Source organism: Agrobacterium vitis (genome assembly GCF_037039395.1).
GTDB classification, from domain to species: domain Bacteria; phylum Pseudomonadota; class Alphaproteobacteria; order Rhizobiales; family Rhizobiaceae; genus Allorhizobium; species Allorhizobium vitis_E.
In genome coordinates, this window is the sequence record NZ_CP146242.1 from 3740982 (window position 1) to 3798652 (window position 57671).

The following is a 57671-nucleotide window of genomic DNA, read 5'->3' on the forward strand; positions in this document are numbered from 1 at the left end:
GGAAAAACCTGACCGACAGTTTCACCGCCAAGTACGGCATCAAGGTCATCTATAGCGACGTCAACGGCGATCAGGCCAACCAGCAGTTAATCGCGGTCCAAGCTTCAGGACAGGATGCGCCCGTCGATGCCTATTTCGCAGGCGGTGGCAGCTATCCGCTGCTCTCGGCTAAAGGGGTAATCGGTAATATTCCACTGACGAAAATCCTGCCGAACATGGCGACCTACGACCCCGTTCTAGCTGAGACCGTGTTCGGAAAGGCCCATGGCGGCACTTTCCCGCTCGTCCATCTCAACCAGACGGCAATTGGCTATGACAGTGCCTTCGTCAAACCCAATGAGGTTCCCAAGAGTTTCGACGAACTGCTGGCCTGGGCGGAAAGCCATCCAAAGCGCCTGGGCGTCACCTTGCCAGCCAAGGGCGGTTCGGGCAGTGGTTTCATCTACTCCGTCGCGCTCAATTACCTGACCGGCGATTGCCGCAAGACCCTGACGGATTATAACCAGACTCGCCAGCAGGCCGAGGACTGGGCGATGTCGTCCGAATGCCTGACGCCTGTCTGGGACTATTACCGTCGCCTGCTGAAGGCTGCGGAACTGACCAATGGGAATGCCGATACGCTGAACCTGATCAACAACCAGCAGCTCTATATGGGCACGGTCTGGGAAGATCAGGTGATGAGCTTTCTCGGCAACAAGCAATTGCCCGAAACCTTCCGCCTGACGCTGCTGGAAAAGGGACAGGTCGGCTCCGGCGACGCGATGTTCGTCCCGGCCAATGCCAAGCACGTCGCCGCTGCCCTGCTGCTGATCGATATGGCGATGAGCAAGGAATTCCAGACCTTCAAGCTGGAAACCAAGGCATCGCGCTCGCCGCGCACCGATATTACCAACGACCTGATCCCGGCTGCTCTACAGGATCATGTCCTGCCGAAAAGTGTCTACCCTCGCCTGTCGGTGCCTGCCTTCTGGGACATGTCGACCGCCCTTGCCGAAGCGCTCGATGAGAAAGTCCTGAACCAGTAATTCCAATCGATGCAGACGAACAGGGGCAAAGACATGAGCGAGCTCGAAATCAACGATATCACCAAGGATTTCGGGTCCGCCCGCGTCCTCCATCCGGTTTCGCTTGCCGTCGAAAAGGGCGAATTCGTCACCATTCTCGGTCCCTCCGGCTGCGGAAAATCGACGCTGCTGCGCATCCTGATGGGCATCAGCGAGGCGTCCGACGGCGAAATCCGGCTGGCGGGCAAGCGGATTGATGGACTTGCGCCCGAAGCGCGCGATATCGCCATGGTGTTCCAATCCTATGCGCTGTTTCCGCATATGTCGGTCGCCAAAAACCTCGGCTTCGGCCTGAAAATGAAGAATGTGCCAAAAGACGAGCGGGCGCGACGCATCGCCCATGTGCTGGAGATCTGCAATCTCGGCGCCCTGGTGGACCGCATGCCCCGGCAATTGTCCGGCGGCCAGCAGCAGCGTGTGGCGCTGGCCCGCGCCATCGTCATGCAGCCCAGTCTTTTGCTGTTTGACGAACCGCTTTCCAATCTCGATGCCAAGCTGCGTGACAGCCTTCGCCATGACCTGGTCGAACTGCATCGCCGCATCGGCGCGACAAGCCTTTACGTCACCCATGACCAGGCCGAGGCCATGGCGATGTCCGACCGGATCGTGGTGATGAACGGCGGCCAGGTCGTCGAAATCGGCACACCGCTTGAGCTGTACCGGGCACCGAAAGCGGCCTTTACCGCCAGCTTCCTTGGCCAGACCAATCTTCTCTCCGTCAAGGCGTCCGGCCTGGATGCGCTGCTGCCCTGGGGCCAGAAAGTGGTGCTGGACCGTCCCGCCGTCGGTCCTATGCAGATTTCGGTCCGCCCGGAAAATATCGGCATCGAGCGCGACGAGAGCGGATCGGCAACCGTCACCTCCGTCTCCTTCATGGGCGCCAATATTCTCTACACCGCCGATATCGGCGCCGTCAGGATCAAGATCAGCCAGTCGGGTGGCGGCACACCGATAGAGATGGGCAGCCGGGTCTCGCTGACATTCCACGATGCCGTGCATCTGCTCGAAGACCAGCCGTCGATGGAGGCCGCCTGATGCCATCGCTGCTTCGCCGTCGCCCGGTTCAACTTTTCCTCCTACTCCTGCCGGGGGTCGGCTATCTGCTGTTCTTCTTCGGCCTGCCTCTCCTGTCGGCGCTGGTCGGCAGTTTCCGGCTGGAAGACGGCAGCTTTACGCTGAGTTGGTATCAGCGGATTTTCACCCGGCCCTCCATGCTGCGCGGCTTGTCGACCTCAATCTATTACGGCGTCATGCCGGTTTTCGTCTCGCTGGCGCTCTCCGTGCCGCTGGCGCTTCTGCTGCGCAAAAGCTTTGTCGGGCGCAAGCTGTTCAGCGGGCTTTACAAGCTGCCGATGGCGGTCTCGAGCATTATCGTCGGTCTGATGATTATCGTCGTCTTCGAGCGTGGTGGCTTTTTCGACCGCCTGCTGACGCCGCTCGGCTTTACCCTGCCGAAACTGGTCCGCGACGATCTGGGTGCTGGCGTCATCATGGCCAGTTCCTGGAAACAGATCCCGTTCATGACGCTGATCATCACCAGCGCCTTTGCCGCCATTCCCGAGGATATCCGCTTTGCCGCCCGCACGCTTGGTGCATCCCGGCTTCGGACATTCCTGGCTGTGGACGTGCCGCTTGCCATGCCGGGCATTACCGCCGCTATTCTCCTGACCTTCATCGGTTCGATGGGCTCCTATGCCATTCCAGATATTGTCGGCCCACCGACGGCGCGGCCGCTTTCGGTGCTGATGGTCCAGGAATTTAAACAGGGCCGGTTCGAGCAGGTCTATGCGATGGGCATGGTGCTCAGCCTGTTCGCAGTCATCGTTCTCCTGACCTATTATGCCCTGACCAGCCGGATCGGCTCTGGCAATACACGGGGGAATGCGTGATGGCTGTTCTTGAGCTCGATACCCCAGTTGCAGCAAAGCGCCGCATGTTTCGCCCCGAAGACCGCCTGCTGGTTTCCATCGGCCTGTTCACCACACTTGCCCTGGCAATCGCCCTGCCGCTTGCCCTGATGTTTGTCTGGAGCATTGCCGATGGCTGGCAGCAGCCGCATCTGCTGCCGCAGGTCTATACGGTTAGCCGCTGGGCCAGCGTGCTTAGCGATCCGGGTCTGATCCAGGCCATGGTCACCAGCCTCGGCATCGCCTTCACGGTCACAGTCGCAACGGCCGTCATCGCCTTGCCGACCGCCTGGGCCATGGCCCGTTTTCCTTTCCGGCTGAAACGGCTGGTGGAGATCTTCATTCTCGCGCCGGTCATCATTCCCGGTCTGGTGGTCGCGGTCGGCATTGGCCAGGTGTTCCTGTCGCTAGGCCTTGCCTATTCGGTGGCGGGCGTCATCATTGTCCAGATCGTCGGCACGCTGCCGCTGATGATCCGGCTGATGACCGCAACGCTGGAGACCATTCCTGACGAATTGATCCATGCTGCCCGCTCGCTGGGTGCCGGAACAGTTGGCATTGTCGCGCATATCATTCTGCCGTTGGCCGTGCCCGGTCTGCTGGCGGGCGGATTGATGTCCTTCATCGGCAGTTTTGAGGAATTCGACAAATCCTTCATCGTCGGCGCGCCTGTGGTCCAGACCCTGCCGATCAAGCTTTACATGTATCTCGACCCCTATTCGATGCAGCTGCCGCTGGCCGCGATCGTTTCCTTCATCCTGCTTTTGCCAGCCCTCATCGTCTTCATCATCGCCGGTCGTATCCTGCGCGACGACCTGATGGCGGCAGGCATGGGCAAGATCTAATTCCTTCCATAACAGTAACAGCCGAAAGTCCAACTCATGCCTGTCCAGACGTCCACGCTTGCGCACCAATCCCTGGCGACCCGTCCCTGCTCGATTGCAGAAATGGCCTCGCGCACCAATCCCACCATTCTGACCATCGCCCATCGCGGCCTGTGGAAGAGCACAGCGGAAAACTCGCTGGCCTCGATCCGGGAAGCGATTGCCCACGGGGTGGATATGGTCGAAATCGACACCCAGGCCAGTGCCGATGGTCATCTCGTGGTTATTCACGATGCGACCCTGGACAGAACAACGACCGGCAGCGGCACGGTCAGCGAATTGCCGTTCGATGTCATTCGTCAGGCGAAACTGCGCAGCGGCGCGGGCGGCCTGGAGGCTGAGATAGCAGAGGAATGCGTTCCGACACTTGAGGAAATTCTCGAAGAAGCCCGTGGTCGTATTACCGTCAATATCGACACGAAATTCACCCGTGATCTGCCGCAGGTGATGGAAACAGTGCTGCGGATGAACATTGCCGATCAGGTTCTGGTCAAGACCGACATCGATCTCGACGCGGACCATTTCGCCATTGTCGATGCCGACTGGTTCGGGAAGATTCCGCATATGCCGATGTTTCCCGTACGTCAGGGCCGGTTTACCGAAGACCTGCGCCGCATCGAGAGCCTCAAGGCGCCGATGATCGAAGTGAAATTCACGGATCTCGCCGATATCGTCGATGCGCGGGCCGAATTGGAGCGCCAGAACATCCGCGTCTGGATCAACACGCTCGACGTCTCGCATTGCCTTGACTTCAACGACACCCGCGCCCTGGTCGATCCGGACGGTGTCTGGACCGTGTTGGCAGATGCAGGCGTCGGCGCTATCCAGACCGACGAGGTCGAAGCATTCAAGGCTTGGCTGCACGCCAGACAAGCGTAAGCACAAACGGAAACGCCGTGCATCCCTTCGGATGCACGGCGCGTATTAGCAAGTAGCCTTGATCGATAATTACTTGGCAGTCATGCCCGGCAAGGTCACGCGGAACACCTGGAACATGGTATCGACCTCAGCGCCGCCTTCAGCCTTGTAGGCAGCACCGACCTGATAGCCATCCTGGGTGAGGAAGTCGTTGTCATTGGCGACGAACAGGAAATAATCGTCCGGCGCAGACGGATCGAGCGCCGGGGCGACCGACATGGCTTCCCACTTTTCAGAGAGATTATTCTTGTCGTTCGGCGCGCCATTGTGCAGGCCGAAACGGGCGAGATCCTTGGCATCGTTCATGTCGATAAAGGGCGTTACCGCCGCAACCTTGACGGACGCATCCACCACGCCCTTCGGGGCAACCGGCTTCGCATCGTCAAATTCGCCATTGGCAATGTCGGTGGCAGCAGACAGATCAACCAGATCGATCTTGCGGTAAACCGAGGTCTCGCCCTTCATGCTCTGGCCATTATTGCTGTCACGCGCCAGCATCAGGAACGTCTTGTCCGACAGCGCCAGAATTTCGCTCTGGGCGGCAACCGCAACCTTGCCCTTGTTATCGAAGGTTGGCAGCGGCACGACATATTCATGCACCAGCTTCAGATGATCCATATCGGCTGCATCGTAAACCAACGCGCGGGTATTCATCCGGGTCGAGCTGCTATCGCCGCCATCCTGGCGGGTTGCCGATTGCAGCAGCGCGATCAGAAACTTGCCATCCGGTGTCAGCGACATGCCTTCCAGGCCCTGATTGTTCTGGCGTCCGGTATCCGGGTCTTTCGGGTCTGGCTTCTTGCCGCCTTCGCCGACATTGTTGGACGAGAAGTTCAACTCACCCTTGCGCATCGGCAGCAAAGCCTTTGGCGGCTGGGTGGCGGAGAGCAGTTTGCCCGCAGCCGAGAAGTGATAGATATAAGGACCGTATTCGTCGCTGATCATCATCGAGCCGTCCTTCAACAGAACGACGGCTTCCGGATCGAGCGAGATCTTGCCGGTGGTCGCTTGCGGCAGGACAGGCAAGGTCTTTGTCGCGGCGCGAATGCCGGATTCAGGATCAAGGCCGGTCAGGCTCTTGCCCTCGCCGTCCGTCAGCAGGATAGTATCGGCAAGCTTGGCATCAACACCCTTCTGCTGCTGGTCAGCGGGCGCAGTGGTCCCAGCCGGTGTCGGCGCGAGGGTGAAATCAATTCTGTTGATCCGGGTATTATAATCCGTCGTGCCTTCGACATTGTAGCCACGATCCGGCAGGAGCCAGAGCGAACCGGAATAGCTTTCGCCCTGCTTTTTCCACTGGGTCAGATCCATTGCCATGCCGGAGCCGGAACCAAAAGTTTCCTTGAATTTGTCGCGTGCATTGGCCGGGATGCGGCCGATGGCGACCAGACCCTTGTTGGCGATCGTTACCCCGTTGGCGCTGACCGTTCCTTCCGCCAGCGTCATTCCCGCCGAAGAAACCACGAATGTTGCGGCCAGAAGCATTGCCTTGCGTGAAAATATCATCATCCCGATCCTTTGCATCAATCGGGGCAGCCCTCAGCCTTTGATGGTGAGGCGGCATTTGTCTGCCGCATCACTGCTCCCCCATCAGGGCCATTAGAAGCTTCCCATGACAGGATCGTGACAGGCCTATCCAGGCAAACGGGCATTTCGCCGGAGGCCTACGCTCCTGCTTTTCCACTCACGACATCCGCCACCGGGGCCACGACAATGGCGCCGGGCGCCGGTTTCCATTCCGGCATGACCAATCCACCGGAAATCAGCAGCTTGGCGCCCTCTTCCGGCGTCATATCCAGCAGTTTAAGGCGGCTGCGCGGCACAAACATCAGGAAACCTGCCGTTGGCACCGGGGTGGGCGGCATGAAGACAGCGATCATCTCCTCGCCCTCCTCATTCAGCCGGGCAGCGATTTCGCCGGTCACTTCGGTGGCGACAAACACCATGGCCCAGGTTCCGGGAGCCGGGAACTCGATCAGCCCGACCTTCTTGAAGGAATTGGACTGTTCCTTCAGCACCGTTTCAAAAATCTGCTTCAGGCTTTTGTAAAGAGTGCGGACCAAGGGCATCCGGTTGAGGATCGACTCCCCGAAATTGACGATGGAGCGCCCGACAAGATTGCGCCCCAGAAAGCCGATCATGGTGATGCCGACCACCGCGATCACCAGGCCCGTGCCGGGAATGGCGATATTGAAGTAATATTCCGGATTATAGCGCTGCGGAATATAGGGCGTCACCCAGCTGTCGGCCCAATCGATGAAGGTGAAGGTCAGCCAGACGGTGATCGCCAAAGGCGCGCAGATGATCATGCCGGTCAGGAAATTGGTCCTTAGCCGGCTGGCAAAAGAAATTCGTTCTGGTTTATCCGACATATGATCCGATTTTTCATGAAAACAACCCGCCTCGCCGCACGCCGAACAAGGATGACCTACAGCGAAGCAGTATGGCCAAAGTGTGCGGCACCTTGCCCGCCAAGACAAGGTGCAGAGCTGATAAATCGATCACTCAACCGTGACGGATTTCGCCAGGTTGCGCGGCTGATCGACATCCGTCCCCATGAACACCGCCGTATGATAGGCGAGCAACTGGATCGGCAGTGAAAACACCATGGGCGCGATGATTTCCGGCACATCGGGCAGAACGATGGTTGCCATGGTTTCCAGCCTGGAGGACGCTGCCCCCTTTTCGTCGGTGATGAAAATGATCCTGCCGCCGCGTGCTGCGACCTCCTGCATGTTTGATACGGTCTTTTCAAAGAACCGGTCATGCGGAGCGATGACGATAACAGGCATGTTTTCATCGATCAGCGCAATCGGACCATGCTTCAGTTCACCGGCAGCATAGCCCTCGGCATGGATATAGGAAATCTCCTTGAGCTTCAGCGCCCCTTCCAAGGCCAGAGGATAGCTGGTGCCACGACCGAGATAGAGCACGTCCTTGAATTTCGACAGATCCCGCGACAGAGTTTCTATCTGCGGCTGGATCAGGTTGGCCACCAGGCTCATTATGCGCGGCAGTTCGGATAGATGCCGCACCATCTCCTTTTCTTCTTGGTTGCCGATCAGGCCCCGCGCCTTACCGGCAGCAATCGCCAGCGATGCCATGACTGCGAGCTGGCAGGTGAAGGCCTTGGTGGAGGCAACGCCGATCTCCGGCCCGGCCAAAATTGGAAAGACCGCATCGGCCTCGCGGGCAATGGTCGATTCCTGCACATTGACGACCGCGCCGATTTTCAGCCCCGCCTCCTTGCAATAGCGTAGCGAGGCCAGTGTGTCGGCAGTTTCGCCCGATTGCGAAATGAACAGTGCGGCCTGATCCGGCGACAGCGGCATTTCTCGGTAGCGGAATTCAGATGCGACGTCGATTTCCACAGGCAGCCGGGCATAGCGCTCAAACCAGTATTTGCCGATCAGGCCCGCCAGATAGGCCGTCCCGCAGGCCGAAATCGCCAGACCACGCAGGCGGGCGAAATCCAGGCCGATCACATCGCTCTTCACCGTATGGCCGGCCAGATCGACATAATGCGCCAGCGCGTGAGAGATCACCTCCGGCTGTTCATAGATTTCCTTCTCCATGAAATGGCGATGATTGCCCTTATCGACCAGATAGGCGCTGCCCTGGGAGGTCTGCTTGGCACGCTTGACCGGCTTGCCAGCGAAATCCATGATCTGGGCGGTGCGATGGCCGATCACAGCGAAATCGCCATCGACCAGGTAGGTGATCTGGTTGGTGAACGGCGACAGGGCAATGGCGTCAGAGCCCAGGAACATTTCGCCTTTGCCATGGCCGATCGCCAGCGGCGGCCCGAAACGAGCGGCGAAAAGCTGGGTCGGCTCATCGGCAAACATCACCACCAGTGCATAGGCGCCGGTAATCCGATTCAGCATCGCCAGCATCGCGGCCTTATGATCCAATCCCTGACGGCGGAAACGGGCAAGAAGCTGGGCGACAACTTCGGTGTCAGTTTGGCTGGTGAACGTAGCGCCGTCAGCGACAAGCTCGTCGCGCAACTCAGAGAAATTTTCAATGATGCCGTTGTGAACGACCGCGACGCCTTCGACGAAATGCGGATGGGCATTGGCTTCATTTGGCACGCCATGCGTCGCCCAGCGGGTATGGGCAATGCCGATCGTGCCTGGAAGCGGCTGCTGCGCCAATTTGGTTTCCAGGTTGAACAGCTTGCCCTCGGCGCGGCGGCGATCCATCACACCATGATCGAGCGTCGCGACACCTGCCGAATCATAACCCCGATATTCAAGCCGCTTCAGGGCGTCCACCAAGCGTTCCGAAACCGGACGGTCACCGACAATTCCGACAATACCGCACATGCAATTCTCCTTCTCGCGCTCACGCGAGGCCAGTCCTACCAATTCCGGAGGATTTCTCAATTCCAGGGATGGTCAATTTGGATATCGTGACGTTACGAAAATATCCGTGATCAGGAACCGGATTTTTTCATGGCCTTAGAGCATTTCCGCGCTTCGTTGAATCGCTACAACGCTCTAAGTCTTTTGTTTTACGCATTTCCGGGCGGAAAACCGCTTCACACTTTTCCTGAGAATGCTTTGAAGGCAAGATTCCGCTCCCGAATAACTTTTGCCCGCTCCGGTTTGATTTCCTGGCGCGCCCGGCCAAGCGCCAGGGCGTCGGCAGGCACATCATCCGTAATCACGCTGCCTGAGGCGATCAGCGCGCCATCACCAATTGTCACCGGGGCGACAAGGGCGCTGTTGGAGCCGATAAAGGCATGGGCGCCAATCCGGGTGACGTGCTTGTTCACCCCATCGTAATTGCAGGTGATGGTGCCTGCCCCGATGTTGGTTTCCGCGCCAATAAAGGCATCGCCGATATAGGTGAGATGGTTGATCTTGGCACCAGCGCCAATCTCGGCCTTTTTCACCTCGCAGAAATTGCCGACCTTGGCGCCCTCACCCAGATTGGCGCCAGGCCGCAGCCGCGCAAACGGGCCGACTGTCGCACCAGACGCCACATGCGCACCTTCCAGATGCGAAAAGGCATGGATCACCGCACCGCTTTCCACCGTCACGCCGGGGCCGAACACCACATTCGGCTCGATCAGCACATCCTGACCCAATACAGTATCATAGGCCAGAAACACGGTTTCCGGGGCGATCATCGAAACGCCAGATAGCATAATCTCGTGACGCCGACGCTCCTGCCAGAGCTTTTCAATCACCGCCAGTTCGGCGCGATTGTTGCAGCCGGCAAGCTCGGCTTCCGGCGCATCGACGGCAACCGCCTTGCCGCCCAGAGACCTGATGATTTCGACCAGATCGGTCAGATAATATTCACCCTTGGCGTTGGCATTGCCAATCCGCCCCAGAAGGTCCAGCGCCTTCGCACCATTGATGGCCATCAAGCCGCTATTGCACCACGTCACCTTGCGCTCTTCGTCGCTGGCATCCTTTTCTTCGCGGATGGCGACCAATTCACCATCCTCGACCAGAAGACGGCCATAGCCGGTCGGCTTTTCAGTGTGAAAACCGATCACCGCTATGTCATTGCCGTCAGCCAAAGCCGCACGCGCTGCCAACAGCGGACCGGGAGTAATAAGCGGCGCATCGCCATAGGCCACCAGAATATCGTCATAGCCTCGGCCAAGCGCCTCGCGCGCTGTCAAAACGGCATGGCCGGTGCCAAGACGCTCAGTCTGCTCGAAGGGGGTGACGGACAGACCTTTGATGCTGGCGGCTTGTGTGACCTTATCGGCATCGCGCCCGACGACCAGCGCCACATCGGTAATATCGCTGGCGGCAATCGTCTGCATCACATGGGCAATCATCGGCAGGCCCGCCACCGGATGCAACACCTTGGACATCGCGGATTTCATTCGGGTGCTATCGCCTGCGGCGAGAATGACGGCAAGACAGGTGCGGCTCATCAGGTATCTCCAGCCAGTAAAGGGTCCAGCATGCACGGCAAGACCACCGGCGAACGCTGTTTACCAGCTTGAATGAAAACTACAAATGGAGAAATATCAGCCGTCTTCGTTACCGGCCGACGAATGGATGGAACAATAGGCTGCCAGCAACTCTTCGACAGAGATCCCATCGATAGTGGCGCCAGTCATCCGGCAGCCGACGATTTGCAGACCGGAGAGATTGGCGTCGTGAATTTGCGCACCGGACAAGTTCACATCATTGGCCCGCAGCCCCGAGAGATTGCTTTTATCGATTTTCCAGCCGGACAAATCGCCATCGGTGAAGCGGGCAGCGGAGAAGTTGATCTGCTGAAAATGGCTGTCCGAAAGATTGGCATCCAGAAATTCCGATCCAGACAGATCGCAATCCTTCACATCCAACCGCTCCGTCACGCCATGAAGCTGCATGTCTTGATATCCTAGTTTGCAAAAAAGCCGCCCGGCCTTGACCGAGCGGCTCAATTTAACTGGATCGGACCTTCAGGCCAAGATCACTTCGGCAGCTTGTCGTCAACGCCTTCGACGTAGAAGTTCATGCCGAGCAGCGTCTTGTCATCAGCCTTTTCACCAGCCTTCAACCAAGCCGTGCCGTCCTGCTTGTTCACAGGACCGGTGAAGGGATGCAATTCGCCGGACTTGATCTTGGCTTCGGTGTCTTCGGCCAGCTTTTTCACATCGTCAGGCATGTTGGTGTAGGGCGCCATGGTCAGGATGCCGTCCTTCAGGCCGTCGAAGCTCTGTTCAGAGGTCCATTTGCCGTCCAGCAGGGCCTGGGTGCGCTTGATGTAATAAGCGCCCCAGGTGTCCTTGATGGCGGTCAGCTGCGAGGTTGGGCCAGCGGCGATCATGTCGGAGGCCTGGCCGAACGCCTTGATGCCGCGCTCCTGAGCGATCTGCATCGGGGCGGTGGTGTCGGTGTGCTGGGTCAGGATGTCAACGCCCTGGTCCAGCAGCGCCTTGGCGGCATCGGCTTCCTTGCCGGGGTCGAACCAGGTATTGACCCAGATGACCTTCATCTTGAAATTCGGATTGACGGATTTCGCGCCCTGCTCAAAGGCATTGATGCCCATGACCACTTCGGGGATCGGGAAGGAGGCGATGTAACCGGCCTCACCCTTCTTCGACATTTTGCCAGCAATCACGCCGGAAATGTAGCGACCCTCGTAAAAGCGCGAATTGTAGGTCGCAACATTTTCAGCCGATTTGAAGCCCGTCGCATGTTCGAATTTCACCTTCGGGAATTTCTTGGCGACCTTGACGGTGGCATCCATGAAACCGAAGGAGGTGGTGAAGATCAGTTTGCAGTCTTCGCGGGCCAGACGCTCGATAGCGCGTTCGGCGTCCGGGCCTTCCGGCACGTTTTCAAGGAAAGGCGTGTCGATCTTGTCGCCGAAATGCTTCTGCAATTCCTGACGGCCCAGCTCATGAGCCTGGGTCCAGCCGCCATCGGTCTTGCTGCCAACGTAGACGAAGCAGATCTTGGTCTTGTCGGCGGCGCTGGCGCTACCGGCAACGGAAAGCATCGTGGCGACGGACGCCGCAAATGCGAGTGCGAGTTTTTTCATAATATCCCCTGATTGCATGAGAGTTAAGACGATGGGTCAGCGATCCGGAACGAAAGGCTTTCCCAGAGAAGCGGGCGTATTGATCAGCGTTGTGCGCCGATTATGCGAAATCGCGATCAAAACGACAATGGTTGCAGCATAAGGAAGTGCTGATAAAAACTGCGACGGCAAGCCGATGCCGAAAGCCTGCGCATGTAGCTGGCCAATTGTGACCGCCCCGAACAGATAGCCACCCGCCAGCACACGCCCCGGCCGCCAGGAGGCAAACACCACCAGCGCCAGCGCGATCCAGCCACGCCCGGCCGACATGTTTTCCACCCATTGCGGCGTATAGACCAGCGACAATTGCGCCCCGGCCAGACCGGAACAGGCACCGCCGAACATCACCGCCAGATAGCGGGTGCGGATGACTTTCAGCCCCAATGTATGCGCAGAGGCGGGACTATCGCCCACCGCCCGCAGCATCAGCCCGGCCCGGCTTTTGAACAGGAACCAGTGGACGCCAATGACAAGGACAATCGCCAGATAGAAGATCAGATCCTGCCGAAACAGGAGAGAGCCGATGACCGGAATATCCGACAGCAGCGGAAATTCGATAGGCTGAAGCTTGACGCCGGGCTTGCCGACAAAGCTCTCCCCTAACTGGCCGGAGACGCCAAGCCCCAGAATGGTCAGCGCCAGCCCGGTCGCAACCTGGTTGGTGACCAGTGTCAGCGTCAAAAATCCAAACAGCAGGGAAAAGGCAGCGCCCGCGACAATCCCGGCCACCACGCCCAGCAGCGGCGATCCGGTGGAATAGGCAGTGGCGAAGGCGGCGACCGCTCCCATGACCATCATGCCTTCGACGCCAAGATTGAGCACACCGGCGCGCTCGGTGACAAGCTCGCCAAGGGCCGCGATAACCAGCGGCGTCGAGGCCGTAATAACTGTCAGAAGAATGGCTTCGAGGATCATTTCGCACCCTCTGCAACAGAGGAGCGGGTTTTGGAGAACACCAGCCGGATTTTATAATAAATCAACGTGTCACAGGAGAGCACGAAAAACAGCAACAGGCCCTGAAACACCCGCGCCACCTTATCCGAAACGCCGATCGCCAGTTGCGCGCCCTCGCCGCCCAGATAGGTCAGCGCCAGAACCAAGCCCGCGAGGATGATCCCAAGCGGATTAAGCCTGCCCAGGAAGGCGACGATGATTGCCGTAAAACCGTAACCGGGCGAAATCGACGGCTGCAAGTGATTGATCGAACCAGACACCTCCGAAATCCCGGCAAGACCAGCCAGCGCGCCGGAAAACAGCATGGAAAACCACACCATGCCCCTGGAGGAAAACCCGGCAAACCGCCCTGCCCGTTCCGACTGGCCAAGCACGACGATTTCAAAGCCCTTCAGCGTGTAACGCATCATCAACCAAACGCCGACAGCCGCAATCAGGGCAAAGACAAAGCCCCAATGCGCACGTCCTGATTCCTCCCAGATGGCAGGCAGAATGCCCTCCGTGACAAACTCACGTGTCTGGGGAAAATTGAAGCCTTGCGGGTCGCGCCAGGGGCCGCGCACCAGATAATCCAGAATGAACTGGGCAATATAGACCAGCATCAGGCTGGTGAGAATTTCATTGGTGTTGAAGCGGGTTTTCAGCAATGCCGGGATGGCGGCGTAAAGCGCACCGCCAATCATGCCCATCACCATCATCAGCGGCAAAAGCAGCGGCGATTGCCATTCGTAAAAGATCACCGGAATGATCGAGCCGCAAATCGCCCCAACCGTAAACTGGCCTTCCGCGCCGATATTCCAATTGTTGGAGCGATAACAGACCGACAGGCCGACGGCGATCAGGATCAGCGGCGCTGCCTTAATCGCCAACTCATGCAGCGACCAGACCTCGGTGAGCGGCGCGATAAAAAAGCTGTAAAGCGCAAAGAACGGGTCCTTGCCCAAGGCTGCAAACATCAACCCGCCGAACAGCAGCGTCAAAGCCAGCGCCAGCACCGGCGAAACCAGCGTAAACAGTCCCGAAGCGCGGGCGCGCTTTTCCAGTTCAATGCGCATCGGCGCTCTCCAGACCATGCAAACCGCCCATCAGCAACCCGATCTTCTCGCGGTTCATCATGCCGCTTGGATAGACTTTCGACAGCCTGCCCTCCGAAATCGCCGCAATTGACGTCGAGACTTCGAAAATCTCGTCCAGATCCTGGCTGATGATCACCACCGCCGAGCCTTGCGCCGCAAGATCGATCAGAGCCTGGCGAATGCGGCTGGCCGCACCCGCATCCACACCCCAGGTCGGCTGGTTGACGACCAGCACCGCCGGTTTGCGGTCAAGCTCGCGCCCAACAATGAATTTTTGCAGGTTGCCGCCCGAAAGCGATCCGGCGGAAGGGTCCTCGCCACTCTTGCGTACATCCATCGCCTCACAAATCTGCCGGGCGGACGACTTGATGGCACTGTGGCGGATCAACCCGAACAGGCCGGAAACATAGCGGCCACGATCCGAACGATGCCGCGCCAACAGCAGATTGTCCGACAGCGAAAGGCCGGTAACAGCCGCATGGCCATGCCGCTCTTCCGGCACGAACCCCGCGCCGATCAACCGGCGCCGGTTGATACCGAAGCGCCCGACCGGCTGGCCGCAGAGCTGGATGGCCTGATGGTCGCGCACGGTATATTCGCCCGACAGCACATCGAACAATTCGCTCTGGCCATTACCGGCCACGCCTGCCAATCCAAGGATTTCACCGGCACGCACATTCAGCGACACATCCTTCAACGCCATGGAAAACGGCGTGCGTGCATCGACGCTGAGATGGCTGATGGTGAGTAGGTCCGCACCAACAGGAGCCGCGATATCCGGCGTCACACCAATGACATCAGCGCCCACCATCATTCGCGCCAGCGTCGCCGGGGTTTCCTGGCGTGGATCGCAGGTGCCTGTCACCTTGCCGTGGCGTAAAACCGTGGCACGGTCACAAATGCGCTGCACTTCTTCCAACCGGTGGCTGATATAGAGCACCGAGCGCCCTTCAGCCCGCAGCTTTTCAAGCGTTTCAAACAGCTTGTCGGCCTCCTGCGGGGTCAGCACCGAGGTCGGCTCGTCGAGAATGATCAGTTTCGGATTTTGCAACAATGCCCGGACGATTTCGATTCGCTGGCGCTCGCCAACCGACAGATCCGCGACATGGGCTGAAGGATCGAGCGGCAAACCGTAAGACAACGATAACGTCCGCGCCTGTTCGGAGATTTCGCCAATCGAGACCGATCGATCCAGGGACAAGGCGATGTTCTCAGCCACGGTTAGCGCTTCAAACAGCGAAAAATGCTGGAAGACCATACCGATGCCAAGTCGGCGGGCCTCCGCCGGCGACGCGACCTCGACAGGGCCTTGATGATTCCAATGGATCTCACCAGCGCTTGGCGTCAACACACCAAACAACATTTTGACCAAGGTGGACTTGCCCGCGCCGTTTTCACCCAGCAGGGCATGAATTTCACCGGGAAGAATGTCGAGATCGATGCCATCGCAGGCGGCAAACGTGCCGAATCGTTTCGTCAGGCTGCGAACCGAAAGCAGCGGAGATGGCGCTACTTCTTTGCTATAAGACACTCGACCCCCTTGCTCCGCCTCGGTTCGGGACGAACACCCACAACGAGGAGACGAAACGGATACCTTAACTATTTCAACATCTTCACGTCATAGCCAGGCGTGAAGGATTGATTGCTGAACGTATTGATACCGGTTTTATTGCCGCTTACAACTACCGGAAAGGTTATTTTTTGGGTCTTGCCCGTTTTTAAGGCAGGGCATTGTTTTCAGCTACGCCCAAGCGACGGAAAAGCCTGGAGAATTCCACCAATGACATAGAGGTAAATGCCGCTGATAATGAAGGGGATGACCACGAAAGACGGCGTTTGAAAGTGCATCAGCAAAGCCGCGCCACCCAATCCACACCACAGGAAGAACACCGCCAGATTAAGCGGTCGCAGCCGCTTGACCCGGACGGGATGCAGGAAGCTGATCGGCAGGAAGGTCAGCGCTACGGAAATGCCGACCACAATCATCGCGGTCATTGCCGAGGCATCGATAACGAACAGGGTAAAAACGATCATATTCCACACGACTGGAAAGCCGGAGAAGAAATATTCGTCGGTTTTCATGCCCATATCGGCATAGTAGATGGCGCTGGACACCACGATCATTCCGGCAGCGACGAAGGACCAGGGCTGGCCGATCATACCGCTCTGATAGAGCGCAAACGCAGGAAGCAGGACATAGGTGACATAATCGATAATGTTATCGAGCGTATCGCCAGACCAATTGGGCAGGACTTCCTTGACCTTGACCTTGCGGGCAATCGGCCCATCGATGCCATCCACGGCCAGCGCCAGGCCAAGCCACCAGAACATGTCCACAAAACGATGCTCCGCTGCAGCGACGACCCCCAGGAAGGCCAGGAACGAGCCGGAGGCTGTCAGAATATGCACGGAAAACGCGCGCATCTCTGCATAGGGTACACGCTTATAGTTGAAAATCTTCATAATCCGCCGGTAGAAACCCCTTTGATCGGTTGGGGGATATTCTCTGAATCTGCCCCAAATGCAACCTTTCATCCAGGCTTTACCCGTTTTCCAGCGCCACGCCGCGACACATCGTCATTCGGTTGCGACACACAAGCCCATGGATTTTCAGCGTCAGACACCCTATTTTGCAGATGAATGCATGAAGGAGCAGACGATGGAAACGGTCGATGTCACGGTAATTGGCGCAGGTCTGGCTGGGTCGGTCGCGGCACTGGCACTGGCCCGGCGCGGGCGCAAGGTAACGTTGATTGCCGGAGATACCCGCCCGAAAGATCGCCGCACCACGGCGCTGATGGATCAATCGATCCGCTTTCTCGACCGTCTCGGCCTCTGGGAAGACCTCAAATCCCAAGGTGAAGCGCTGTCGACCATGCAGATCATCGATGGCACCCAGCGGCTGCTGCGCGCGCCGCCCGTCGCCTTTCGCAGTTCTGAAATCGGGTTGGCCGCCTTCGGCTATAATTTTGAAAACAGCGATCTTCTCGATGTGTTTGACGCTGCCCTGGCGCAAGAACCCAACCTTACCGTTTTGCATCAACAGGCTGCCTCCATCGATTTCACCCAGCTCAATGCCCGGGTAACGCTTGCCGATAAAACCGTTATCGAATGCGATCTGGTGGTCGGTGCCGATGGCCGGCACTCGATGACGCGCGGGGCGGCGGATGTGGCGGTGCGGACCTGGTCCTATCCGCAGACCGCTGTGGTGTTGAATTTTACCCATGCCCTGCCCCACAACAATGTCTCGACCGAATTTCATACGGAAACCGGGCCTTTCACCCAGGTGCCGCTCAAGGGCAATCGTTCCAGCCTGGTCTGGGTGGTGGAGCCTGCGGAAGCAGCGCGGTTGACATCCTTGCCGCTCGAAGACCTCAGCGCTCTGGTTGAAATGCGCATGCAGTCGCTGCTGGGCCAAGTCACGGTTGAGGCACCGGCCCAGGCCTGGCCGCTTTCGGGCATGAGCGCCAACCGCTACGGCAAGGGTCGCGCCGTTTTCATCGGCGAGGCTGCGCATGCCTTCCCGCCCATCGGCGCACAAGGCCTCAATCTCAGCCTGCGCGACATCATGGCGCTGGAAGATCTTGTCGGGCATGAGCCGCAAAAGCCGCTCGGCGCGACGCTTGGCGACCGATTCGACCGCCGCCGCAAGGTCGATGTCTGGAGCCGCACTGCCAGCGTCGATCTTCTGAACCGGTCGCTGCTGTCGTCCTTCCTGCCGGTGCAAATGGTGCGCGCCGCTGGAATTCACCTTCTCTCAAACCTGTCGCCGCTGCGCCATTTTGCCATGCGCGAGGGCGTTGCACCGGGCCGTGGCTTCGGCGCGTTTCCGCAGATGATCCGCGACAAGATCAAATCGCGGTTCTGAACTGCGATATGACCGATCCCCGCTTATCCGATCCGTGACAGGATCGGAAAGCTCTGCTGAAACCAGATCGCCAGATCGGACACAAAACCGAATATGAAGGCAAGCCCGGTTGCGACCAGAAGCAGCCCCATGAGCTTTTCCACCAGACCGAGATGTCGGCGAAACCGGGTGAGAAACCGCATGAAAGCGCCTGAAAAGCCAGCGGCAATCCAAAAGGGAATGGCAAGTCCCAGCGAATAGACCGCCAGCAGCACCGCACCCTGTCCGACCGTATCGCGGGCCGCCGCAACCGCAAGGATGGCGCCCAGCACAGGGCCGATGCAGGGCGTCCAGCCAAAGGCAAAGGCCAGCCCCATCACATAGGCCCCTGTCAGGGTCGCAGGCTTGCCGCCGCCTGAAAAGCGCATTTCTCGGGCCAGCAGGCCGATGCGAAACAGGCCCAGAAAATTCAAACCCATGACGATGATGATCAAGCCGCCGATCTTCGACAGCAGATCGAGATGCTGACGCAACATCATGCCGATGGAGGAAGCGCCCGCCCCGAGCGCCACGAAGACTGTGGCAAAGCCCAGGGTGAAACACAGGGCCGAAAAAATCACCGCCGAGCGCGCCCGCCGATCGACCGCCACTGCCTCGCCGCGAAACTGCTCGACGCTGACCCCCGCCATATAGCAGAGGTAAGGCGGCACCAGCGGCAAAACACAGGGCGAGAGAAAGGACAGGGTCCCGGCCACAAGCGCCGTCAGAAATGGAATTTCAGCAATCGTCACAATGTCCTCACCGCCCGGCACCAAATTCTAGAGCATCGTGCAGAAAATCAGAATCAGCAGGATGCTCTTAGTTTTAGTTTACGCATCGGAGTTGTCCGAAAACCGGTTCCCACTTTTCGGTCCGATGCTCTATGTTTTAGTTTACGCATCGGAGTTGTCCGAAAACCGGTTCTTAACTTTCGGTCCAATGCTCTAGCGGTGTGGTAGCCCCGATGACAATGACGTGCCAATCACCTTTTTGCCAAAGCCATAAAAACCTCTGGTGAAAATGTGAAAAAAGCTGTTTTTTTGGGTTGACCGAAAACACCGCCCTGCATATGGTCCGCGCACTTCCAGAGGGGCATTTGCTCCGCTTCGGGAGCGCGTAGCTCAGCCGGTAGAGCAACTGACTTTTAATCAGTAGGTCCAGGGTTCGAATCCCTGCGCGCTCACCACTTTCCTAGAAGATATATCACATCATCTTGGCCCCCGAAGGGGTTAAAACTCGCCCGCTACCTCTCTGCGCCTGAGGTCGAGTTCTTCGCTATAGCGGCGAAGCGTGTGGCTTTCGGTCAGCAAGCCGATGGGACGGTTCTGGACGCGGTCGTTCATCACGGCCAGCGCTTCGCTCTGGGTGGAATCAAAGATGGCGGCGGCCTGTTTGACGTTCATGGTCGGCAAAAGCACATCCTTGGTATAGCGCAGATAGGTTTCCAGGCTGCGGCTCTCATCCTCGCGGTCCATTGGATCGGCATAGATTTCCGGCAGAAGCACGATACCGGCATAGCGGCCGTCGTCATTGACCATGATCACTCGCTGGGTCGAGCCCAATGGAAATTGCTTGCAGAATTCCTCAAGCCCCATGGAGAGCTTGGCGGTGCGGACATCGGCGCGCATCATCTTGGCCACAGTCAGGTCACGTATCCAGCCGACATCCTGGGCGCTGCGAATGGTTTCCCCGCGCAAGTGAAAACGCCATGTGGCGAAGGAATAGCCGAAGGACACCCGCACCACCAGCGAGGTGGTGATGACGGAAGCAAGCACCAGCGCGGTGATTGGAAAGTCGCCGGTCAATTCCAGAGCCAGGAAGGTCATGGTCAGCGGTCCACCAATGACGGCGGCGGCAAAGGCGCTCATGCCGACCACGGCATAGATCACCGGCGTCAGTGTCACCGCCGGAAACAGCATGGCCCCGAAGGCAAAGATCTTGCCGAGCAGCGCGCCCATGAACAGCGAGGCGAAAAACAGGCCGCCACGAAAGCCGGAGCCAATGGAGACGGCGCTGGCAATGGATTTCAGCACGAACAGCAGCACCAGCGCATAAAGGCTGCTCTGGGTATTGAGGTTGATATGCAGCGCACCGTGGCCACCGGCCAGAACCTGCGGGGAGACCAGCGCCAGAAGGCCGATGATGATCCCGCCGATCATCGGCCTGAAGGGCTGGGAGATGAAGCTTTTTCGCGCGGTTTCCTCGATGAAGGATACGGCCTGCATGAGCACGATGCCAACGCCTGCGCAAACGATGCCGAGCATCACCGCGGGCAGGTAATCGATTGGGGTAATATTGCCAACCGCACCGATATCGATAGACAGGCCCTGCCCGCCGATCTGGCTGGTGACGATTTTTGCCACCAGCGCAGAGACGATCACCGGGGCAAGCGTCACGACCGTATAGGAGCCGATGATCAGTTCGACCGCGTAAAAGGCGCCGGTCAGCGGCGCATCGAAGGCCGCAGCAATGGCGCCAGCCGCCCCGCAGCCGACCAGCAGCCGCAAGTCACCGCGCCGCAGCTTCAGCTTCACGCCAAGCTTGGAGGCAAAGCCGGAGGCGATCTGGGTGTAACCCGCCTCCAGCCCGACCGAGGCCCCGAAGCCGTTGGAAATGATGTTCTGCACGCAAACGATGATGCTGTCGGTCAACGACAGCCGTCCGCCATGCAGTGCATTGGCCTCGATGGGGTCGACCATCGGCTTTTTACGGGTTTTGGACAGGATAAAGACAATAATGCCGAGGATGACACCGCCGATTATAGGGCCGCCCAGCACAATAGGTCCGGTAATGCCGCTGCCACTGAGCGTGCCTTCCACACCGAAAATCAGAAAATGCAGACTGGCGCTCAGGAAGCTGACCAGCGACACCAGCAAACCCGCGAGTATGCCTATAATGGCGGCCAGCACCACCAGACCCAGTTCGCCACGCCGTAGCAGTGCCTGAAGCCGGGATGCTTTCAGATTGTTGAGAAAGCTGGCCGTGCTGGGAGATTGAAAGGGCTTGTTCAACATCGTCTATCCTGGCCCGCGCCATGTTTTCGAGAAATCAGGCCGACAGCGTGACCTCGAATTGCATCTGGTCATAGGCCGGCTCGACATCATCAGGCGTTTCGCGCAGGACGGTGTCGTAATCGAGCGGAATATGCATATGGGTCAATATCGCCCGCTTCGGGGCAAGCCTGTCGATCCAGGCGAGCGATTGCGAGAGCGACAGATGGCTCGGATGCTCCCTATATTGCAGGGCATCGATAACAAGCACATCCAGCCCAGCTAGGCGAGGCACGGTTTTCTCGGGAAAATCGCTGACATCGCTGCAATAGGCGATATCGCCGATGCGAAAGCCGAGTGACATAATGTCTCCATGCCGCTGTTCCAGCGGCAGGAGCGCGATGCGGCCGCCCGCGCCATCGATCTCGACCGGACGGTCCATGTCCTCGATGAGATGCGGCCGCACGATGGGTGGATAATTGCTACCATCAGGGGTCTTCAGGCAATAGCCGAACCCCGACTCTATCCGGCGCATGGTCTCTGGATCGGCATAAATCGGAATGCGTCCGCGCTGCATCAAGGAATAGCCGCGAAGATCATCGATGCCGTGCAGATGGTCGGCATGGGCGTGGCTGTAGACGACGGCGTCCAACGATTGAACACCGGCACGGATCATCTGCTCACGAAAATCCGGGCCGGTATCGACCAGAACCACCGTCTTGCCGCCATCCGGGCCGATCTGCTCGATCAGGAAAGACGCGCGTGTGCGCCGGTTTTTCGGGTTTGAAGGATCGCAGTCTCCCCAGTCACCATTGATCCGCGGCACGCCCGGCGACGATGAGCACCCCAAAATGGTGAAGCGGCGGAGATAGGTCATCGGTCACTCAAAGCCTTGGCATTTTCGAAAACAGACGCAATGCATTATCCGTGGTGATCGCGGCGATGTCCGCGTAGCTGACACCCTTGACCTCGGCCAGCACCTCCGCCGTATTGACGACATAGGAGGGTTCGTTGCGCTTTCCACGCCAGCGCTTCGGCGCAAGGTAAGGCGCGTCGGTCTCCACCAGCAGCCGATCCATCGGCAGATCCTTGGCGATATCGCGCAGCTCCTGCGATTTCGGAAAAGTCAGAATGCCGGAAAAGGAAATATAGCCGCCCAGCTCGACGCCGGTTTTCGCCAAAGCTTCGCCAGCCGAAAAGCAATGCAGAATGAAGGGAAACGCACCCTTGGCCGTCTTCTCGCGCAGGATCTGCGCCATGTCGTCATCGGCGCTGCGGCTATGGATCACCAGCGGCAATTGTGTGCGGCGCGACGCCTCGATATGACGCAGGAAGCCGGTTTTCTGGTCTTCTGGCGTCTGGGTATCGTAGAAGTAATCGAGGCCGCATTCGCCGATGGCAACGACTTTCTCATGCGCCTCGGCCAGCCGCACCAGATCATCAGCACCAATCTCCAGCTCTTCATTGGCGTTGTTGGGATGCGTGCCGACCGAGCAGAATACCGAAGGGTAGCGCTCGGTCAGCGCCAAAAGCGCCGGAAGCTTGGCGACGCGGGTGGAGATCGTCACCATCTGCTTGACGCCTGCGTCATGGGCGCGCTTCACCAGCGCGTCGCGCTCTTCTTCGAAATCGGCGAAATCCAGATGGCAATGGGTATCGATCAGCATCTATCAGGCCCTGTCTGCTGCTTTGTCTGCATCGGGAGCAACGTAGCGTGGGAAGACCGGTGAGACGGCAGGAAGCTCCGTTCCGGGCGTCAGGCGACCGGCCTTGCCCAGTTTGGCGAACACCCGATCATCGGGCGCAATAGCCACGAGATCAAGCAGCTTCGCTGCGCTGTCAGGCATGATCGGCTGGAACAGGATGGCAATCTGCCGCACCACTTCCGCCGTCACATACAGCACGGTTTCCATGCGCGGCACATCCGTCTTGCGCAGCACCCAAGGCGCCTGGGCGGCGAAATAGCGGTCGGCTTCGTTGACGATGTTCATGATTGCACCCACGGCCTTGTGGATCTGTTGGCGAGACATTTCCTCACGGCAAATGGCAATCGCTTCATCCGCCGTGGCGAGAATAGCCTCGTCGGCCTCGGTCAACGGGCCGGGCTGCGGCACCTTGCCGTCAAGATTCTTGGCGATCATCGACAGCGAACGGCTGGCGAGATTACCGATGCCGTTGGCAAGATCAGCATTGATACGCGGAGCAATAAGCTCAGCATTACAGTTTCCATCCTGCCCAAAAGAAATTTCGCGGCACAGGAAATAACGGACATTATCAAGACCGAACTGCTGCAACAGATCAAAGGGGTCAACCACATTCCCGAGCGATTTTGACATCTTCTCGCCCTTGTTCAGGACGAATCCGTGGGCGAAAATTCGCTTAGGCAACGCAACACCCGCCGACAGCAGGAAAGCCGGCCAGTAGACAGCGTGGAAGCGAATGATATCCTTACCGATGATATGGGCGTCTGCTGGCCAGTATTTGGCGCGCGGACCGTTTTCATCGGTCAGATAGCCGGTGGCGGTGATGTAATTGGTCAGCGCATCGACCCAGACATACATGACATGCTTGTCATCGCCGGGCACCTTGATGCCCCAGTCAAAGGTGGTGCGCGACATCGACAGGTCCTTGAGACCGGACTTGACGAAGGACAGCACCTCATTGCGGCGCTCATTGGGGCCAATGAAATCCGGTTGATCCTCATAGAGCTTCAGCAGCTTGTCTTCATAGGCTGAAAGACGGAAGAAATAGCTCTCCTCCTCCACCCATTCCACCGGCGTTCCCTGTGGCCCATAGCGAACGCCATCGGCGCGCACTTCAGTTTCGTCTTCGGCGTAATAGGCCTCGTCGCGCACCGAATACCAGCCTGCATAGCTGTCCTTATAGATATCGCCGTTCTTCTCCATCCGCTTCCAGATTTCCTGGCTGGCGGCGTGGTGGCGGGCTTCCGTGGTGCGGATGAAATCGTCGTTGGAGGCATTGAGCAGCTTGCCCATGGCGCGGAATTCGTCCGAATTACGCTTCGCCAGTTCCTCTGGCGCAATGCCTTCGTTGCGGGCGGTCTGCTGCATTTTCTGGCCATGCTCGTCGGTGCCGGTCAGGAAGAACACATCCTTGCCATCCAGCCGCTGGAAGCGCGCCATCGCATCGGTCGCGATCAGCTCATAGGCATGGCCGATATGCGGCTTGCCGTTCGGATAGGAAATGGCGGTGGTGATGTAGAACGTATCTTTCATGGGTCGGCCCTTGCAGTCCGCTTTATCGATCGGGAATGTCCGCCGCTCTTAGCGCATGTCGCCGCGTTGCGAAACAACAAGTTTCTCGACCACGCGCTTTGCGCATGCGGCCGCTGCCTTGACCGGCGTGCATTCCTTTCGCTAGATCGATGTCATCGGCCCTGTCCGAATCCGAGGAGGCGACGTTCTGACCGATTTTTCATTCGATCCAATGGTTTCGCTTTCAGGCTTTTTCGTCGGGGCTCTGGTCGGTATTACCGGCGTTGGCGGCGCCTCGCTGATGACGCCATTGATGGTGCTGCTGTTTGGCATTCATCCGGCAACCGCAGTGGGAACCGACCTTCTCTACGCGGCAATCACCAAAATGGCGGGTGCAGCCGTGCATCATCGCCACGGGCACATCCGCTGGCGGCTGGTCGGCCTGCTGGCGCTGGGCAGCATTCCGGCAACATCGGTGACGCTCTGGCTGATGAGCGGCGTCGACCGGAAAAGCGCCCATTCCACCGATCTCCTGACCACCAGCCTCGGCATCATGCTGATGATCACTGCACTCATCCTGCTGTTTCGCGATCTGCTGATGCGCTATGAAATCAACTGGCTTCAAGCCCATCGCAGCCCTAGCCCACGCACCATTGCAATCGGCACTGTCGTTCTTGGCCTAGTGCTGGGCACCGTCGTTACGCTGACTTCGGTTGGCGCTGGTGCCATTGGCGTGACCGTGCTGCTGTTTCTCTACCCACGTGCAGCCATCAACGATATCGTCGGCTCCGATATTGCTCACGCCATTCCGCTGACGCTGATCGGCGGTATCGGCTATTGGGTGATCGGCGACGTCAACTGGGTGCTGCTGGGCTCCTTGCTGATCGGCTCCATTCCAGGCATCGTCATGGGAAGTTATGCGGCACCACGCCTGCCGGAAAAGGCGGTAAGAATGATCCTCGCGGTTATTCTGGTCGTCGTCGCTGCAAAGCTGATCGCGCTATAGACCCCGATCAAGCTTATACAGCCGCGACCTCGCCAAGAATTTCCAGCAGCGTCTGCTTGCGGTCGAGGTTATAGGCCCCGGCCACGCCGAGCTTTTCGACGATGGCGCTGGAAAGCCGCGATAGCCGCTCGGCTCGCACAAGATCACCGGCCATGGCAACCTGGCGCGCATTGTCCATCAGGAATTCGGACAGATGTTCGATGAAAAAATGATAGATCACATCGCTGTCCTTGGCTGAAAGCGCATCGGCCAGCTTGTGCATCTGCTTTCGCGCCGCCGGGCCTTCACTGGCAAGGATCGCATTGAAGGCAGCGATGATTTCCATGCCGCCATAGTTGATCAGTTTCAACGCCTGCGACACGCTGCCCTTCGACAGATCGGAAAGCGCAGCCATCTGCTCAATCGGTGGCGAAACACCCAGATGCGCCAGCGCGCTGGCCAGATCGTTCACGCCAAGCGTTTGTAATTTCAGCGGCATGCAGCGTGAGCGAATGGTGGGTAAAAGCTTGCCAGGCGCGTGCGACAGGACCAGGAATAGCGACCGTTTCGGTGGCTCCTCCAGCACTTTCAAAATGGCATTGGCCGCATTGCGATTCATGTCGTCGGCGGGATCGAGAATAACGATGCGCCAATTGCCACCACCTGAGGTCTGGGAAAAGAAATGACCGGCCTTGCGGATTTCCTCCACCGTAATCGAGGCTTTTACCCTACCGGTCTTCTCATCCACCGGTCGGGCGATATGCAGGAGATTATGGGAGGCCCCGGACGCAATCTGCCGTCCGACCAGCGAGTTGGGGTCCGGATCGGCGAGGACGAAGGGCGCGCTGGCGGGGTCGGGATGCGACAGGACATGATGGGCAAAGCGGAAGGCCAGCGTTGCCTTGCCGATCCCTTCCGGCCCTTCGATCAGGATTGCATGATGCAGCTTGCCGGATTGGTAGGAACTGGCCAGAAACTGTTCCGCCGCGCCATGGCCAAACAGCCTGTCATTGGCAAAAGGCGCAATGGCGCCATCGAGAAGACCGGGCTTTTCCATCCTAGTGCCTTCCGTGGTTTTGAGGCAGGAGCGGCTTCACGGCAGCAAAAATCTCCTCGGCGATCTGCTCGATCCCGGCTCGTGCATCTACCACTCTGCAACGCGCAGGCTCGGCCCGCGCAATGGCCAAAAAAGCCTCGCGGCGGCGTTCGTGAATGGCGATTTCCTCTTTCTCGAAACGATCAGGTGCATCTTCCCCCAAAGCGCCCGCCCGGTTTTTGGCCCGCGCCAGTCCGATATTCGCCGGCAGATCCAAGATGATGGTCAGGTCCGGCACCACGCCGTCCACGGCAATTGCTTGCAGCCGCTCGATGAAGGCTGAAGAGAGATTGCCGGTCGCGCCCTGATAGACCCGCGAGGAATCCATGAAGCGATCGCAAAGGACTACATCACCCCGCAGCAGCGCCGGACGCAGCCGGGCTTCGACATGGTCATTGCGGGCGGCGGCAAACAGGATGGCTTCCATTTCCACCCCGAACGGCTCGGCGGCACCCGACAGCAGCACATGTCGCAAGGCCTCGGCACAGGGTGAACCACCCGGCTCACGGCTGGTGACAACGGCAAAGCCCAGTGGCTCCAGCGCGTTCGCCAGAAGCCTGATCTGAGTGGACTTGCCCGCCCCCTCGCCGCCTTCGAATGTTACGAATAATCCGCTGCCAACCGACACTGATCCGCTTTCTTTCCTGTTTAGAGCGTTTCCGGGCGGGAAACCGGTTTCCACTTTTCCCTGACAAACTCTAGAACCGCTGTGTAACGCAAGCTTGCGCCCTGGGAAACCTCTGTCGGCTCAAACCCAGGAAAACAGCAATTCCACCAGTGCGTCACGGGTGCGTTTGACCAGCGAGCCGAGCGTCGATGGTGACGCGGCCTGAAGCGGCATGTCGCGCAGGACCTTATCACCGAGCATGACCTTCAAATGCCCGACCTGCTGGCCCTGGGTGACGCCGGGCCGCAGCGGCCAGGGATAAATCACCTTGGCTTCCAGCTTATCGCTTGCGCCAACCGGCAGATAGACATCGACCGGCTGCGGCGAGACCAGCGGCACCTGTGCCGGTTCACCACCATAAACGCTGGCCTCGCCGATCACTTGCCCCGCCTCAAACAGGCGGCGCTTCTCAAAAGCGGAAAAGCCCCAGGCAAGCGCCTTTGCCGCATCCTCCTGCCGGGTCTTGTCACTTTCGCTGCCTGCCAGGCCCAGATAGAGCCGCACGCCATTCTGCTGCGCGGACGCGACGATGGAATAGCCCTCTCCTTCGGCAAACCCTGCTGCCAGGCCATCCACACCGGGTGACTGGCCGAGAAGCGGATTGCGATTGCGCTGGAAAATCTTGTTCCACTCGAAATCCGGCTGGGCATAAAGCGGGTAAAAATCCGGATAATTGGTCTTGAGCGCCTGCGCCAGCGTGATCATATCCTTCAGGCTGACTTTATTGCCGGGGTCGGGAAGACCGGTTGCATTGGCGAAATGGCTGTCCTTGAGGCCAAGCGCTGCCGCCCGCTCATTCATCAGCTTGACGAAACCCTGCTCCGATCCCGCCATGCCTTCGGCAAGGATAAGACAGGCATCATTGGCCATTTGCACCATAACGCCCTTCAGCAGCGCCTCCACCGGCACGCGCGAGCGCACAGCAGCAAACATCGTCGCCGTGCGCGACGGCGCGCCACCGGTGCGCCAGGCAAATTCGGAAACGGGAAAGTCCTGGGACAGCGTCAGGCGACCGGATTTAAGCGCATCGAGCACCACTTCCGCAACCATCATCTTGGAGAGAGAGGCCGAGGTGAAGGGCTGATCGCTGTTCTTTTCAAACAGCACGCTGCCAGTTTCCGCCTCGATCAGCAGGACCTGCTTGGCCTCGCTGGCATAGACGGCGGGGGTTGACGTGTCGGCTGCCGCCCCTTGCGCAAAGGCGCCGGTCTGGAGACCTATGCCGTAGAAAAGTGCTGCAAGCAGCACAAGCATCTTTCTATCGTATGATCCACCATACGCCCAGAAGCGCTTTGTGACCGGCAAGCCGATATGCATCGCCATCCTTCACCAACACTAGAGCATCGGACCGAAAAGTGGGAACCGGTTTTCGGATAACTCTGATGCGCAAACAAAAAAACTTAGAGAATCGTGCTGATCCAATTTTCAGCACGATACTCTAATATGCCGACCGCGAGAATCGCGACCGGAATATATAATGGATAGGTTTTATGGAGGAAGGCGTCTACCCTTGAAAGCGGCTAGAGCAAGGCTCGAACAAGCCTCACCCAGCGCCAGTTGGGATCAACCTTCATTGGGATTGGAATAGGCATTGGCTGTTACCGGAGCCGGGCCAACATGCCAGCCGGGCGGCAGGCCGCCATTGGACGGTGCAGCCACGGGCTTTTGACGGGTTGCGGTAGCCCGAACCGGCTGCGGTGCGACCACAGGCGCCATCTCCCGGCGAGCAACGCCGGTGCTGGCAGCATTGCGCGGCTGCGGCATCGGCTCGGCGGAGGCGATGGCCGGAGCCTGCCATTCGCGGGTCTGTTCTACGCGTGCAGGTTCAACGCGGGTCGGCTCTGGCCGCGATACGGCGACCGGCTGACGCTGGACCGGGCGCGGTGCATTGGCACTGGCGGAAGCCGGATAGGAGTTGCTGCCGTAAGCCGAGGCTGGCGCCGACGCAATAACCGGTTTTGCAGTTTTCGGCTGCGGTGCAGAGGCACTGGCCGGGCCTGCGAAACGACCGAAGAAATTCTGCTGCGGCGCATTCGACGCCACCATCACACCACTGGCGATCTGACCTCCACCGAAGGGATCGACGCCGGGAACGCGCTGGCCCTTGCGGACATAAGACGCCATCAGATAGGGCATGTCATGGCCGGTCATATCGGCTGGGCCGACATATTTGACCTTCACATGGGCCGTGCCGTGACCCTTGACGTCTAGGAGTTCGGCGGCCTTGTCGGAAAGGTCGATCAGGCGATTGGCGTGAAACGGGCCACGGTCATTGACGCGAACAATAACCGAACTCCCGGTATCGAGATTGGTGACGCGGGCATAGCTGGGCAATGGCATGGTCGGATGGGCGGCGGAAATACCATATTGGTCATAGACTTCGCCATTGGCGGTGTAGCGACCATGGAAAGCGGAGCCGTACCAGGAAGCAAGCCCGGAAGCTTCATAATTGGGGTTTTCGCGCGGCTTATAAACCTTGCCTGCCACCACGTAGGGGTTCCCGACCAGACGGCGACCGCCGCCTTTTGGCACAGGACCGTTTTCCACCACACGCGGGCTGGCCTTCACGCCATAGGCGGATTCGGCAAAATATTCCTTGCTGCGTTTCTTGGTCGTGCTGACCTTGCTCACATCATGGTTGGCGCCGCAGGACGTCACCGCCACGCCCGCCAGAACAACCCATGCCATCCGAAAACATCCGGACACTGAACGCCGCTGCAAAACCATTTTTACCGTCATCGCATCGACACACCAACCAGGACCGCGACGCGGCCATTGCAAACAATAAATGTCAAATTTCAGTCCCCCGAAATGACACAGGAATGTGCCACAATAGAGATGGGGATAAAATGGCGAAAATGCGATTATGGTTAAGGCGTTAGGAGGAATAGTTCGCGTTATGGTTAATGAAGGGTTAAGCGCAAGCCTTCAAATCGACAACCCTAACCATCATCAGGGAGCACGTCCTGCGCCTCCCGCGGTTATACCGACCGGGTCAGTCCACCATCCACTTTGAGATTTTGGCCGGTGATATAGCCCGCACCTTCGGATGCCAGGAAGGAGACGGTCGCGGCGATCTCGGCACTTGTGCCATATCGCTTCATCGGAACAGCATCCCGGCGCTCTTCGGTCGCGGGCAGGCTGTCGATCCAGCCCGGCAGAACATTGTTCATGCGAATATTGTCAGCAGCATAGGTATCCGCAAAAATCTTCGTATAGGCGGCAAGACCGGCGCGAAATACCGCCGAGGTCGGAAACATCGAAGAGGGCTCAAACGCCCAGGCGGTGGAAATATTGATGATGGCGCCCGATTTTTGCGCCTGCATGATCGGTGTGACGAGACGGACAGGACGAACGACGTTCATCAGATAAACGTCCATGCCCATATGCCATTGCTCGTCAGTGATCTCAATGATCTGGGCGCGCGGACCGTGACCGGCGCTGTTGACCAGCACATCGATCCGACCCCAGGTGTCCATGCTGGTAGCGATCAGACGCGCCAGATCGTCATTGGATTGATTGGACCCTGTTACGCCAATACCACCAAGTTCCCCTGCCAGTGCCTCGCCCTTGCCGGAAGATGACAGGATGGCGACCTTGTAGCCATCGGCAGCAAGACGTCTGGCGCATTCTGCTCCCATGCCGCTTCCACCAGCCGTAACAACAGCAACTTTCTCTGCGGACATGATATCTCTCCCAAGGGCGAACCGGAAAATTATGCAGTCTATACGCTTGGTGAAACGCACAATGCCCTAACGCAGCCCACCGTGATCCGTTCGTGCGGCAGAAACACTGTCGCACGAAACTCGGTATCGACGATACAGCGCCGAAAATCAGCCGACGAATGCCCGCTCGATGACGAATTCGGCTGGCTTATTGTTCGCACCTTCTGTCAGCCCGGCCTTTTCCAGCAGCGCCTTGGTGTCCTTCAACATTGCTGTCGAGCCGCAGATCATTCCACGGTCAATGGCCGGGTCCAGCGCCGGGACGCCGAGGTCGGTAAACAGTTTGCCGCTTTCGATAAGGTCGGTGATCCGGCCCATGAAGGGATAGTCTTCGCGGGTGGCGGTGGCGTAATGCTTCAGCTTGTCGCCGACGATTTCGCTCAGCATCTCATCGGCCTTGATTTCGGAAATCAGGTCGAACCCATATTTCAGCTCGGCGACATCGCGGCAGGTATGCGTGAGGATGACTTCCTCGAACTTCTCATAGGTTTCCGGATCGCGGATCAGGCTGGCGAAGGGTGCAATGCCGGTGCCAGTCGAAAACATATAAAGCCGCTTGCCGGGCGTCAGCGCGTCCAGAACCAGGGTGCCGGTCGGCTTCTTGCGCATCAGCACCCGGTCCCCCGGCTGAATCCGCTGCAAATGCTGGGTCAGCGGGCCGTTCGGCACCTTGATCGAGAAGAATTCCAGTTCCTCATCCCAGGACGGGCTGGCGATGGAATAGGCGCGGTAGAGCGGCTTGCCCTCCACCATCAGGCCGATCATCGCGAACTCGCCCGACCGGAAGCGAAAACCGGCAGGCCGGGTCATCCGGAAGCGAAACAGGTGGTCGGTATAATGCGTCACGCTCAGCACCGTTTCGGCATAGACGCCTTCCGGGACGATCAGTTCGGCATTGTCGGTCTTTGCAGGAGCATTCATCAGCGTTCGGGTCCTTCAAATCTCACGTCGAACTGCCGCGCATCAGGGCGTGTTCGGTCATGCATTATCCGCCTTGGCGGGCCAATTACTGTAAAATCCCACGCATGACCAGAGGCCACACGCGGATGCGATCATAAACCGCAGCAGCGCACGCTTTCCGGGCGATAGAAAGCGTGCAACCGACAGTGAGGCGAGACGCGCAGCAAGGCCATTATTATCTTTCCTTAGAACAGACCGGCCTCAAGACGCAGACCGGCGGCGCCAGCTATAACCACCAACCTCAGCGGCTGGCCGGGCGGTTGGCTGATAGTGATTGGCAATCCCCGGCAGACGCCCCTCTTCCAGCCGTTTCACCGCCACCGCATTGGTCACGGCAAAGCTGTCGAAGCCGGTGCGCAGCATCAGCGGCACCTGATCGATCAGCACGTCGCCCACCGCCCGCAATTCGCCCTGATAACCAAGCCTGTCGCGCAGCAGCGAGGCGTGGCTGAAGCCACGGCCATCGTTATAGGCCGGAAACTTCACGGCAATGATGGCGATGCGATCGAGATGGGGTTTCAGCTTCATCACGTCATCGGCTGGCGCGATCACCACGCCGAGATCGACGGCATTGCTGTCTTCAGCCGCAGCGATAAAGGCGTCCAGCGGCAGAAGTACTTTCTGCCCCTCAGCCGCTTTCACCTCTTCGGTCTCCTCCAGCCAGATGTCCTGCGCGGCGAAACCGGTTTCGGTCCAGATACGGGTCATGATCGCGCTCCTCAGGCGGCTTCGGCGGATGCGCCGCCATACAGGGCTTCCTTGAAGGGCTTTGGCCCGACGCGGCGATAGGCATTGAGGAAGGTCTCCGACGGATCGAGCCGCAGCGCCAGATAGGTATCGACCACTGTCTCCACCGCGTCCGTCACCTTTTCCGGCTCGAAACCACGACCGATAATTTCCCCGATGGACGAGTTTTCATCACCCGATCCGCCCAGCGTGATCTGGTAAAGCTCCGCCCCCTTCTTTTCCACCCCCAAGAGACCGATATGGCCGACATGGTGATGGCCGCAGGCATTGATACAGCCGGAAATCTTGATTTTCAGCTCACCGATCTCCGCCTGCCGCGCCTGGGAGCCGAAGCGCGAGGAAATCGCCTGGGCTACCGGAATGGCGCGGGCATTGGCCAGCGCACAATAATCCAACCCGGGACAGGCAATAATGTCAGTGATCAGGCCCGCATTGGCGGTGGCAAGATTAGCACCTGATAGCGCCTGATAGAGGGCTGGCAGATCGGCCATCGCCACATGCGGCAGGATCAGGTTCTGCTCATGGCTGACGCGGATTTCGTCAAAGCCGTAGCGCTCGGCAAGATCCGCCACCAGATCCATCTGGGCGTCGCTGGCATCGCCGGGGATGCCCCCGATCGGCTTCAGCGAAATTGTCACCATGCCGTAATCGGGATGCTTGTGCGGCTGCACATTCTGCGCAAGCCAGGTGGCAAAACCGTCATCCGCCTTCTTGGCCTTGGCCAGAACTTCCCATCCTTCCGGGCGCTCAACCAGATCAGGCAGAGCAAAATAGCTCTCGATGGCGCGAATATCGGCATCGGGCAGTTTCAGCACACTGTCTTTCAGGTTTGCGAATTCCGCATCAATCTGGCGGGTCAGTTCTTCCGTGCCGGTTTCATGCACGAGGATCTTGATCCGCGCCTTGTATTTGTTGTCGCGCCGACCATGCAGATTATAAACCCGCACAATGGCGGTGATATAGGACAGCATATCCTCTTCGGGCAGGAAATCCTTGATCTTCTTGGCAATCATCGGGGTTCTGCCCTGACCGCCGCCGACATAGACGGCAAAGCCAAGATTTCCGCTCTCGTCCTTCTTCACATGCAAGCCGATATCATGCACCTGAATGGCAGCGCGGTCGCGCTCGGCCCCGGTCACGGCAATCTTGAACTTGCGCGGCAGGAAGGAAAACTCCGGGTGGACCGAAGACCATTGCCGCAGGATTTCAGCATAAGGGCGTGGATCGGCAACCTCGTCCTGCGCCGCACCGGCAAAATGGTCGGCGGTAACATTGCGGATACAGTTGCCGGAGGTCTGGATGGCGTGCATCTCGACGCTGGCCAGCTCTTGCAGAATATCGGGCGTGTCCGACAGTTTCGGCCAGTTATACTGGATGTTCTGCCGCGTGGTGAAATGACCATAACCACGGTCATATTTGCGCGCCACATGGGCCAGCATCCGCATCTGCTTGGCGTTCAGCGTTCCATAGGGAATGGCGACGCGCAGCATATAGGCGTGCAATTGCAGGTAAACGCCGTTCATCAGCCGAAGCGGCTTGAACGCATCTTCCGCCAATTCGCCGGACAAGCGGCGACCTACCTGATCGCGAAACTGGTCTACGCGGGCCGCAACAAAGGCGTGGTCGAATTCATCGTAACGATACATGTCTTTCCTCAGGCTCTAGAGTCGGTCAGGTTCAGATTGAACCAAACAGACTCTAGATCTTTTTTGTTTTCGTTTATCTTTCGGGAAAACCGGGTCCCACTTTTCCCTGATAAACTTTAGACGGCAACAAAATCGGGATCTGCATGCCCATGCCCATCCGCATAGGGAATGGTCGGCCCTGCGGCGCGAATACGCTCACGCAGGCGCAGCGGCCAGAGCTTTCCATCCCGCTCTTCCACATCGACCACGGCGACGTCAACAACGAGATTATTGGTAAAGTCCCGTTTGCCGCTTGCTTCCAGCGCAGCGACAGCCTCGGCATGACGGGCAACCAGCGACGATTGCAGGTCTTCCACCCATTGGCCTGAGGCGTCGAGCCAGACGGCGATGCCATCGCTCAAGCGGTTGGCGGTCAAGACTTTCTCTGCCATTGTCAAACCCTCGTCATCTGCTGTTGATCGACATTCGCCAGGGCAAGACGCGCCTGCGCCAACGGCATCGACCGCTCGAAATTCGCACCCGCTACCGCATCGCCGATAATGACCATCACGGGTCCGGTCAATTCCGTCATACCTTCCAGACCCGGCAATTCCCGCAGTGTACCATGCAGCAGGCGGCGGTCTCCGCGCCCGGCATTTTCCACCACGGCAACCGTCGTGTCCTGCGCCAGACCACCGGCAATCAGCCGTTCAGCCACGGAGGCCGCCACTGTGCGCCCCATATAGACGGCAACGGTTGCGCCTGAAAGCGCCAGCCGCGCCCAATCGGGCAAAACATCGCCTGTCAGGTCATGACCGGTGGTAAAGACCAGCGACGACGAGACACCGCGCAAGGTCAAGGGCAATTCGAAATCAGCTGCCGCCGCCAACGCCGAGGTGACGCCAGGCACGATCTCATAAGCGATACCGGCATCGCGCAGCGCCGCCATTTCCTCACCGGCTCGTCCGAAGATCAAGGGATCGCCGGATTTCAGCCGCACAATGCGTTTTCCGGCCCGGCCGAGCGACAGGAGGAGATCATTGATCTCGCTCTGCGACTTGGAATGACAGCCCTTGCGCTTACCAACCGGAATGCGGTCCGCGTCGCGCCGGCCCATATCGACCACGGCCTGCGGCACAAGCGCATCGTAAACAATGGCGTCAGCTTCCATCATCAGCCGATGGGCGCGCAATGTCAGCAGGTCTTCCGCCCCCGGCCCGGCCCCGACCAGAAAGATCCGACCTTCCGGCACGGTATTGGCCGCCGTCTTCAGCAGCTTTGTCGCCCGGCGGCGTGCGACTTTCACATCGCCACCTTCCATGGCATCAGCCACATCGCCTTGAAAGAAAGAACGCCAGAACAAACGGCGCGCCACACCGCGCGGCACAAGCCTGTCAACGGCATGACGATAGCTATTGGCCAACCGCCCCAGCTTGCCCAGCGACCTCGGCAATTGCCGGTCAATTCCGGCGCGGATCATCTGGGCCAGCACTGGCCCCACACCTTCCGTGCCAATTGCCACCGCAATCGGCGCACGATTAACAAGAGCAGGCGTATAGAAATCACAATAGTCAGGCTGATCGACGGCATTGGCAGGTATTTTTTGCAGCCGTGCCGCTTCAACAATCATCCGATCCGCCGCGCCATCACCGGTCGCGGCAAAAACCAATTTCATCCCCACCAGCAGATCAGGAGAAAACGGTGCCGGATTGATCTCAATGGATTTACGCTTCAGAAAGGCTGCATAAGCAGGCTCCGGCTCCTGGGTAAAGGCAACGATCGTCGCTGATGTATTGGCAATCAGCCGAGCCTTGGCAAAGGCCTCGTCGCCATCGCCAAACACAGCCAATTTCGCGCCGGAAACGCGAAAAAACGCCGGAAAAACCGCCAGCTTGTCAGACTCGATGCTCAAAGATCCATTCCTTGTTATCTCGCCATTATCAGGGAAAACAACGCTCTTATGAAGAAACACGAATCTGCCTTCCCGACGGCATCGATATTTCTATCCTAACGCATTTGAAGATAAGAGCAAAACCAACCCGCCCCGGCAATTTTCAATCAATACGTAGAGTAAGGCTTTCCCTTGGCCCCTGCTTGCCGCTAAATGCGCTGCGAGTTTGTCCGGCAAAAGTGTCCATCGGTTTTGCCGAAACGACAAAGACGAATTTCAAGGAGTGCTGCCCATCATGACCGATCAAAATCTCACCGCCAGATTGCTTGACGTGATCGAGCAGGACATCATCCCGCTGACGGAAAAAGGCGTGGCCGACGGCAACAAGATTTTTGGCGCGGCAATCTTGCGCAAATCGGACCTGTCGCTGGTGCTGGCCGAGACCAATAACGAGCTGGAAAACCCGCTCTGGCATGGCGAAGTCCATACGCTGAAGCGCTTTTACGAACTGGGCGAGCGCCCACCGACATCAGAGCTGATTTTCCTCTCCACCCATGAACCCTGCACCATGTGCATGTCGGCAATCACCTGGGCCGGTTTCGACAATTTCTATTATTTCTTCAGCCATGAAGATAGCCGCGATGCCTTCGCTATTCCGCACGACCTGAAAATTCTGAAGGAAGTGTTCGGGCTGGAACCCGGCGGCTATCGCAAACAAAATGCCTTCTGGCACAGTTTCGCCATCAACGACATGATTGAAGTGGAAGACGATGCAATCAGGGGGGAACTGCTGACCCAGGCCCAGAAGATCCGTGGCCTCTACGGCAATCTGTCCGGCCAGTATCAATCGGCCAAGAGCGGCAACGACATTCCGCTAAACTGATCTTTGTTGAATAAGGAAAAACCATGCAGCCCTCACAGGATATCGCCCGGCTGATCGAAATCATGGCGGCGCTTCGCGATCCGCAAACCGGCTGCCCCTGGGACATTGTCCAGACATTCGAGACGATCAAGCCCTATACGCTGGAAGAAGCCTATGAGGTGGCCGACGCCATCGAACGCAATGACCCGGACGATCTCTGCGAAGAACTGGGTGATCTCTTGCTGCAAGTGGTGTTTCATGCGCGGATTGCCGAGGAGGCCGGTCTGTTTTCCTTCGGCGACGTGGTCGAAGCGGTGACCTCTAAAATGATCCGCCGTCATCCGCATGTGTTTGCCCGCTCGGATGCCGATACGCCTGACGCCGTCAAGCTGCAATGGGATGTGATTAAAAAGCAGGAAAAACAAGAAAGAGCCGAACGTCGCGCAGCGCGTGGTGTGGCCGAGGTGTTTAAAGACGGTCATCTCGGCTCAGTGCAGCGAACGTTTCCGGCCCTGACGGAAGCCGTCAAGCTTCAGGAACAGGCTGCAAAGGTCGGGTTCGATTGGGCTGAGGCCGAACCCATTCTCGACAAGATCGAGGAGGAGATCGCCGAACTGCGAGAAGCACTCCAAACCGGGCAGCCAGACAAGATAAAAGACGAGCTGGGAGATCTGATTTTCGCTCTGGTCAATATTGGCCGACACACCGGCAGCGATCCCGAACAAGCCCTGCGGGGAACGAATGTGAAATTCAGACGGCGCTTCGGCTATATCGAACGGACATTACGGGAAAGCGGAGAGCGCCTGGAAAATGCAACACTCGCCCGGATGGAAGCGCTATGGAAAGAAGCAAAAAGACTGGAACGCTTTTTATGAATCAGGAATAACAACCCGTACTACTGCGCCATTTTGCTTCACAGTTATATTAGAAATATTCAACACACATCCATCGAGATTTTCATTAATATAAATGATATCAGATGGCGAATTGGCAGAAATTGTTTGATTTCTTGAGATTGAACCACATTGAATATAAACATTAGCATTATTATTTATACTTAAATTTGATATTTGCACGAATGTATTTATACCATTATATGTTTTCATTTTAAAATGGTGCCCACTCGGTAAATTACATGAAAACACTTTTTCAATTTTTATATTGGAACCCTGATTAAATTCATCTTGAGTGTTTTTTGTCTGATTGTATTCGCACTTATTAACCCGATAATTCATGTTGAGAATTCCACCATGAAAACCGTCTACAGAGCATGAAGAAGCAATTGGACACCTCTAAAAACCTCCCCATTTTCCGCGTTTCATGATTCAATCCGGCCAGTGTGATTTTCTGGGAGCGGATGATGCGTGGGCAACCGGGCTTTTGGGATTTGGATGATCGTTACGAACGGCTGAGTGCCGTCGGCGATCCGCTGGAGAAGCTCAACAGCATCATTCCATGGGCGATATTTGAAAAACCTTTAGCGAAGGCGCTGAAGCGGTCCGACGGATCGAAGGGTGGACGTCCACCATTTCCGTCGGTTCTGATGTTTAAAATCCTGGTGCTGCAAGCGCTTTATAATCTCTCCGACGACCAAGCAGAGTTTGTTATCCAGGACCGGCTGTCGTTTATGCGTTTCCTTGGCCTTTCCCTTTCGCAGAAGGTGCCGGATGCCAAGACGATCTGGCTGTTCCGAGAGAGTTTGGTGCGTGCAGGTGCCATTGATAATCTGTTTGCCCGTTTCGACAAGCATCTCTCACGTTCCGGATATCTGGCCAAAGGCGGGCAGATCGTTGACGCCACGATCATCCAGGCTCCCAAGCAACATAACAGCCAGGACGAGAAAGACGCGATCAAGGCCGGCGAAATCCCTGAGGACTGGAAGGATAAACCCGCCAGGCTGGCCCAGAAGGACCGCGACGCGCGATGGACAGTGAAGTATTCCAAGGCGAAACGGCCAACGGAGACGCCGACGTCGACGACGACTGGCCAGCACGATATTGCCATTCCAATGTTTGGTTACAAAAACCATGCAGGCATCGACCGAGCCCATGGCTTTATCCGGGGATGGACGGTGACGAGTGCGAGCGCCCATGACGGAGCCCAGCTTCGAAACGTAGTGACCAAAGACAATACCGCGTCGACGGTCTGGGCCGATACGGCCTATCGCTCCAAGACCAACGAGGAATGGTTGCAGGACAATGGCCTAAAGTCCGACATCCATCAGAAGAAGCCAAAGGGCAAACCCATGCCGGAGGCGATGTCGCGCGCCAACGGCCGTCGTTCGAAGGTCCGCTCCGCCATCGAACATGTCTTTGCGCGGCAGAAGGACAAGATGAAGCTCTTCGTGCGCACCATCGGAATCAGCCGAGCGAGGGTGAAGATCGGCATGGCCAATATCACCTACAACATGCTTCGCTATGTCTGGCTGACTGGAAAACCACGGACCGCATAACGCGCAGCTGGCCGGAAGGCCGAAATGCATGCCGCAGATGCGGCAATCATCACAAAAAATGGGCGATCATCCGCGCGAGTTCATCGCGGAAATACATCCACGGCACCATCTTGCCAACTGCGACCGGTAAATCGAGGTGTCCAATTGACAATACTGCGAGAACAAAGCAATTCAGCAATAAACGCAAAAAATCTTGCACCAGCTTTCCGCCAAATTGGTTTTTCGAACGTCACTTCATGATGACACGTCATCTCCACATCAAGAGGGCGTTCGAAAATAAAACACCGTGACTTTAATTCATAAATCGTTAGTGAAATAGCCTCCTCGAAACGAGGAGGCTATAACAGCTCAAAAATTAAGTAGATTTAAGAGTGACTTTCGCAGTAGCACTCCTTGTACTGATGTTTGTAATTTTCAAAGCAGCACCATTAAAATTATGCACAACTACATATGGGTCAGCAGTGTTCGCAAGGATCTGTCCTTGATATGTAAATGCTCCGGCATTTACATAAAACTGAAGCGTATTGCTTGTACTCAAATTTTCGATTTGAAGAACACTGTCTGCCTGAGTAGTTGGGTTAGCTACAGCGGAAAAATCCTCCGGAACATTCAACGGCATATTGTATTCCAAGGTCATTTGCGAAGACATAATATTTCCTCCTTAGGTTTATATTTTAGAGAAACCATTTGATTACTCTAAACACAACTTATAAGATTATTTAATAAAAAAACAATCGCAAATATACATATACCCAAAAATGGTCATCTTATACCAAGGCTCTGACATGCTGACGCATCCTCGTCTTGGAGGGATTGCAAGTATCTCAAATGCATCAGTGGCTTGAAATATTTGCAAACGGAATACGAAGAGTCATTTTCAGTGACTCTTCGTATCAATCAATCTTCTGACTGTGAGTGCTCGGAAGGCGAGGGTACGTCGATGTCCGCGAAGCTCTGCATCGGTGGCGCAAGGGCTGGCCTGAACGATTGAGCCAACAACGATCCCAAGAGGATGTTTGGCGAATGCAGTCGCGAACTACTTGTTGCCTACCTTCCAAAGCCTGCACATCGCTATAAAACTGGCTTGCCTATTGCGGAAGATTAGCCAGCGCGATCGTTATGTTTGGCGGGGTTAGTATGTTACATCCCATTCCCAACATCTCGCCGCATAAGAACCCAGTGTTTGACCATTTCCGCCGATGTATCGGAAAGTCAGATGTAGGTCCCATCGGAAACGGTGATTTGCTGAAATTCGCGCTACTGATCGCATCACTCGCTGACGGCCACTCGACGGCTTCGCACAAGTTATAATATATAATTATCTTCAATAATTAAAACGCGTTCCGCATCATCATCGGAACGGCCACGCGGCTATGGAGTTTGGATTATGAACGTACACGTCAAGTCTCGACCACCCGGACAGGCACCGCAGCCCGAAGATATTGCCCATTTTATGCAAATTCTCTCCTGTATCCCGGATGTGCAGACGGCATGCTGGATGGGAACGGAGTTCCTTGCGCAACTCGCGCCGCAAGACCTCGAGGAGGCAACGGTGGCGTTGTCGCATGTTCACCCGTTCTTCTTGCCCGACATGGATAAGGATGTGGCAGAAAACGTCAAACTTTGCCTTGGTCGGTTTGCCGAGACAGTATTTCAGGCGCGATTGACCGCTCATCGGGCGAAAAATCTCAATCTGCTTGTGGCGGGCACGCCAGGATCGGCAGACATTGTCGGACATGCTCTGCGCAAGACGCTCGGGCTGCGCTCAGCCAATCTCGTCACCATGGCCTATTCGGATTATTCCGCCTCCCTGTTTGGAGCCAATCTAAGCTCAAAAGAGTTGGACGAACTGGCCTTGCAGCGCAACGGGCTGGACGGTGTCGGATATGTAGCGGAGCATCCGGTGCTTTGCACACCCTATGTTGCCCGACAAATGGCGCTCTATGGCATCAGGCCAATCGTTACCATCCGCAACTTCTTCGTTTCCCTGATCTGCACGGATGACGCGCTGATGCAAGCAAGAGGCTTGCAGAACAGCATGGGTGAAGGCTTTTTCGATGATGGACTGCCCGCCTGCTATCAGGACCTGCCCCTGGAGAAACGCTTGGATCTGCTGGTAGACGCGCAAGCCGTCTGGTATGCGCAATTTGTCGCAAGTTGGCAGAAATGCGAAGCGAGTGGACAGGTGAAGCCGCTCTGGATTTCCTATGAAAAGGATATTCTTGGAGATGCGTTACCCCTGGCCGAGAAAATTGCCGATTTCATTGGTAGTCATCAGGCTGACGCGACGGCCATTGCCCAGGCACTGACCGATGAGAAAGCTGCCAACACCATAATGGCCGACAAAAGCCTCCCGTATCGTGCAAAAATCATACCGGCGTCCATCCGCGACCGCACCATGACAATCTTTGATCGCTATGCGGGGGACGCCGATCTGAAAAGCCTGATTGGAGAATAGGTTAGCGCTAATCTGGGCTATTTCAGTCCCAATCCTCGGTGCGAACCGGCTGTATCAGGCCAAGCTTGCGCTCCAGCGCGCTTGCTTGCTGTTCTGACAGGCGCACGTCTAGGGAAACAGAACCGTCGTCCCGGTCCTCGCGGCTGTCCACCATGGTGTTCTCATAGACCCAGGAGATCAGCGAGAGCTTGTCTGGTGGTAAAATCACCGTGGTTTCCGTTACCACGCCGGAAAGCCGCTCAGCGATCTCGGCCATCAGCGCATCGACCCCTTCGCCCGTTACGGCGGAAACGGCCATCACGTTTTTCCGGCCAGTTGCTTTTTCAGCAATAGCCTGATGCGCTTCCGGCTCTAGCCGGTCGATCTTGTTCCAGACCTCGATGATGCGTTCGTCACGCTCTTTTTCATCGATGCCGAGGTCGGAGAGAATCCGCAAAACGTCGCCTGCCTGCGCACCGTTATCCGGGTCGGCCATGTCACGCACATGCAGGATCAGGTCCGCTTCCAGCACTTCTTCAAGCGTAGCACGAAAGGCTGCAACTAGATGGGTTGGCAGGTCCGAGATGAAGCCAACCGTATCCGAGAGGATGACGGTGCGGCCCTGCGGCAGCTTCATGCGGCGCAGCGTCGGGTCCAGCGTAGCAAACAGCATATCCTCGGCCAACACGCCTGCCCCGGTGATCCGGTTAAACAGCGTCGATTTTCCGGCATTGGTGTAGCCGACAAGCGCAACAATCGGATGCGGCACCTTACGGCGTTTGGCGCGGTGCAGTTGGCGGGTGCGCACCACTTGCTCCAGTTCGCGTTCCAACCGCACGATGCGGTCCTGCAACATCCGCCGGTCGGCCTCGATCTGGGTTTCGCCGGGACCACCCATGAAACCCGCACCGCCGCGCTGGCGCTCCAAGTGGGTCCAGCTGCGCACCAGACGGCCCTTCTGGTAATTCAGATGGGCGAGATCAACCTGCAACGTGCCTTCCTTGGTGGAGGCGCGGCGGCCGAAGATTTCCAGGATCAGACCCGTGCGGTCGATGACCTTGGCGTTCCACTGTTTTTCCAGATTGCGCTGCTGCACCGGCGTCAGCGGATGATCGACAATGACAAGACCGGCATCATGGCTATCGAGCAGCGCCTTGATTTCCTCGATCTTGCCGCTGCCGATCAGGGTCGCCGGACGCGGCTGGTTGACCATTACGATCAGGCCTTGCACGATTGTCAGATCGATGGCGCGCGCAAGCCCCATGGCCTCTTCCAGCCTGCTCTCGTGGCTGCGCGTCGTGGTCGGACCAAGCTCAGCCGAGGCCTTTTCGCTGGAACGGGCCTGCTTCAACACAGGAACAAGAACCACGGCGCGCATGTCGTCGCGGTGCATTTCCTGTTCGGGAATGATGCTATCGGATGTGGTGTCTCGATTGGCTATAGTCGTTGTCCTGTTGTTAAACGCAGAAAATGGATTGTCTCCGCCTCGTCAACGGAGCGCAACCCATTCTGTTCCCACTATAGCATCGTGCCGAAAACGGGAATCGGCACAATGCTAAAGAACGCAATGACGAAATTTAAGAAGCAGCTTCTTCGCTTTCAAACATCTGCATGGGCTGGCCCGGCATGATGGTCGAAATGGCGTGCTTGTAGACGAGCTGGGAATGCCCATCGCGACGCAGCAGTACACAGAAATTATCGAACGAGGTGACGACGCCGGTCAGCTTCACGCCGTTGATCAGGAAAATAGTGAGGGAAATCTTCTGCTTGCGAACCGTATTGAGAAATAGGTCCTGCAAATTCTGAGAACGTTCCGCCATGGCGCCGCTTCTTTCTATCTTGCCGGTCGGGGGTACCGGTTGCAATTTTCTAATTTTTTTGGACAGGCTTCCCCAAATGCCCATCAGTCATGTTTGGTATCAAATCGGAAGTCGTTCCGCAATCGGGAAAACCCCAAGCAAATTCATTGTCGAATTGCCGCGGTTTCCCTTTCCAGCCAACGCCCAGGTCAGCTCAAACGCCCAGCGACTTCAACTTCCGATGTAGCGCCGATCGCTCCATGCCGACAAATTCCGCCGTCCGGGAAATATTGCCGCCAAAGCGATTGATCTGGGCGATTAGATAATCGCGCTCGAACATTTCGCGGGCTTCGCGCAGCGGCAAGGTCATGATCTGGTAATCGCTGCGACCGGAGACTTTCGGCAGCATTTCGCCAAGATCCGTCGGCAGCATTTCCGCGCTGATCGGCACATCCGCCCCATCGTTCTGGGTCAGGATCAACAGCCGCTCGATATTGTTGCGCAATTGGCGGATATTGCCCGGCCAGTCATGGGCTTGCAAAACCGCCATCGCGTCCTCACCGATCTTGCGCTGGCGAATACCGGCCTGTTCGGCGATATGGCGCATCAGCATGTCGACGAGGAAGGGAATATCTTCGCGCCGCTCCGCCAGCGGCGGCACCCGCACCGGCACCACCGCCAGCCGATGAAACAGATCCTCGCGGAACCGGCCCTCGGCAATCAGGCTTTCGAGATTATAGGCGCTGGAGGAAATGATCCGCACATCGACCTTGACCCGCTTGGAACCGCCGACGCGCTCGAATTGTTGATCGACCAGCACCCGCAGGATCTTGTTCTGGGTCTCGCGCGGCATTTCGCCGACTTCATCCAGATAGAGGATACCGCGATGCGCCTCTTCCAGCGCACCAATGCGCCGCGACTGACCGGGCCCGCCTTCGGTGCCAAACAGCGCCACTTCCATACGGTCAGGGGTTATGGCGGCGGCATTCAGTGTCACGAACGGCCCGGCGGAACGGGCCGAGCGCTTGTGGATCATCCGCGCCACCAATTCCTTGCCGCTGCCGGACGGGCCGACGATCATGATCCGGCTATTGGTCGGTGCGACCTTCTCGATGGTCTGGCGCAGTTGCGACACTGCTACCGAACTGCCGATCAGCTCATTGGCATCGCCGGTGCGACGCTTCAGTTCGGTCACTTCGCGTTTCAGCTTGGAATTTTCCAGCGCCCGCTCGGCAATCAGGATCAAACGGTCGGCCTTGAATGGCTTTTCGATGAAGTCGAAAGCGCCACGTTTGATAGCCGATACCGCCGTTTCGACATTGCCGTGCCCGGAAATCATCACCACCGGCAGGTCGGGATGCCGGGCCTTGATTTCGTCCAGCAATGCCAGCCCGTCCAACCGGCTGCCATGCATCCAGATATCGAGAAAGATCAGCCGGGGCGCCCGGTCGGAAATCGCCGCCAGCGCGCTGTCGGCGTCATGCGCCGTGCGGGTTTCGTGTCCTTCGTCGCTCAAGATACCCGAGACGATGTCGCGAATGTCTTCCTCGTCGTCAACCACCAGGATGTCAGAGGCCATAAGCTGCTTCCTTATCATGTTCTTCAGTGGCGGCAGAGGCTGCCCCGGCTTGTCGCGGCAGCACGACGCGGATCATCGCGCCGCGTCCACCATCGAATTCTGCCGGCGCATCATGCAATTCAAGCTGACCGCCATGCTCTTCAATGATTTTCTTGACAATGGCGAGGCCGAGGCCCGTGCCCTTCTCCCGCATTGTCATATAGGGCTCCAGAATGCGATGGCGATTATCGACCGGCAGTCCCTTGCCGTTATCGATGATATCCACCACGAAACCGTCACGCCCCTCGTCCGTTGCCGCCCTGATCCACACCCGGCCCGGCAGTTTTTCAGCATCGGAAGGCACAGCCTCGATTGCTTCCACCGCATTCTTGATCAGATTGCCGAAGGCCTGGGCCAACATACGGGCATCAAACGAACCTTCGAGCGGAAACTCGCCAACGTCGCGGATGAATTCACAATCGCTATGGCCCATTTCCCGCAGGAAGATTGCGTCCTTCAAGACGTCGCGCAGGTCGGCCGGTTGCTTGGTTGGCTTCGGCATCCTGGCAAAGGACGAGAACTCATCGACCATCCGGCCGATATCCTCGACCTGACGGACAATCGTATCGGTACATTGGTCAAAGACCTGCCGGTCTTCGCTGGCGATCTGCTTGCCGAAGCGGCGCTTCAATCGCTCTGCCGAGAGCTGGATCGGGGTCAGCGGGTTCTTGATCTCATGGGCGATACGGCGCGCCACATCGGCCCAAGCGGTTGAGCGCTGGGCAATGACCAGATCCGTGATGTCATCCAGCGTGATCACGTAGGATTCGGTGGCATTGCGGGTTTCCTCGCGCGTCACCTGCACCGACAGGGTCCGCTCCTTGCCGCTGCGTACCAGATTGATCTGCTTGCGGAAATCACCGCGATGGCGAAGCCCGGCTTCGGCAAACACCGTGTTGATTTCCGGAGCAACTGTTTCCAGCTTCTCGCCCAGCAATTGATCGGCGCCGCGCGCCAGAAACAGTTCCGCCGAAGGATTGACGATGGTGATCCTACCGTCGTCCTCGACGCCGATCACCGCCGCGGTGACGCCCGACAGCACTGCTTCGATGAAGCGGCGGCGGTCATCGACCTCGTCCTTGGCTTCCAGAATTTCATCGCGCTGGGTGCGGATCTGGGAAATCATCTTATTGAAGGTGCGCGACAGGCTGCCGACATCGCCATCGGCAACCCTGACCGGCACCACGACATTCATATTGCCTGACGCGACATTGTCGGCAGCGCCGATCAGCAGCCGGATCGGCCGAACGATCCGGTCGGCAACCGCAATCGCAGTCCAGATGGCAGCCAGCAGCACGATCAATGCAAAGCCGAGATAGAGGACGGCAAAGGCGATTTGCAGCGTGGTGCGCCCCTCCTCCATCGCTTTGTATTCGGCGGTATTGTCCTCCATCTCACGCATTGCCCGCATGACCTTCGGATCGACGGCACGGATGGTGTAGAGATAGGCGCCGCTCAGCGAATCCATCTTGATGATCCCGCCGACCAGATTGGTAACACCTGGCGGGATTAGCGTCGGCTGGCCAGCAGCGGCCTTGTCCAACGCATCCTGCGGAATGGCGGGCAGCGGCTTTTCAGTCGAAATATCCGCCTGAATGATGGGTGTGCCGTCCTTGCGAACCAGAAAGGCGCCCAACAGTCCGCGCCCCTTGGCCTGACGGGTCATCAACTCGATAAAACCGGTGCGGTCGAGGAAGAACAACGGCCGGTTTCGCTCCAGATCCGTCGCCATGGAAATCGTCTGGCCCTGCAAATAGCTGGCATTTTCCAGCATATAGGCCTGAGCCACATTCATCGATGAGTTGATTATGCTCTGGGTGCGGATGGAAAACCACCGATCCAGACCGACATTGAGGGTAATACTGGCGAAAATCGCCACCAGGATTGCTGGCGTAATCGCCACAATCGAAAACAGCACGACGATGCGCACATGCAGCCTGGCCGCCGCCCGTCCCCGACGCCGTGCCTTGACGAGACGGCTGACTTCCCGACCGATCAAGAACAGCAGGCCAAGCACGAAAAGCGTATTGATGACCACCGAACCGATCAGCACATTCGAGGTCGGCGCAATCGGGGTGAGGCCAAGCAGGACCGGCAGGGTGAACATGGCACAGGCCAGCGCGCCCCCGGCCAGAATCAGGCCTGGCAAGGCAAAGGAGGACTTGCGCTCCTGCAGCAGTGTCAGTGCTGCTTCCTCTTCGGTCCGCCCTGCAGGCCGCCGCGTTTTCATCCAGTCTCGTCTCCGCAAACGGAAAGATGAGATGCCTTATCGGCGAACTAAGTCTCTGCTGTACCCTGACTACACGGGATGCAAACAGAACCGCTTCCCACGACCGAAGACGCAGGATCACGAAACGAAGCCTTACCGTTAAAGCTCTCCACCGTTGCTATTGAGCAACGCATTGTGGCGAAATTGCAACGCTTGTCAGGCGAATGTCAAGCACTACGCGAGCTTCTGTAAACTGAAACACCCAATTCGCGGATTTTCTTGCGCAGCGTATTTCGGTTCAAACCCAAAAGATCGGCGGCCTTGATCTGGTTTCCACGGGTGGCGGTCAGGGCCGCCAGGATCAGCGGATATTCCATTTCGGTCAAAACCCGGTCGTAAAGGCCGGGCGGCGGCAGGTTATCGCCAAAGGACGCGAAGTAGCTGCGCATATTTTCCTCGACCGCCTGGGCAATGGTCATATGACCGCCACCCGAACCGGCTTTGGAAAGCGGGCTGTCGGTGATGTCAGAGCGCAGTTCCTGCTCGATGATTTCGCGGGTGATAACATCCTGTGGATAAAGCGCCATCAACCGGCGCACCAGGTTCTCCAACTCACGAACATTGCCGGGCCAGGCATAGGATTTCATCACTTCGAGCGCTTCCTGCTCGAATCGCTTGGCGTCCAGACCTTCCTTCTCACCCTGCTGGATGAAATGGCGCACCAGATCGGCAATATCCTCCGCCCGGTCGCGCAGCGGCGGCAGGCGCAGCGGCACGACATTCAGGCGATAGTAAAGGTCTTCACGAAACAGGCCCTGATTGATCGACTGTTTCAGGTCTTTATTGGTGGCGGCGACGATGCGCACATCGGTGCGGATCGGCGTGCGCCCGCCAACCGTGGTATATTCACCCTGCTGTAGAACGCGCAGGAGCCGGGTCTGGGCATCCATCGGCATATCGCCAATTTCGTCCAGAAACAGTGTGCCGCCCTCGGCCTGCTCGAAACGTCCGGTGGAGCGGTTCTGCGCACCGGTAAACGCACCCTTTTCGTGGCCAAACAGCTCGGATTCGATCAGGTCACGCGGAATAGCCGCCATATTGATCGCCACGAAGGGACCGTTGCGGCGCTTGCCGTAATCATGCAGCGCCTTGGCGACCAATTCCTTACCCGTGCCGGATTCGCCCGTGATCATCAGCGTCAGATCGGTCTGCATCAGCCGGGCCAGAACCCGGTAGATTTCCTGCATTGCCGCCGAGCGTCCAACCAGCGGCATGCCGTCCTGCATGTCATCGCCCAGCCGTGCCGGCTTTTTCTTCGGCTCGGCCAGGGCCCGGCCGATAATGGCGATCAGTTCCGTCAGGTCGAAAGGCTTGGGCAGGTAATCGTAAGCACCCTTTTCCGAAGCGCGGATGGCGGTCATAAAGGTGTTCTGGGCGCTCATCACCAAAACGGGCAGGTCGGGCCGGGCCTTCTTGATACGCGGCAGGAGATCGAAGGCGTTTTCGTCCGGCATGACAACGTCGGTGACGACCAGATCGCCCTCACCGGCTGAAATCCAGCGCCACAGGGTCGCGGCATTCGACGTGATGCGCACATCGTAACCGGCACGGCTCAGCGCCTGGTTCAAAACGGTGCGGATCGCAGCATCGTCATCGGCAACAAGGATAGTGGCTGTCATCTTGATCTTCCCACGGATTTCGCAAGGGGAGCGTCGTCATCAACCGTTTCCTTGGAAACCGGCATCAACACGCGAAATAGTGTCCGGTTGCCCTGACTGTCGCATTCAACAATACCGCCATGGCCGCCGATGATCTTGGCCACCAGCGCAAGCCCCAGGCCGGAGCCGTTGGTCTTGGTGGTGATGAACGGATCGAACAGATGCGGCAAAAGGTCTGACGGCACGCCCGGACCGTTATCGGCAACGCAGAATTCCAGCGGCAGCGAGATCTTTTCCCGCGATCCGGCAACCGACAGCCTTATGCCGGGGCGATAGGCCGTGGTCAGCTGGATTTCGCCATCGGCCCGGTCGCCCACCGCCTCGGCGGCATTCTTGATCAGGTTCAAAAACACCTGCACCAGTTGATCCCGGTTGGCAAATACCGGCGGCAGCGATGGATCATAGCTCTCGGTGATCTTCAGATGCCGGGCAAAGCCCGCCTGAGCGATGGCCTTCACATGGTCCAGCACCGAATGGATATTAATCGAGGTCCGGTCCACGGGCCGCTCGTCGGAAAAGATCTCCATACGGTCGACCAGCGAGACGATCCGGTCGGTCTCATCGCAGATCAGCCGGGTCAGGCTGCGATCCTCTGGGGGAACAGAGCTTTCCAGCAATTGCGCCGCACCACGAATGCCGGACAGCGGGTTCTTGATTTCATGGGCGAGCATCGAGGCAAGACCGGTGACGGAGCGGGCTGCGGCGCGGTGGGTGAGCTGGCGATCGATCTTATCGGCCATCGAGCGTTCCTGAAACACCACGACAACAGCGCCCGGCTCTACAGTGACCGGTGCGACATAGAGATCGACCAGCTTATCCTGGCCAAGCCGGGGGGAACTGAGATCGACACGGTATTCATTGACCGGCGCCCGCCGCTCCCGCACCTGGTCGATCAATTCCAGCAACGGGCTGCCGAACGGAATGAAGGTGGAAATCTTGTGACGGGCGAGATGGCTGGCGCTGGCGCCGAAAAACGCCTCGGCCTCCCAATTGGCAAACACGATATGTCCCTCGCCATTGACCATGACCACCGGGTTCTGGATGGCGTTGAGCACGGCCATCGCCAATACATTTCCAGCGGCTGGGCCAGCCCCCGAGCCATCGCCGGGTTTCGTATCACTGCTCATGCGGCCTCCTCAAGCGGTCTTGGTGCCGCGCCAGCCAGCGCCGCAAACAGGCGGTCGGCGACATGGTCGGGATCTTTCGATGTCATAAGCGCAGTCTTTTCGGCAGGATCAAGCTGCACACCATGCCGCTCCAGATACCAGCCGACATGTTTGCGCGCATGGCGAACGCCGACATGCGCGCCGTAATGATCCAGCATGGCGCGGTAATGGGCGACGGCAATCGCCGGAATTTCGTCCGCGCTTGGTGGCGCATGACCGGCCAGCACACCCGCATGCCAGGGACGGCCCTGGCAGGCGCGCCCCAGCATCAGCGCATCGGCGCCAGACCGTCGCAGGATCTCCTGCGCATCTTCAAGGGTGTCGATATCACCATTGGCAATCAACGGAATGGAAATCGCCTCACGCACGGCCGCAATCGCATCCCAATCGGCCCGGCCTTCGTAAAACTGCATGCGAGTGCGGCCATGCACCGTGATCGCCTGCACGCCGGCATCCTGCGCACGGCGCGACAGGTCCGGTGCGTTGATCGAATCGGAATCCCAACCAAGCCGCATCTTGACGGTGACAGGGACTGAAACGGCCTTGACTGTCGCCTCGATCATCGCCAGCGCAATCTCCGGCTCGCGCATCAGCGCCGATCCGGCATAGCCGCCGATGACTTTCTTGGCAGGGCAACCCATATTGATGTCGATAATATCGGCGCCATTGGCCTCGGCAATTTTCGCGGCCTCCGCCATCCAATGCGGATCGCGCCCGGCCAGTTGCACCATGTGCGGCGTCAAGCCCGCACCTTTCAGCCGCGACCAGCTTTCCGCCGCATTGAACACCAGCTCCCGGCTGGCAACCATTTCCGTCACCACCAGCCCTGCCCCATGGCGAAAGGCCAATTGCCGAAACGGCAGGTCGGTGACGCCGGACATCGGCGCAAGCACGACGCGGTTGCGAATAGCAACCGAGGCAATGCTAAACCCTGTCTGGAGATCCGGCTGCGGCAATTGTCTAACTTTCGGGCAAGATACTAATTTGCCCGATTTTTAGACATAAAAAAGATCATTGCCAAGCTCTTTCCAAGCGATACCGACAATTTTTCGGGCAAATGCTGGAAAACTTTTAACCGCACCGCTAGACAGGCGGAAATCTGTTTCAAACACTGGAATGACATGGTGCATATTCAAGCGGACGGGGCAAGGTCAACAGCGGTGATATTGGTCGCGGCAGGCCGGGGAGAGCGCGCTGGCGCCTCCAGCGAGGGGCCGAAACAATATCGGCGGATCGGCGGAAAGCCTGTTATTGTCCATAGCCTGCTCGGCTTTACAGATCTTCTCCCACAGGCAGCACTAATCGTCGTCATTCATCCCGATGACGAGGCTTTGCTGGCCAAGGCTCTCGCCCCCTATCCGCAGCTCGCTGCCTCGCTGATCATCACCCACGGCGGCAAAACACGGCAGCAATCGGTTCTGGCTGGGTTGAAAGCCTTGCGGGATCAAAAGCCGGATTATGTGCTGATCCATGACGCGGTCCGCCCGTTTTTCGATCAGCCGATGCTGCAACGGATTATCGCCCGGCTTGATGATGGTGCCGATGCCGTCTTGCCCGCGATGCCGGTGGCCGATACGCTCAAGCGTGGCGATGAGAATGCCCGAGTCGTCGATACCGTGGCGCGCGCCGGGCTTTTTGCAGCCCAGACACCGCAGAGCTTCGTCTACGACAAGATAACGACTGCTCATGAGCACGCAGCAAGCGCCGGGCGGGACGATTTTACCGATGACGCAGCCATCGCCGAATGGGCTGGACTGACGGTCCATCTGGTGGAAGGCTCGCCTGACAATGTCAAATTGACCGTGAAACGGGATCTTGAAATGGCCGATGCCCGCCTCTCCCATAACGCCTTGCCCGATGTGCGCACCGGCAATGGCTATGATGTCCACCAACTGGTGCCGGGCGATGGTGTGACGCTCTGCGGCATTTTTATTACCCATGACCAGGCCTTGAGCGGCCATTCCGATGCCGATGTCGCCTTGCATGCGCTGACCGATGCGCTGCTGGCCACCTGCGGGGCTGGCGATATCGGCGACCACTTCCCGCCGTCAGATCCGCAATGGCGCGGTGCCGCATCCCGGATCTTCCTGGAGCATGCCGCAAACATCGTGCGCGAAGCGGGCGGCACGATTATGAATGCCGATATTTCGCTGATCGCCGAAGCACCGAAAATTGGCCCGCATCGCCAGATCATGCGCGAAAAACTATCCGAGATTCTCGGCATTGCGCTGGACCGCTGCTCGGTCAAAGCCACGACCAATGAGAAAATCGGCTTTGTCGGTCGGGGCGAAGGCATTGCGGCAATTGCCACTGCGACTGTGGTTTTCCAGGGAAAGCCACAATGAGCCTGTTTCCCGACGATCTGGAAAAGGCCGCCCGGACCATCATTGAAGACTTCATCAGACGCGGCCTGACCATTGCCACCGCCGAATCCTGCACCGGCGGGCTGATCGCTGGCCTGCTGACCGAAATCGCCGGATCATCCGCCGTGGTGGATCGCGGCTACGTTACCTATTCCAACCAGGCGAAGATGGACATGCTGGGCGTGCCATCGCTGACGCTGGAAACCTATGGCGCCGTGTCGCGCCAAACGGCGCTGGCCATGGCCCACGGCGCCCTCTACCGCTCCGGCGCCTCCATTTCGGTTGCAGTGACCGGAATCGCCGGGCCGGGCGGTGGGAGTGACGAGAAGCCGGTGGGGCTGGTGCATATCGCAGCACTGTCGCGAACAGGCGCAGCCTGCCATCGGGAAATGCACTATGAAAACCATGGGCGCGAAGCGATCCGCCTGGCGACCATAAGAACCGCGCTCGCCTTACTCCAGGATATCCAGCAGCATTAGACTTGATTGCGCATCGCGCTACTCTATCTCCAGCGGTGAAGAGTAAAACAGGTACGGTGCTGCCGTATGGTATGTTCCTATTGAATTAACGTTTTTATTTGCGTCACCCGATTTAACAGGTGAATTTGGATGAAGTTTTGGAAGATTTTCAAACACGCATTAAAGCTTACGTTTAACAATTGGTTCGCCGCGGTAAGGATTACGGCACCATTTATTGCAATAGCCTTATCGCTTAAGGCCCTGACTATTTTTTATGCGGGCTTCGTAGCCTCTGAGAACGACGGAATTTTGCGGGCTATGCTTGTCGTTTCTGAGTTGTTCGGCTTCGTAAGTTATCTTTGGATCGCGGTCGCCTGGCATCGCTTTATCCTGATTGATGAATATCCACGGCTTATGCCGCGATTTCATGGTGCCCGCATCGTATCCTACTTCTTGAAAGGCCTGTTGATTGGCCTGTTGGTGATGATGGTCGCCATCCCCATCGTCCTGTTCAATCTTATTGCCCGCGACATCAGATTCCTGGACGTAGCTTTCATTTTTCTGTCATTTGTCGCGACTTTCGGGCTTATCACCATGGCAATGCGTCTCTCGACGCTTCTGCCCAGCGCGGCAGTTGGCACATCCATGACAATAAGAGAGGCTTGGGATGCCACCCGGGCGGAAAATCTCGCCTGTCTCGGTGTCGCTGTGATGCTGTATGTCATCGCCGTTCCTGTTCTGGTGACAACATATCTGCTCCGCGACGGCCCCATCGTCCTCAGTATATTATGGGAAACGATGTCCAGCGCTTTCCTGATGATGATTAGCCTATCCGTCATCACCACGCTTTACGGACATTACATCGAGAAACGACCGATAGGTTCGGGCACTCAGGCGGTCCCATAAACCTTATTGGCCCTGGTCTCGAACGCCTCGGAAAACATTCGAAACGCCCGGTCGAACATCGAGCCCATCAGGGCGCCGAGGATCATGCTTTTGAACTCGTAATCAATGTAGAAATTCACCGCGCAGGTGCCGTCGCCGAGATCTTCGAAACGCCAGCGATTGTCGAGATATTTGAACGGGCCTTCCAGATATTTGACATCGATAGCCCGCTCGTCCGGCTTCAGCAACACTTGAGAAACGAAGGTCTCGCGGATCGCTTTGTAACCCACGGTCATATTGGCGATCAGCAAAGTCTTGCCGTCGCGCTCCTTGCGCGATTGCACGGCAAGCTCCTCGCAAAGCGGCACGAATTCGGGATAGCGCTCGACATCGGCGACGAGCTCATACATGCGATCGGCTGAGTGCTGGACAATACGGCGGGTTTCAAACTTCGGCATAAGCCGCACTTAATCCTGCGCAACGGCAAGATCAAGAAGTCGCGCCTGTGGTTTCGAAAATTTACCAGGAAATTCCTCAAAACGGCACCAGGAAATATCATCCTGATAAAAATTCACGGCAAATTGAAACCGAAATTTCCGGTTGCTGGCAACGCCTTCCCTGAGATGCTAGCCTTCCCTCATTCAAAGTCAAAAAGTCGTTAAACTGTTTTAGAATCGAATTATTTTAGCAAGGAACCGCCAATGGCCGCTCCCTCGACCAACGACACTATAGCCATCCCTAAACCTCTCCAGGGCAAGGACCTGCGCAGGATCATGCTGGCCAGCGTGATCGGCACGACAATCGAGTGGTACGATCTGTTCATTTTCGCCACCGCCTCGGCGCTCGTATTCAACAAGGTGTTCTTTCCCAGCGTCGATCCGCTGGTGGGCACGTTGCTGGCTTTCAGCACCTTTGCATCCGCCTATCTGTCGCGCATGGTGGGCGCAGCCCTTTTCGGCCATTTCGGCGACAGGCTGGGGCGAAAATCGACTTTGATGCTCTCGCTGAGCCTGATGGGTCTTGCCACATTCGCTATCGGCCTGCTGCCCGGCTATGAAACACTCGGGGTATGGGCGCCTGTTCTCCTCGTCGTGCTGCGGCTTTTGCAGGGGCTGGCGCTGGGCGGCGAATGGGGCGGGGCTGTGCTTCTGGCGGTGGAACATGCACCGCAAAACAAGCGCGGGCTTTACGGCTCCTGGGTGCAGATCGGCGTTCCCGCTGGTACATTTCTGGCCAATTCCGCCTTTCTGGTCTTATCCTCGGTTCTCTCGGAACAGAGCTTCCTGCTCTGGGGTTGGCGGGTGGCGTTTCTGATCAGCATCGTGCTCGTCGCCATCGGGTTCTATGTCCGCATGTCGGTAAGCGAAACACCAGCATTCGCCCGCCACAGGCAAAAGGCAGAGACGCAACGTCTGCCGCTCGCCGATCTCATGCGGCGGCATTGGGCAAAGGTTCTGCTCGGCGGATTCGCCACCCTGTCTATCGGCTCGTCTTTCAATCTCATCGCGGTATTCGGCCTGTCCTACGGCACGCAGACGCTTCACTTTCCCAAACGGCAGGTCTTGGCGATGATCCTGATCGCCTGCGCGGTCTGCGTTGTGCTTCTGCCGGTGTTTGGCGCGCTTTCGGACCGGGTCGGTCGCCGGAATGTCATTCTCGCCGGGATTTTTGCCGAGATCCTGTTTGCTTTCCCGATGTTCTGGCTGATGGACCACGGTGGATTGCCGGGCGTGCTTCTCGGCTTCCTGCTGATGATGACAGCCTTTGCTGCCAATTTTGGACCGATTGCCACCTTTCTGTCAGAGCTGTTCGAAACCGGCGTGCGCTATACCGGGCTGTCGATCTGCTACATGCTGGCCGGCGTGCTGGGCAGCGCGATGACCCCGATCATCACCTCCTGGCTGGTGGCCACGTCAGGCAGCGCCGCATCCGTCGCATGGTACATCATGGGAGCCTCCACTGTTTCCGCCATGACGCTGCTGGTGCTTTCCAGCCGCAGGCAACCAACGGCAGCTTTCGCGGCATAAAGCGGAGGAAGCGCCCTACCCCGAAGCGCCGACGAGGTCGAGAAGACGCGCGACCTCTCTGCGGGATTTCAGCACCAGAACCGGAACGTCGGGGCCGTGAAGATCGAAATTACGGACGAAGATCGGTGCGTGCTTGCGCTCGAAATTCCAGATGTAAGAAAGGAACTCACGATCAGGCAACGGCTCCTTGCAGCCTTCGGCCATGGCAATGCGGACTTTTCCATAGTTGCGCAACACACGCCCCGCGATGCCGCGAAGGCAAGCCATCCGAGACATTTTTACCCAGATCACCAGATCTGTCCGAGGTAATCGCAAATCGAACGTCGAAGGGCCACTCCCGTCCATCACCCAGCGTTCTCGTAAGACGAGTTCACCAAGAATGTCTCGCTGAGCGTGCCTATCTCTTTGCTGCCAGCCGGGAAGCCACCGGACATCCCGATCGATCGACTGATAGTCGAGCCCAAAGCGAGACGCGAGTTTCTGCGACAAGGTGGTCTTGCCACCTCCCGAACAACCGACAACCATGATCCTGTTGCTGCGGCCAAGAAGATCGGCGGCAGCGGACATATCCACGTAACGCACCATGTCTACCTCCGCTGGCACCCGCCTAAAGCCGTTAGAAACTCGTTGGTCTGCCGGTGCGACCTGAGAACGACGACCGGAAGATCGGCCCTCGCATTGTCAAACTGCACCTGAAACTGCGGCACTTCTTTCGCCTCGAAATTCCAGACATATTGAAGAAACGGCCAATCGATCTTTTCAGGACATCCCGGCGCCATCTCTGGCCTGACCGTTCCGCGATGTTTCAGCCAACGCGACAGAACACCGTAGATCGAAACGCGGCGCGGCGGACGCATCCAGATCACCATGTCGGCGCGCGCCAGCCGGGCTGGCAGGCTACCGGGGCTGTTGCCGTCGATAATCCACCGCTCACCGGCCACGAACTGCTGCATCAACTCAAGCGCTTCCGGCCTTGGCCTCAGCTTCCAACCGGGTAGCCAGAAGACGTCGCGATCCATGGAGATATAATCGAGGCCCAGCCGCTTACACAGAATTTGCGATAGCGTGCTCTTGCCGCTGCCGGAGCAGCCGATCACGCAGATGCGCTTGGCATCCCGACACATAACAGCAGCAGCAGTGAAATTTTCGACGTAAAAAACCATGCCGCCACTCTCAGTGTTCCTCTTCCGCGCCGGAAAAGGAGTAGATATCGAGATCAAGGGATATTTCACGCTGAGCCAACAGCTTCATGACAGCGGGCGATAGTCCCACGCCTGCATTATACTCATCAAGAAAGAGACCGCAAAAAAGCTCCACCTTGAACCTGCTGGCAAGCGTCCGAAAAACGTCAGGAGCGACCGGTATTTTCGACAGGAGGTCGAAAATCGCTTCTTCAAAATCATCCGTTTCGAAGTCATCGACATGAAAACTCCAAAAGCCGGTCCTGCCAATCAGCGGCTTTCCTTTTGGAGTTTTCCAATGTTCTCCCTTACGATAGGCGAGATGCGGCGCAACGCCTAGAAGGCTGGTGATTTCACCTGG

At 57.7% G+C, this 57671-nt stretch carries 53 protein-coding genes and 1 tRNA gene (2 of these 54 cut by a window edge); 16 read left to right on the top strand and 38 right to left on the bottom strand.

Annotation, left to right across the window (positions count from 1 at the left end):
- The 5 genes in view from V6582_RS19850 to V6582_RS19870 are tightly spaced (at most 36 nt apart) and all read left to right on the top strand, a layout consistent with a single transcriptional unit that may run on beyond the window.
- Positions 1–1025: the 3' portion of an extracellular solute-binding protein gene (locus V6582_RS19850; RefSeq protein ID WP_156633309.1), read on the top strand. 205 nt of this gene lie to the left of the window's left edge; only the last 1025 of its 1230 coding nucleotides appear in the window; its start codon lies off the left edge, out of view; the stop codon is at positions 1023–1025.
- Between the two features lie 33 nt (positions 1026–1058).
- Complete coding sequence (locus V6582_RS19855; RefSeq protein ID WP_156633307.1) at positions 1059–2099, top strand: ABC transporter ATP-binding protein; 1041 nt, start codon at positions 1059–1061, stop codon at positions 2097–2099.
- Positions 2099–2953: an ABC transporter permease gene (locus V6582_RS19860; RefSeq protein WP_156633305.1), complete on the top strand. Its 855-nt coding sequence runs from the start codon at positions 2099–2101 to the stop codon at positions 2951–2953. The genes V6582_RS19855 and V6582_RS19860 overlap by 1 nt, the downstream gene beginning before the upstream one ends.
- Positions 2953–3816: an ABC transporter permease gene (locus tag V6582_RS19865; protein WP_156633303.1), complete on the top strand. Its 864-nt coding sequence runs from the start codon at positions 2953–2955 to the stop codon at positions 3814–3816. The genes V6582_RS19860 and V6582_RS19865 overlap by 1 nt, the downstream gene beginning before the upstream one ends.
- A gap of 36 nt (positions 3817–3852) precedes the next feature.
- Positions 3853–4734: a glycerophosphodiester phosphodiesterase family protein gene (locus tag V6582_RS19870; protein WP_234889782.1), complete on the top strand. Its 882-nt coding sequence runs from the start codon at positions 3853–3855 to the stop codon at positions 4732–4734.
- Between the two features lie 69 nt (positions 4735–4803).
- Here V6582_RS19870 and V6582_RS19875 read toward each other — a convergent pair whose 3' ends face one another.
- The 10 genes from V6582_RS19875 to pcsA all read right to left on the bottom strand — a co-directional run bounded on the left by V6582_RS19875 (position 4804) and on the right by pcsA (position 16811).
- A complete protein-coding gene (locus V6582_RS19875; RefSeq protein ID WP_156633302.1) occupies positions 4804–6279 on the bottom strand; it encodes an esterase-like activity of phytase family protein in 1476 nt (491 codons plus the stop codon).
- A gap of 158 nt (positions 6280–6437) precedes the next feature.
- The gene (locus V6582_RS19880) at positions 6438–7145 is read right to left on the bottom strand and encodes a DUF502 domain-containing protein (protein WP_156633300.1); all 708 of its coding nucleotides are present in this window, start codon (positions 7143–7145) and stop codon (positions 6438–6440) included.
- Between the two features lie 129 nt (positions 7146–7274).
- On the bottom strand, positions 7275–9101 hold the full coding sequence (glmS, locus tag V6582_RS19885; RefSeq protein WP_156633298.1) for a glutamine--fructose-6-phosphate transaminase (isomerizing): 1827 nt from the start codon (positions 9099–9101) through the stop codon (positions 7275–7277).
- Positions 9102–9316: 215 nt separating this feature from the next.
- The gene (gene glmU / locus V6582_RS19890; RefSeq protein WP_156633296.1) at positions 9317–10675 is read right to left on the bottom strand and encodes a bifunctional UDP-N-acetylglucosamine diphosphorylase/glucosamine-1-phosphate N-acetyltransferase GlmU; all 1359 of its coding nucleotides are present in this window, start codon (positions 10673–10675) and stop codon (positions 9317–9319) included.
- A gap of 96 nt (positions 10676–10771) precedes the next feature.
- On the bottom strand, positions 10772–11122 hold the full coding sequence (locus tag V6582_RS19895; RefSeq protein ID WP_156633294.1) for a pentapeptide repeat-containing protein: 351 nt from the start codon (positions 11120–11122) through the stop codon (positions 10772–10774).
- An 83-nt stretch (positions 11123–11205) separates the two neighbouring features.
- Complete coding sequence (locus V6582_RS19900) at positions 11206–12279, bottom strand: BMP family ABC transporter substrate-binding protein (RefSeq protein WP_156633292.1); 1074 nt, start codon at positions 12277–12279, stop codon at positions 11206–11208.
- Positions 12280–12315: 36 nt separating this feature from the next.
- Positions 12316–13233: an ABC transporter permease gene (locus tag V6582_RS19905; protein WP_156633290.1), complete on the bottom strand. Its 918-nt coding sequence runs from the start codon at positions 13231–13233 to the stop codon at positions 12316–12318.
- A complete protein-coding gene (locus V6582_RS19910; protein ID WP_156633288.1) occupies positions 13230–14327 on the bottom strand; it encodes an ABC transporter permease in 1098 nt (365 codons plus the stop codon). Before V6582_RS19910 ends, V6582_RS19905 begins: the two co-directional genes overlap by 4 nt.
- Positions 14317–15879 (bottom strand): ABC transporter ATP-binding protein, encoded by a 1563-nt coding sequence (locus V6582_RS19915; RefSeq protein ID WP_337739338.1) that lies wholly within the window; start codon positions 15877–15879, stop codon positions 14317–14319. Before V6582_RS19915 ends, V6582_RS19910 begins: the two co-directional genes overlap by 11 nt.
- A gap of 206 nt (positions 15880–16085) precedes the next feature.
- Positions 16086–16811, bottom strand: coding sequence for a phosphatidylcholine synthase (gene pcsA / locus V6582_RS19920; RefSeq protein WP_156633286.1), 726 nt, complete (start codon positions 16809–16811; stop codon positions 16086–16088).
- Positions 16812–17007: 196 nt separating this feature from the next.
- Between pcsA and V6582_RS19925 the strand changes: the two genes are divergently transcribed.
- Positions 17008–18216 carry a UbiH/UbiF family hydroxylase gene (locus V6582_RS19925; protein WP_156633394.1) on the top strand — a complete coding sequence of 403 codons (1209 nt, stop codon included), beginning with the start codon at positions 17008–17010 and terminating at the stop codon, positions 18214–18216.
- 23 nt (positions 18217–18239) lie between these two features.
- On the opposite strand, the gene V6582_RS19930 is transcribed toward V6582_RS19925, so the two are convergent.
- Complete coding sequence (locus tag V6582_RS19930; protein WP_337739337.1) at positions 18240–18986, bottom strand: cytochrome c biogenesis CcdA family protein; 747 nt, start codon at positions 18984–18986, stop codon at positions 18240–18242.
- A gap of 358 nt (positions 18987–19344) precedes the next feature.
- On the opposite strand from V6582_RS19930, the gene V6582_RS19935 reads away from it, so the two are divergent.
- Positions 19345–19420 (top strand) — tRNA-Lys (locus V6582_RS19935).
- 43 nt (positions 19421–19463) lie between these two features.
- Here the strand turns inward: V6582_RS19935 and V6582_RS19940 are convergent.
- The 4 genes from V6582_RS19940 to metG are packed head-to-tail and all read right to left on the bottom strand — an operon-like array spanning position 19464 to position 24460.
- The gene (locus V6582_RS19940; RefSeq protein WP_156633282.1) at positions 19464–21248 is read right to left on the bottom strand and encodes a chloride channel protein; all 1785 of its coding nucleotides are present in this window, start codon (positions 21246–21248) and stop codon (positions 19464–19466) included.
- 34 nt (positions 21249–21282) lie between these two features.
- On the bottom strand, positions 21283–22101 hold the full coding sequence (locus tag V6582_RS19945; RefSeq protein ID WP_156633280.1) for an MBL fold metallo-hydrolase: 819 nt from the start codon (positions 22099–22101) through the stop codon (positions 21283–21285).
- 7 nt (positions 22102–22108) lie between these two features.
- On the bottom strand, positions 22109–22891 hold the full coding sequence (locus tag V6582_RS19950) for a TatD family hydrolase (protein ID WP_156633278.1): 783 nt from the start codon (positions 22889–22891) through the stop codon (positions 22109–22111).
- 3 nt (positions 22892–22894) lie between these two features.
- The gene (metG, locus tag V6582_RS19955; RefSeq protein WP_156633276.1) at positions 22895–24460 is read right to left on the bottom strand and encodes a methionine--tRNA ligase; all 1566 of its coding nucleotides are present in this window, start codon (positions 24458–24460) and stop codon (positions 22895–22897) included.
- A 211-nt stretch (positions 24461–24671) separates the two neighbouring features.
- Between metG and V6582_RS19960 the strand changes: the two genes are divergently transcribed.
- Entirely contained in the window at positions 24672–25445 is a 774-nt protein-coding gene (locus V6582_RS19960; protein WP_156633274.1) for a sulfite exporter TauE/SafE family protein, read from the top strand.
- A 13-nt stretch (positions 25446–25458) separates the two neighbouring features.
- Here the strand turns inward: V6582_RS19960 and V6582_RS19965 are convergent, their stop codons facing one another.
- The 10 genes from V6582_RS19965 to cysG all read right to left on the bottom strand — a co-directional run bounded on the left by V6582_RS19965 (position 25459) and on the right by cysG (position 36156).
- Entirely contained in the window at positions 25459–26481 is a 1023-nt protein-coding gene (locus tag V6582_RS19965) for a DNA polymerase III subunit delta' (RefSeq protein ID WP_156633272.1), read from the bottom strand.
- A gap of 1 nt (position 26482) precedes the next feature.
- The gene (gene tmk / locus V6582_RS19970) at positions 26483–27148 is read right to left on the bottom strand and encodes a dTMP kinase (protein ID WP_337739336.1); all 666 of its coding nucleotides are present in this window, start codon (positions 27146–27148) and stop codon (positions 26483–26485) included.
- A gap of 120 nt (positions 27149–27268) precedes the next feature.
- Positions 27269–28441, bottom strand: a complete 1173-nt coding sequence (locus V6582_RS19975) for a D-alanyl-D-alanine carboxypeptidase family protein (RefSeq protein ID WP_234889781.1) — start codon at positions 28439–28441, stop codon at positions 27269–27271.
- 309 nt (positions 28442–28750) lie between these two features.
- Entirely contained in the window at positions 28751–29875 is a 1125-nt protein-coding gene (locus tag V6582_RS19980; protein ID WP_156633270.1) for a septal ring lytic transglycosylase RlpA family protein, read from the bottom strand.
- A 293-nt stretch (positions 29876–30168) separates the two neighbouring features.
- The gene (locus V6582_RS19985) at positions 30169–30873 is read right to left on the bottom strand and encodes an SDR family oxidoreductase (RefSeq protein WP_156633268.1); all 705 of its coding nucleotides are present in this window, start codon (positions 30871–30873) and stop codon (positions 30169–30171) included.
- Between the two features lie 147 nt (positions 30874–31020).
- Positions 31021–31833, bottom strand: coding sequence for a ferredoxin--NADP reductase (locus V6582_RS19990; protein ID WP_156633266.1), 813 nt, complete (start codon positions 31831–31833; stop codon positions 31021–31023).
- Between the two features lie 240 nt (positions 31834–32073).
- Positions 32074–32580, bottom strand: a complete 507-nt coding sequence (locus tag V6582_RS19995; RefSeq protein WP_156633265.1) for a DUF934 domain-containing protein — start codon at positions 32578–32580, stop codon at positions 32074–32076.
- Positions 32581–32591: 11 nt separating this feature from the next.
- On the bottom strand, positions 32592–34265 hold the full coding sequence (locus V6582_RS20000) for a nitrite/sulfite reductase (protein WP_156633263.1): 1674 nt from the start codon (positions 34263–34265) through the stop codon (positions 32592–32594).
- Positions 34266–34381: 116 nt separating this feature from the next.
- Positions 34382–34696: a DUF2849 domain-containing protein gene (locus V6582_RS20005; protein ID WP_070164641.1), complete on the bottom strand. Its 315-nt coding sequence runs from the start codon at positions 34694–34696 to the stop codon at positions 34382–34384.
- Positions 34697–34698: 2 nt separating this feature from the next.
- Positions 34699–36156 (bottom strand): siroheme synthase CysG, encoded by a 1458-nt coding sequence (cysG, locus tag V6582_RS20010; RefSeq protein WP_156633261.1) that lies wholly within the window; start codon positions 36154–36156, stop codon positions 34699–34701.
- Between the two features lie 274 nt (positions 36157–36430).
- Here cysG and V6582_RS20015 point away from each other — a divergent pair, with 274 nt between their 5' ends.
- Together V6582_RS20015 and mazG are read left to right on the top strand one after the other, a co-directional pair.
- On the top strand, positions 36431–37018 hold the full coding sequence (locus V6582_RS20015; RefSeq protein WP_156547807.1) for a deaminase: 588 nt from the start codon (positions 36431–36433) through the stop codon (positions 37016–37018).
- A gap of 23 nt (positions 37019–37041) precedes the next feature.
- Positions 37042–37872, top strand: a complete 831-nt coding sequence (gene mazG, locus V6582_RS20020) for a nucleoside triphosphate pyrophosphohydrolase (protein ID WP_156633260.1) — start codon at positions 37042–37044, stop codon at positions 37870–37872.
- Here the strand turns inward: mazG and V6582_RS20025 are convergent.
- Positions 37867–38232, bottom strand: a complete 366-nt coding sequence (locus V6582_RS20025; RefSeq protein WP_156633258.1) for a hypothetical protein — start codon at positions 38230–38232, stop codon at positions 37867–37869. The genes mazG and V6582_RS20025 overlap by 6 nt on opposite strands.
- 125 nt (positions 38233–38357) lie before the next feature.
- Here V6582_RS20025 and V6582_RS20030 point away from each other — a divergent pair, with 125 nt between their 5' ends.
- Positions 38358–39449: an IS5 family transposase gene (locus tag V6582_RS20030; protein WP_349508847.1), complete on the top strand. Its 1092-nt coding sequence runs from the start codon at positions 38358–38360 to the stop codon at positions 39447–39449.
- Positions 39450–39804: 355 nt separating this feature from the next.
- On the opposite strand, the gene V6582_RS20035 is transcribed toward V6582_RS20030, so the two are convergent.
- The gene (locus V6582_RS20035; protein ID WP_156633994.1) at positions 39805–40098 is read right to left on the bottom strand and encodes a hypothetical protein; all 294 of its coding nucleotides are present in this window, start codon (positions 40096–40098) and stop codon (positions 39805–39807) included.
- Between the two features lie 738 nt (positions 40099–40836).
- Between V6582_RS20035 and V6582_RS20040 the strand changes: the two genes are divergently transcribed.
- Positions 40837–41907, top strand: coding sequence for a hypothetical protein (locus V6582_RS20040; RefSeq protein WP_156633996.1), 1071 nt, complete (start codon positions 40837–40839; stop codon positions 41905–41907).
- 22 nt (positions 41908–41929) lie between these two features.
- On the opposite strand, the gene hflX is transcribed toward V6582_RS20040, so the two are convergent.
- From hflX to dusB, 7 genes are all read right to left on the bottom strand, one after another.
- Entirely contained in the window at positions 41930–43279 is a 1350-nt protein-coding gene (hflX, locus tag V6582_RS20045; protein WP_156633999.1) for a GTPase HflX, read from the bottom strand.
- Between the two features lie 184 nt (positions 43280–43463).
- Positions 43464–43706 (bottom strand): RNA chaperone Hfq, encoded by a 243-nt coding sequence (hfq, locus tag V6582_RS20050; RefSeq protein WP_003539403.1) that lies wholly within the window; start codon positions 43704–43706, stop codon positions 43464–43466.
- A gap of 193 nt (positions 43707–43899) precedes the next feature.
- Complete coding sequence (locus V6582_RS20055) at positions 43900–45264, bottom strand: sigma-54-dependent transcriptional regulator (protein WP_156634001.1); 1365 nt, start codon at positions 45262–45264, stop codon at positions 43900–43902.
- Positions 45254–47533, bottom strand: coding sequence for a sensor histidine kinase NtrY-like (locus tag V6582_RS20060; protein WP_156634003.1), 2280 nt, complete (start codon positions 47531–47533; stop codon positions 45254–45256). The genes V6582_RS20055 and V6582_RS20060 overlap by 11 nt, the downstream gene beginning before the upstream one ends.
- Positions 47534–47739: 206 nt before the next feature.
- Positions 47740–49191: a nitrogen regulation protein NR(I) gene (gene ntrC, locus V6582_RS20065; protein ID WP_060715579.1), complete on the bottom strand. Its 1452-nt coding sequence runs from the start codon at positions 49189–49191 to the stop codon at positions 47740–47742.
- Complete coding sequence (locus V6582_RS20070; protein ID WP_156634005.1) at positions 49188–50357, bottom strand: two-component system sensor histidine kinase NtrB; 1170 nt, start codon at positions 50355–50357, stop codon at positions 49188–49190. The genes ntrC and V6582_RS20070 overlap by 4 nt, the downstream gene beginning before the upstream one ends.
- Entirely contained in the window at positions 50354–51352 is a 999-nt protein-coding gene (gene dusB / locus V6582_RS20075) for a tRNA dihydrouridine synthase DusB (RefSeq protein WP_156634007.1), read from the bottom strand. Before dusB ends, V6582_RS20070 begins: the two co-directional genes overlap by 4 nt.
- A gap of 165 nt (positions 51353–51517) precedes the next feature.
- Between dusB and V6582_RS20080 the strand changes: the two genes are divergently transcribed.
- The 3 genes from V6582_RS20080 to V6582_RS20090 all read left to right on the top strand — a co-directional run bounded on the left by V6582_RS20080 (position 51518) and on the right by V6582_RS20090 (position 54123).
- A complete protein-coding gene (locus tag V6582_RS20080) occupies positions 51518–52741 on the top strand; it encodes a bifunctional 2-C-methyl-D-erythritol 4-phosphate cytidylyltransferase/2-C-methyl-D-erythritol 2,4-cyclodiphosphate synthase (RefSeq protein ID WP_156634009.1) in 1224 nt (407 codons plus the stop codon).
- Positions 52738–53238, top strand: a complete 501-nt coding sequence (locus V6582_RS20085; protein ID WP_156634011.1) for a CinA family protein — start codon at positions 52738–52740, stop codon at positions 53236–53238. Before V6582_RS20080 ends, V6582_RS20085 begins: the two co-directional genes overlap by 4 nt.
- Positions 53239–53367: 129 nt before the next feature.
- Positions 53368–54123, top strand: a complete 756-nt coding sequence (locus V6582_RS20090; protein WP_156634013.1) for a hypothetical protein — start codon at positions 53368–53370, stop codon at positions 54121–54123.
- Here V6582_RS20090 and V6582_RS20095 read toward each other — a convergent pair.
- Positions 54108–54560, bottom strand: a complete 453-nt coding sequence (locus V6582_RS20095) for a type II toxin-antitoxin system RatA family toxin (RefSeq protein ID WP_156541647.1) — start codon at positions 54558–54560, stop codon at positions 54108–54110. The genes V6582_RS20090 and V6582_RS20095 overlap by 16 nt on opposite strands.
- A gap of 243 nt (positions 54561–54803) precedes the next feature.
- Between V6582_RS20095 and V6582_RS20100 the strand changes: the two genes are divergently transcribed.
- Positions 54804–56129: an MFS transporter gene (locus tag V6582_RS20100; protein WP_156634015.1), complete on the top strand. Its 1326-nt coding sequence runs from the start codon at positions 54804–54806 to the stop codon at positions 56127–56129.
- A 15-nt stretch (positions 56130–56144) separates the two neighbouring features.
- Here V6582_RS20100 and V6582_RS20105 read toward each other — a convergent pair whose 3' ends face one another.
- The 3 genes in view from V6582_RS20105 to V6582_RS20115 are tightly spaced (at most 10 nt apart) and all read right to left on the bottom strand, a layout consistent with a single transcriptional unit that may run on beyond the window.
- Complete coding sequence (locus tag V6582_RS20105) at positions 56145–56714, bottom strand: AAA family ATPase (protein ID WP_156634018.1); 570 nt, start codon at positions 56712–56714, stop codon at positions 56145–56147.
- A 2-nt stretch (positions 56715–56716) separates the two neighbouring features.
- Positions 56717–57292: an AAA family ATPase gene (locus V6582_RS20110; protein WP_156634020.1), complete on the bottom strand. Its 576-nt coding sequence runs from the start codon at positions 57290–57292 to the stop codon at positions 56717–56719.
- Positions 57293–57302: 10 nt separating this feature from the next.
- Positions 57303–57671, bottom strand: partial view of a DUF4279 domain-containing protein gene (locus tag V6582_RS20115; RefSeq protein ID WP_337739375.1) — the 3' portion only. Its footprint extends 48 nt past the window's final position; 369 of the gene's 417 nt are visible here — the last part of the coding sequence; its start codon lies beyond the right edge, outside the window — the gene reads right to left on this strand; its stop codon occupies positions 57303–57305.

What these genes read in the sequence shown, in the direction of transcription:
- V6582_RS20035 (WP_156633994.1), bottom strand. Translation starts at nt 40,098, where the DNA reads ATGTCTTCGCAAATGACCTTGGAATACAATATGCCGTTGAATGTTCCG.
- glmS (WP_156633298.1), bottom strand. Translation starts at nt 9,101, where the DNA reads ATGTGCGGTATTGTCGGAATTGTCGGTGACCGTCCGGTTTCGGAACGC.
- V6582_RS20110 (WP_156634020.1), bottom strand. Translation starts at nt 57,292, where the DNA reads ATGGTTTTTTACGTCGAAAATTTCACTGCTGCTGCTGTTATGTGTCGG.
- V6582_RS19940 (WP_156633282.1), bottom strand. Translation starts at nt 21,248, where the DNA reads ATGTTGAACAAGCCCTTTCAATCTCCCAGCACGGCCAGCTTTCTCAAC.
- V6582_RS19910 (WP_156633288.1), bottom strand. Translation starts at nt 14,327, where the DNA reads ATGCGCATTGAACTGGAAAAGCGCGCCCGCGCTTCGGGACTGTTTACG.
- V6582_RS19965 (WP_156633272.1), bottom strand. Translation starts at nt 26,481, where the DNA reads ATGGAAAAGCCCGGTCTTCTCGATGGCGCCATTGCGCCTTTTGCCAAT.
- V6582_RS19875 (WP_156633302.1), bottom strand. Translation starts at nt 6,279, where the DNA reads ATGATATTTTCACGCAAGGCAATGCTTCTGGCCGCAACATTCGTGGTT.
- V6582_RS19960 (WP_156633274.1), top strand. Translation starts at nt 24,672, where the DNA reads ATGGTTTCGCTTTCAGGCTTTTTCGTCGGGGCTCTGGTCGGTATTACC.
- V6582_RS19895 (WP_156633294.1), bottom strand. Translation starts at nt 11,122, where the DNA reads ATGCAGCTTCATGGCGTGACGGAGCGGTTGGATGTGAAGGATTGCGAT.
- V6582_RS20070 (WP_156634005.1), bottom strand. Translation starts at nt 50,357, where the DNA reads ATGAGCAGTGATACGAAACCCGGCGATGGCTCGGGGGCTGGCCCAGCC.
- V6582_RS20025 (WP_156633258.1), bottom strand. Translation starts at nt 38,232, where the DNA reads ATGAATTATCGGGTTAATAAGTGCGAATACAATCAGACAAAAAACACT.
- V6582_RS19950 (WP_156633278.1), bottom strand. Translation starts at nt 22,891, where the DNA reads ATGCTGATCGATACCCATTGCCATCTGGATTTCGCCGATTTCGAAGAA.
- glmU (WP_156633296.1), bottom strand. Translation starts at nt 10,675, where the DNA reads ATGAGCCGCACCTGTCTTGCCGTCATTCTCGCCGCAGGCGATAGCACC.
- V6582_RS19855 (WP_156633307.1), top strand. Translation starts at nt 1,059, where the DNA reads ATGAGCGAGCTCGAAATCAACGATATCACCAAGGATTTCGGGTCCGCC.
- metG (WP_156633276.1), bottom strand. Translation starts at nt 24,460, where the DNA reads ATGAAAGATACGTTCTACATCACCACCGCCATTTCCTATCCGAACGGC.
- V6582_RS20055 (WP_156634001.1), bottom strand. Translation starts at nt 45,264, where the DNA reads ATGGCCTCTGACATCCTGGTGGTTGACGACGAGGAAGACATTCGCGAC.
- V6582_RS19980 (WP_156633270.1), bottom strand. Translation starts at nt 29,875, where the DNA reads ATGGCATGGGTTGTTCTGGCGGGCGTGGCGGTGACGTCCTGCGGCGCC.
- V6582_RS20000 (WP_156633263.1), bottom strand. Translation starts at nt 34,265, where the DNA reads ATGTATCGTTACGATGAATTCGACCACGCCTTTGTTGCGGCCCGCGTA.
- V6582_RS20040 (WP_156633996.1), top strand. Translation starts at nt 40,837, where the DNA reads ATGAACGTACACGTCAAGTCTCGACCACCCGGACAGGCACCGCAGCCC.
- pcsA (WP_156633286.1), bottom strand. Translation starts at nt 16,811, where the DNA reads ATGAAGATTTTCAACTATAAGCGTGTACCCTATGCAGAGATGCGCGCG.
- V6582_RS20105 (WP_156634018.1), bottom strand. Translation starts at nt 56,714, where the DNA reads ATGGTGCGTTACGTGGATATGTCCGCTGCCGCCGATCTTCTTGGCCGC.
- V6582_RS19995 (WP_156633265.1), bottom strand. Translation starts at nt 32,580, where the DNA reads ATGACCCGTATCTGGACCGAAACCGGTTTCGCCGCGCAGGACATCTGG.
- V6582_RS20060 (WP_156634003.1), bottom strand. Translation starts at nt 47,533, where the DNA reads ATGAAAACGCGGCGGCCTGCAGGGCGGACCGAAGAGGAAGCAGCACTG.
- V6582_RS19880 (WP_156633300.1), bottom strand. Translation starts at nt 7,145, where the DNA reads ATGTCGGATAAACCAGAACGAATTTCTTTTGCCAGCCGGCTAAGGACC.
- V6582_RS19905 (WP_156633290.1), bottom strand. Translation starts at nt 13,233, where the DNA reads ATGATCCTCGAAGCCATTCTTCTGACAGTTATTACGGCCTCGACGCCG.
- V6582_RS20090 (WP_156634013.1), top strand. Translation starts at nt 53,368, where the DNA reads ATGAAGTTTTGGAAGATTTTCAAACACGCATTAAAGCTTACGTTTAAC.
- V6582_RS19925 (WP_156633394.1), top strand. Translation starts at nt 17,008, where the DNA reads ATGGAAACGGTCGATGTCACGGTAATTGGCGCAGGTCTGGCTGGGTCG.
- mazG (WP_156633260.1), top strand. Translation starts at nt 37,042, where the DNA reads ATGCAGCCCTCACAGGATATCGCCCGGCTGATCGAAATCATGGCGGCG.
- hflX (WP_156633999.1), bottom strand. Translation starts at nt 43,279, where the DNA reads ATGCACCGCGACGACATGCGCGCCGTGGTTCTTGTTCCTGTGTTGAAG.
- V6582_RS19975 (WP_234889781.1), bottom strand. Translation starts at nt 28,441, where the DNA reads ATGCTTGTGCTGCTTGCAGCACTTTTCTACGGCATAGGTCTCCAGACC.
- ntrC (WP_060715579.1), bottom strand. Translation starts at nt 49,191, where the DNA reads ATGACAGCCACTATCCTTGTTGCCGATGACGATGCTGCGATCCGCACC.
- V6582_RS20085 (WP_156634011.1), top strand. Translation starts at nt 52,738, where the DNA reads ATGAGCCTGTTTCCCGACGATCTGGAAAAGGCCGCCCGGACCATCATT.
- V6582_RS19860 (WP_156633305.1), top strand. Translation starts at nt 2,099, where the DNA reads ATGCCATCGCTGCTTCGCCGTCGCCCGGTTCAACTTTTCCTCCTACTC.
- V6582_RS19985 (WP_156633268.1), bottom strand. Translation starts at nt 30,873, where the DNA reads ATGTCCGCAGAGAAAGTTGCTGTTGTTACGGCTGGTGGAAGCGGCATG.
- V6582_RS19945 (WP_156633280.1), bottom strand. Translation starts at nt 22,101, where the DNA reads ATGACCTATCTCCGCCGCTTCACCATTTTGGGGTGCTCATCGTCGCCG.
- V6582_RS20095 (WP_156541647.1), bottom strand. Translation starts at nt 54,560, where the DNA reads ATGCCGAAGTTTGAAACCCGCCGTATTGTCCAGCACTCAGCCGATCGC.
- V6582_RS19870 (WP_234889782.1), top strand. Translation starts at nt 3,853, where the DNA reads ATGCCTGTCCAGACGTCCACGCTTGCGCACCAATCCCTGGCGACCCGT.
- V6582_RS19990 (WP_156633266.1), bottom strand. Translation starts at nt 31,833, where the DNA reads ATGAATGCTCCTGCAAAGACCGACAATGCCGAACTGATCGTCCCGGAA.
- V6582_RS20005 (WP_070164641.1), bottom strand. Translation starts at nt 34,696, where the DNA reads ATGGCAGAGAAAGTCTTGACCGCCAACCGCTTGAGCGATGGCATCGCC.
- V6582_RS20015 (WP_156547807.1), top strand. Translation starts at nt 36,431, where the DNA reads ATGACCGATCAAAATCTCACCGCCAGATTGCTTGACGTGATCGAGCAG.
- V6582_RS20080 (WP_156634009.1), top strand. Translation starts at nt 51,518, where the DNA reads ATGGTGCATATTCAAGCGGACGGGGCAAGGTCAACAGCGGTGATATTG.
- V6582_RS20030 (WP_349508847.1), top strand. Translation starts at nt 38,358, where the DNA reads ATGCGTGGGCAACCGGGCTTTTGGGATTTGGATGATCGTTACGAACGG.
- V6582_RS19900 (WP_156633292.1), bottom strand. Translation starts at nt 12,279, where the DNA reads ATGAAAAAACTCGCACTCGCATTTGCGGCGTCCGTCGCCACGATGCTT.
- hfq (WP_003539403.1), bottom strand. Translation starts at nt 43,706, where the DNA reads ATGGCGGAACGTTCTCAGAATTTGCAGGACCTATTTCTCAATACGGTT.
- V6582_RS19865 (WP_156633303.1), top strand. Translation starts at nt 2,953, where the DNA reads ATGGCTGTTCTTGAGCTCGATACCCCAGTTGCAGCAAAGCGCCGCATG.
- V6582_RS20100 (WP_156634015.1), top strand. Translation starts at nt 54,804, where the DNA reads ATGGCCGCTCCCTCGACCAACGACACTATAGCCATCCCTAAACCTCTC.